The sequence below is a fragment of the Bradyrhizobium sp. HKCCYLS3070 genome, assembly GCF_051167575.1.
Taxonomy (GTDB): domain Bacteria; phylum Pseudomonadota; class Alphaproteobacteria; order Rhizobiales; family Xanthobacteraceae; genus Bradyrhizobium.
Map to the genome: position 1 here is coordinate 112639 of NZ_JBNPTI010000003.1, position 57671 is coordinate 170309.

Here is a 57671-nt window from a genome sequence, read left to right on the forward strand (position 1 = left end):
GCCGCGCTCTCCGAAGCCTATCAGGACGATGGCGCCGACATCGCGATCGGCACGACCTCCTCGGCCGCAGCGCTGGCCGATCTGCCGGTCGCCGAGGAGAACAAGAAGATCCTCATCGTCGAGCCGGCGGTCGCCGACCAGATCACGGGCGAGAAGTGGAACCGCTACATCTTCCGCACCGGCCGCAACTCCTCACAGGACGCGATCTCCAACGCGGTCGCGATCGGCAAGCCCGGCGTCACGGTCGCCACCCTTGCGCAGGACTATGCCTTCGGCCGCGACGGCGTCGCTGCCTTCAAGGAGGCGCTGGCCAAGACCGGCGCGACGCTGGGCGCCGAGGAATATGTGCCGACCAGCACCACCGACTTCACCGCCGTCGGCCAGCGCCTGTTCGACGCGCTGAAGGACAAGCCCGGCAAGAAGATCATCTGGGTGATCTGGGCCGGCGCCGGCGATCCACTGACGAAGCTGCAGGACATGGATCCGAAGCGCTACGGCATAGAGCTGTCGACCGGCGGCAACATCCTGCCGGCGCTTGCCGCCTACAAGCGTCTGCCCGGCATGGAAGGCGCCACCTACTACTATTATGACATTCCCAAGAACCCGGTGAACGACTGGCTGGTGGCCGAGCACCAGAAGCGCTTCAACGCGCCGCCGGACTTCTTCACCGCCGGCGGCTTCTCGGCCGCGATGGCCGTCGTCACCGCCGTAACCAAGGCCAAGTCGACCGACACCGAGAAGCTGATCGCGGCGATGGAGGGCATGGAGTTCGACACGCCGAAGGGCAAGATGATCTTCCGGAAAGAGGATCACCAGGCGCTGCAAAGCATGTATCACTTCCGCGTCAAGGTCGATCCGAACCTTGCCTGGGCCGTCAACGAGCCGGTGCGCGAGATCAAGATCGACGAGATGGCGGTGCCGATCCGCAACAAGCGGTGAGATAATGGATCGCGTGCCCGGCCCTCGCGCCGGGCACATTCTTACTGGCAGTGACAAGCTGGCGACATGGCCCTTACCCTCGAAACCCGCGACCTCACCATCCGTTTCGGCGGTCATGTCGCGGTCAACAGCGTCAGTTGCAGCTTCAGGCCCGGTGAGCTGACCGCCATCGTCGGCCCCAACGGCGCCGGCAAGACCACCTATTTCAATCTGATCTCCGGCCAGCTGACGGCCTCCTCGGGCTCCATCCTGTTCGACGGCCGCGACATCACCGGTCTCTCGGCGCCGCTGCGCACCCGCGCCGGCTTGGGACGCGCGTTCCAGCTCACCAACCTGTTTCCCAATCTCAGCGTCGAGGAGAACGTGCGGCTCGCTGTGCAGGCGCAGAGCGGCGTGCACTATGACCTGCTCCGCCCCTGGATGGCGCGGCGCGACCTGATTGCGCGCGCGGACGCGATCCTCGACCAGGTCGCGCTTGGCGGCCGCCGCAGCGTCACCGCGACGACGCTGTCGCATGGCGACCAGCGCAAGCTCGAAGTCGCGCTGATGATGGCGCTGGAGCCGAAGGTCTTCATGTTCGACGAGCCCACCGCCGGCATGAGCATCGACGAGGTGCCGGTCGTGCTCGACCTCATCGGCAGGCTCAAGCAGGACACGAGCAAGATCATCCTGCTGGTCGAGCACAAGATGGACGTCGTGCGCTCGCTCGCCGACCGCATCATCGTGCTGCACAACGGACAGCTGGTCGCCGACGGTCCGCCCGCGGAGGTCATCGCCTCGCCAATCGTGCAGGAAGCCTACCTTGGCGTGGCGCCGCGGAGTGCGGCATGAGCACGCTACTGAAGCTTGCGGGCGTCGAGACCTATATCGGACGCTATCACATCCTGCAGCGCGTCGACTTCGAGGTGCCCGAGGGCCAGACCACGATGCTGCTCGGCCGCAACGGCGCCGGCAAGACCACGACCTTGCGCACCATCATGGGCCTCTGGCAGGCCAGGAACGGCACCATCTCACTCGCCGGCGAGCCGATCGAGAGGCTGGCAACGCCCGACATCGCGCAGCGCGGCGTCGGCTACGTGCCCGAGAGCATGGCCGTGTTCTCCGACCTCACGGTGAAGGAGAACCTGATCCTGGCGGCGCGCAACGGCCCGCTCGACGATGCCCAGCTCGCCTGGATCTTCGGCTTCTTTCCCGCCTTGAAGAAGTTCTGGCTGTCGCGCGCCGGCAGCCTGTCCGGCGGCCAGAAGCAGATGCTGTCGATCGCCCGCGCCATCGTCGAGCCGCGCAAGCTGCTCCTCATCGACGAGCCCACCAAGGGCCTGGCGCCGGCGATCGTGGTGTCGCTGATCGAATGCCTCAAGGAGATCAAGCGCCGTGGCGCAACCATTCTCCTCGTTGAACAGAATTTCCACGCCGCGCGCGAGCTCGGCGACCAGGTGCTTGTGATGGACAATGGCACCATCGTCCATCGCGGCGAGATGGCCGCGCTCGCGGCCGACGTGCCGTTGCAGGAGCGCCTGCTCGGCCTCAGCCTGGAGGCGCATCAATGAGCGAGATCGCTGCGACCGAGGCACTGCCGAAACCGAAGCGCGACATCGCGCCGCTGCTGCTGCCGGTCGTGCTGGCGCTCCTGATGATCCCGCTGGTCGGGTCAGCGAGCTCCTGGGTGACCCTGACGGTCGCGAGCCTCGCGATGGGCATGATGATCTTCATCATGGCCTCGGGCCTGACGCTCGTCTTCGGCCTGATGGACGTGCTCAATTTCGGCCACGGTGCCTTCATCGCCGTCGGCGCCTACGTTGCGACGCTGGTGCTGCTGCCACTGGCGGGCTGGGCCCAGTCCGACTCGCTGCTGACCAACCTTGCCGTCCTCGTTCCGGCGGCGCTGCTGTCGATGGGCGTGACCGGCGCACTCGGCCTCGTGGTCGAGCGCGTGCTGGTGCTGCCGGTCTACGGCCAGCACCTCAAGCAGATCCTGATGACCACCGGCGGACTCATCGTCGCCGAGCAGACGCTGTATGCGCTGTTCGGTCCGCAGATCATTCCCATGCCGCTGCCCGCGGCGTTGCGCGGGTCTTTCATCATCGGCGACGTCGCGATCTCGAAATACCGGCTGCTGGCCATGCTCGTCGGCTTCGCGATCTTCGTCGCCATCGAGCTGGTGCTGAACCGGACCAAGATCGGCCTGTTAATCCGCGCCGGTGTCGAAAACCGCGAGATGGTCGAGGCGCTCGGCTATCGCATCCGCCGGCTGTTCCTCGGCGTGTTCATGACCGGCTCGGCGCTGGCCGGCCTCGGCGGCGTGATGTGGGGGCTGTATCGCGAGCAGGTGCATGCCTCGATCGGCGACGAGCTCACCGTGCTGGTGTTCATCGTCGTGATCATCGGCGGGCTCGGCTCGATCACCGGCTGCTTCATCGGCGCGGTCCTGGTTGCGATGGTCGCCAACTATGGCGGCTTCCTGGTGCCCAAGCTCGCCCTCGTCTCCAACATCCTGCTGATGGTCGCCGTGCTGATGTGGCGGCCGCGCGGTCTCTATGCGGTGACCAGCCGATGATGATCCTGTCCGGCGATCCGCCCCGCAGCCGCGCGCTGTCCATCCTGCTCACCGTCATCATCCTGGCGCTGCTGGCGACGCCCTTCATCTTCCCCGGCGCCAAGGCGCTCAACGTCGCCGCCAAGATCTGCATCTTTGCCGCGCTGGTCGCCTCCTACGATCTGCTGCTCGGCTATACCGGCTCGGTGTCGTTCGCGCATACGATGTTCTACGGCATTGGCTCCTACGCGGTCGCGATCGCGCTCTATGGCCTCGGTCCCAACTGGTCATCGGTGGCAATTGCCGCCGCCGCCGGGTTGCCGCTCGCGCTGCTGCTGGCGCTCGCGATCGGCCTGTTCTCGCTGCGGGTCGAGGCGATCTTCTTTGCCATGATCACGCTCGCGGTCGCCTCGGCCTTCCTGGTGCTGGCATCGCAATTGTCGTGGCTGACGGGCGGCGAGGACGGCCGCAGCTTCCAGCTGCCCGAGCTGTTGCGCCCGGGCACGGTGTTCATCGGCAAGGACTGGTTCGGCTTCCCGATCAACGGTCGCATCCTGACCTATTACCTGGTGCTGTCGGCCTGCGCGCTGATGATCCTGGCCCTGCTGCGCGTCGTCAACTCGCCGTTCGGCCGCGTGCTGCAGGCGATCCGCGAGAACCGCTTCCGCGCCGAGGCGCTCGGCTATCGCACGGTCTTTCATCTCACCTATGCCAACTGCATCGCAGCCATGATCGCGGCCTGCGCGGGGATGCTGAACGCACTCTGGCTGCGCTATGCCGGCCCCGACACGTCGCTCAGCTTCTCGATCATGCTCGACATCCTGCTGATGGTCGTGATCGGCGGCATGGGCACGATCTACGGCGCCATCATTGGGGCTGCCATCTTCATCCTGGCGCAGAATTATCTGCAGGCCCTGATGGGGATCGTTTCGACCGCGGCGGCGGACGCCGGACTGCCGCTGCTGCCCGGCCTGCTGCACCCCGACCGCTGGCTGCTGTGGCTCGGCCTCCTGTTCATCGCCAGCGTCTATTTCTTTCCGACCGGCGTCGTCGGCCGCCTTCGCAACAAGCCGGGCGCGGCGCGCTGAGCTGCAAGTACCCCCGAAATTCTGCGCGGCGGCGCCGGAGCAGCCTCGGCCGCACGGTATCCACATGCGGAAATTATCGTTTGCCGCGAAGTTTCGACGCGCGCTTAAGCGACGGCTAACCGCATTTCCTAACCGGACCGGCACCAGTGCCTTGTTATCAAGCGAGCTTGCAACAAGTCATTTCCTCCCGGGTCGATCAAGGCATGCAAGGCGCAGCAGACACGTCAGGGACCGGCGGTAGCGAGCCGGAATGGATTGGCACGTCCCTCTGGCGCGGTCCGGTGCCATGGCTGATCGCGTGCGGAGCGCTTCTGATCGCAGCCATCGTCATCGGGACGATCGTCATGGCCAGCGGTTTTCGGGCGCGTGCGATCGCCAACAACGAGCGCGAACTCGAAAACACCGTACTGCTGTTGAGCCGGCATTTCGCGCAGCAATTCGAAGACGCCGAGACCGCGGTTTCGCATGCGATCCGCCGCATGCAGCTCGAGTCGATCGGTTCGCCGGAGGCGTTCCGGTCCGAGATGGCAAGACCCGAGATCAGCGAGATGCTGCGCTCTCAGGTCAGCGGCCTGTCCTATATGGGAGACCTCACGATCGTCGACGTCGACGGCAATTTCGTGAACTGGTCGTCCAGCGACCCACTGCCGCCCATCAACGTCGCGGACCGCTCCTACTTCAAGGACCTGCAATCGGCATCGCGGCCGGACAGCTTCGTGATCCTGCCGGTCATGAGCCGCGTCACCGGCGGCTGGGCGACCATCGTCGCGCATCGCCTGAACGGCGCCAACGGGGAATTCCTCGGCTTGCTGACCCGCCGCGTGGATCCGCACACCTACGAGACGTTCCTGGAATCGATGGCTCTCGGGAAGGGCTCGTCGATCATGCTGGTCCATTCCGACGGCGCCGTGCTGGCGCGCTACCCGCACGCCGAATCCCTGATGGGCGCCAGGATAGGGAACGACGAGTTGCTGAAGGGGGGCGCCGAGAGTGGCCTGCGCACGACCCTGCTCACGAGCTCCGTCGACAACCTGGAGAAGATCGCGTCGGCTTCCAGGATCGGGCGCTTTCCGCTCGTCATCTCGGCCAATAGGCCGGTCGACGATGCGCTCGCGGACTGGCGATCGCAGATGGTGCTGATCGTGGGTGCGGCGGTGCTTGCGATCGCCGTCATCGCCGTGACGTTCACCCTGATGATCCGGCAGATCGTGCGACAGGGGCGTGCGGCAACGCGTCAACTGGAGACCGAGAAGCAAAGGGTCGAGACTGCGCTGGACAACATGACGCAGGGGCTGATCTCGTTCGACGCGAACGCATGCGTCGTGATGTTCAATCAGCGCTTCATCGACCTGCTCGGCCTGTCCACGGACGTGATCAGGCCCGGCGCCCACCTCAGCGAGGTCATCGCGCACTGCAAGGCGCGCGGATCCTTCAACGGCGACGTGACCGACTTCTGCGCCGACATCATCGACAGAGCCGCGGCAGGCGGCACGTCGCAGATGATCGCGGAGGGCGGAGCCGGCCGCTTCTTCAACATCATCGACAAGCCGCTGGCCTCGGGCGGATGGGTCACGACGATCGAGGACATCAGCGAGCATCGCAGGCTCGAGCAGGAGCGCGACCGCAACTACGCATTCCTGCGCGAGATCATCGACCACATCCCGTCGCACATCATGGTCAAGGACGTCCGCGACCGGCGCTATGTACTGGTCAACCAGTCGACCGAGCAGCGCTTCGGCGTGCCGCGCGAGGACATCGTCGGCAAGACGGCGTTCGACCTGCTGCCGCGACCGGTCGCGGAAAAGGTGACCGCGGACGACGACCGGGCTCTGGAGCAGTCGGACGGGCTGTTTCTCGCCGAACATCCCTGGCAGAGTCCGGGGCTGGGATTGCGTTACATCACGTCACGGCGCATCGCCATCGCGGATGATGCGCAGCGGCCGCGCTATCTGATCAACGTGATCGAGGACACCACGGAGCGGCGGCTGGCCGACGAGAAGATCGCCCATCTCGCGCATTTCGACGCGTTGACCGAGCTGCCGAACCGCGTGCTGTTCCAGGAGCGCATCGACGAGGAGCTGGAACGCGCGCGCCACGGCACCTTCTTCGCGCTGCTCTATATCGATGTCGACGAGTTCAAGGGCATCAACGATTCGCTCGGCCATCATGTCGGCGACGAGCTGTTGAAGACGATCGCGCGGCGCATCGAGAGCTGTCTCGCGCCGGAGGATATGGTGGCCCGGCTCGGCGGCGACGAATTCGCGGTGCTGCTGACCACCGTTGCGGACCGGGACGAGGTCATCGTGGCCGTGAAGGAGATCCTCGACGCGATCCGCAAGCCCTATAAATGCCTGGGCCACCAATTGTCGACCGATGCCAGCATCGGCATCGCGCTGGCGCCCCATGACGGCGTCGAGCGCGACCAGCTGACCAAGAATGCCGACCTCGCAATGTATGCCGCCAAGGCCGGCGGCCGCCGCACTTTCCGTTTCTTCGAGCCCGCGATGGATGAAACCGCGCGCGCGCGGCTGCAGTTGCAGCAGGACCTGCGCCGGGCGATCACCGAAGGCCAGTTCGAGCTGCATTACCAGCCGCTGCTCGGCTTCAGCGAGAACGTCATGACCGGCTGCGAGGCGCTGTTGCGCTGGCGTCATCCGGAGCGAGGGATGGTGCCGCCGCTCGACTTCATTCCGCTCGCCGAGGACACCGGGCTCATCAACGAGATCGGCGACTGGGTGTTGCGCACCGCCTGCGCCGAGGCCGCGCATTGGCCCGCCGGCATCCGCATCGCCGTGAACGTCTCGCCGGTGCAGCTCAAATCGCCGACCCTGGCGCTGCGGATCGCAGGCGCGCTGTCGACGGCCGGCCTTGCGCCCGAACGGCTCGAGGTCGAGATCACCGAGGCGGTGCTGATCAGCGACGACGACGTCGCGCTCGGCATCCTGCACCAGTTGCACGACATGGGCGTGCGTATCGCACTCGACGATTTCGGCACCGGCTATTCGTCGCTGAGTTATCTGAAGCGGTTTCCGTTCGACAAGATCAAGATCGACCGCTGCTTCGTCAGCGACATCGGCGCCGGCAGCTCGTCGGCGATCGTCCAGGCGGTGGTGAGCATCGCCACCGCCAGCAACATGACGACCACGGCCGAGGGCGTCGAGACCGGGGCGCAGCAGACGGCGCTGCGCCAGCTCGGCTGCACGGAGATGCAGGGCTACCTGTTCAGCGCCCCCAAGCCGGCGGCCGAGCTGCGCAAGCTGTTCAGTCCGGAAGCGGCGGCAGGGAGCTTGCATGCCGCCGGCTGAGCCCGCTTTGCGGCGCCGTCAACGCCTGGCCGCCCCGGCCGAGCCTGCGGCGCGAGGCCACGCAGATTTCGACGACCGGCCCGCTACCGGCCTTGGCGCGGCGTTCCTATATCCGGAGCGGCAACAACGGAGTTGGCAGGTCGTCATGCAGCCGGTTTCCATGCTTCTGAACATCCTCTGGATCCTGTGCGGCGGCGCCTACATGGCGTTCGGCTGGCTGGTCGCCGCGGTCGTCATGGCGATCACGATCGTCGGGCTGCCCTGGTCCCGCGCCGCATTCAACATCGCCGCCTATACGCTGCTGCCGTTCGGCTCGCGCGCCGTCCGCCGCGACCAGCTCACCGGCATGGAAGACGTCGGAACCGGCGTTCTCGGGCTGCTCGGCAACATCATCTGGTTCGTACTGGCCGGCTGGTGGCTGGCGCTCGGCCACCTCCTGACCGCAATCGTGCTCGCGGTAAGCATCGTCGGCCTGCCCTTCGCCTGGGCCCATCTGAAGCTCGCCGGGCTGGCGCTGTGGCCGATCGGCAAGACCATCGTGCCGGCGTAAGGCGGGTCGGCGGGAGCGGTCCGGCCGCGCACCCCGCCGAACTGCCCCCGCGCCTCGCGGCGCGAGCGGCCCGTCCGCCTGGTCCGGGGAGCATCCAAGGCCGTTGCCGTCGCCCAGGCAATCGGCTAAACGATTTGCCGTACGCACCCGTAGCTCAGCTGGATAGAGCGTTGCCCTCCGAAGGCAGATGTCAAGCTGTTTTGCGGCAGTGTGAAAGTAAAAAGTCACTTGGGTTTCAGACACTTAAGAAATCGGCGCGGATCGCTTCACAGCCACGAAGTTTCCGCGTAAGCACTGCGTAAGCAGCGCAGGCACCCGTAGCTCAGCTGGATAGAGCGTCGCCCTCCGAAGGCGAAGGCCACACGTTCGAATCGTGTCGGGTGCGCCACCCAATCAAAAGCTCTTTCGCAAGTCGGGAGGATCTCCCGACACATTCCCCGTGACTACCGATCAATTTGCGTTCAGCATCAAAGGCGCCTTCGCGCCCTAGTGGATTAGGTCGTCAGAAGCCAACTGATGCGCTTGAATCGAGCGCCGTTGATCGGGGGCACGCAGGGATCGTAGATCTGGGGCCCGGTTAGGCTTTCGGACTCTTTAGCCTCACGCCCTCGCCTTTTTGGTCCGCATCGAGAAACTCTATACCGGCTTTGGCCAAAGCTTCCTGAACGGCCTGCACCGTACTTATCCGAGAATCCACCACCCCGCCCTCGAGCCTCGCAACGGCGTTCAGGGACACAATCGCCTTGTCCGCAAGTTGCTGCTGGGACCAGCCAAGCAACGCTCTAGCAGCCCGAATTTGTCGAGAGGTGATCATGAGATCACCATCGACAGCCCTAGCAAAAGCGCCACTATAAGGTTATAAATACACCTCTTAAGGGTATTATCCACCCGTATCGGAATGAAATCTCATGTGGATAGCCTTGAGAGTTTCGAGTTGAGCCGTCTGCGCAATTTTCAGGTGCTTGTTGCCGTTCATTGAGATGCGTAAGCAATGAAGACCCCCTCGTCCCAACCGTCCTACGAGCCTCAGACCAAAATCGGATCTCGCTCCGGCAGCCGCGACCGCGACAACCCCGACAAAGCCTATAGACGTTCAGCTTCAGACGTCGCCAACATACGGGTCAAGGCAACCGACGACGATTCAGGCTTGATCATAATGGGCAAGCAGCTCGAAGAGGCTATTGCCAAGATACGAGCCTTGTACGATCCGGCATCACCAGATCATCTCGAAGGAATCGAAAGCATGCTCGCCGAGCTAGCGCCCATAGAGCAGGCCATATTGGCCACACCGGCACGAACCCTAGCCGGTCTGGGCGTAAAAGCTCGCCACGCAGCCTACGTTATTTCCGAATATTGGGATGCGCCGATTGATCAGATCGACTGGGATGCTCGGGCCGTACGTTCCTTGATTGAAGCGGTGTGCGAAGTGGCCTCCATACCATTTTCCTTCGAGCCGAACTCTAAAGAAGTGAAATAGCCGCGCTGTACAGATCTTGCTGCCGTTCAACTTTCGACAAAGGGATTGGAGCGAATGCGCATCGTATCGATCATGGCCGCGATCCTCGAAGAGGAGTTGCGAGCACATGGGATCCGCGGACTAACCCAACTCGACCGCGAAACGATCGTCCACAGCATGATTGAACGCACGGCCGAACTCGAAACAGACATCAGGCAGCGGCAGTTGGAATCACGCCTCGATGATCAGAGCTGAGGGACCGTTAGTCTCTTGCAGACTTCTTTCGAGACGGAGGAGAGGGATGGATTCCCACTCAAAGGCCGCAGGTACCATAAAAACCCTGTAAAGCAAGGCATTCCAGAAAAAGCCGAAGGTTTGTGACCACCTGTGTGTACCACTCGATCGGCCCGGAAAGCCGTCAATCCCGGCCGATGTCGGGACTGCTCAGGGCGGGTCGGATTGATCTCGTGGAGCTCATTGAGCTGGACGATGAGGGCGCGCGGGCCTGCCGGCCGGAGCCGGAGCTTGACGGAAAAGTATCCTCATGAATCAATCGACGGCTTTCGTCGAGGTGATAACGATGGCTCAATTTCTTTCCGGCCCCAAGATTCTTGACGCGATCAACTCCTCGGTTACGCAGGCCAAGTCGACGTCGATCGACCTCGCAGTGGCATACTGGGGTCGCGGCATGTCTGATCAGCTGAAGCTCTTTGAGACCGCTGCGCCCGTCCGCATCTTGTGCGACCTGAACAGCGGCTTCTGCGATCCGGGCGAGATCAGGCGCCTCCTCGCTCGCAAGAAGACGACGGTCAAGACTCGAAACGGACTGCATTCCAAGGTTTACCTCGGACCCAAAACTGTGGTCGTAGGATCGGCCAACGCGTCCAACCGCGGGCTAAAGAACCTGTCCGATCTCGAGGCCGCCATTTCTGACGCGACGTCCGTCGCCGACGCCAGACGGTGGTTCGACCGTCTCTGGGAGGATGACGGGTCCCTCGATGTGGACGAAGAGATCCTCAAGGCGGTACCGCCGCCTCAGGCGTCGCTGACGTTCCTGAAGCTCCTGACCAGGGCGCCAGTGCTCCTCGCCGATTTCAAAATCCATTTCCTGGCGTTCATCGAGCCATCTCGCAAGCGCTCCAACAAGGAGTACGACCAGGCGTGGACGGAGATAAAAGCGCTCCGCCCTCCCGTTTATTCCGCAGCAGAAATCCAGCACAACGGCGACGACCACCCGTTCTACATTGACCACGGCAATACGTGGGCCTTACCTGTGGGATCGTTCGTCGTGAGTTTTTGGCTTTATGCCGATGTCGCAAAGCCGGCCGAAATCGGCGGGGTATACCGCGTCAAAAAGATTGGCGATCTGAACGGTAAGAGGATCGTTTTCGGCCAGCTTATTCACGACACGAACCGCGTGTTTAGCTTCTCGTTTCCGCCGAACGAGCGCCGAGCCGTCAAAAAGCTGATCGACTATTGCGTCAGGCAACGCCGCATTGAAGCGGGGAACCTCGGCGCGTCCTTGCATCATGCGATCGAGATCTCGGCCAGCGATTTGGCCTCGGCGGTGCCGATCGTTCTGGGGGCTGAAAAGTGGGCCTCAAGACAAACGCCAATGTGACCTTGTTCGATACCGCCCAATAGATGCGCTTTTACGCGCCCTGGGGTGGTCCCCGGCTGGTTGCGGTTGGCGCTTTTGTGGCCGCTGCCCGCCGAAGTCGCCGCTGGACGGTCTCCCGTGCGCGAGACGGCGAGCGCACGCCTCGACACGCATATCTATCTCAAAGCGCCATGGCGGTATGGCGCGTAGCTTCCCGTCTTTGACTTCGAATGCGACCAAAAGCCGGTTTCCTGTCCAATGGCCGCGCGGCGCGCCACAAAGACTGCCGCTTCTACTCGCCCGACCGCTCCGGCACCGATCCAGAGGCGCATCTTGCGACCTATGCCCCGGACCCATGCAGGCGGATGCCTATGCCGGCTTCAACAGGCTTTACGAGGTATCGCGCAAGCCTGGTCCGGTCATCGAGGTCGGCTGCTGGGCGCATGCACGGCGCAAGTTCTTCGAGATCGCACGGCTGAAGAAGGCGCCGATCGCGATCGAAGCGATCGCTAAGATCGACGCCCTGTTCGCGATCGAGCGCGAGATCAATGGTTTGCCGCCGCACGAGCGCAGAGCCGCGCGCCATGCGCGCAGCCGCCCGCTGGTCGATGAGCTTCATACCTTCCTGCACGAGCGCCGCGCCAAGCTCTCCGGCAAGAGCGAGACCGCCAAGGCGATCGACTACAGCCTCAAGCGCTGGGAGGTGTTCACGCGCTTCATCGACGATGGCCGGCTGTGCATGACCAACAACGCGGCCGAACGCGAGCTGCGCGCCGTGGCCGTCGGCCGCAAGAACTGGACCTTCGCCGGCTCCGACGAGGGCGGCCGCCGTGCCGCCGCCATCTACACCCTGATCCAGAGCGCCAGGCTCAACGACGTCGACCCGCAGGCCTGGCTCGCCGATGTGCTCGCCAGACTGCCCGATCATCCGGCTAGCAGCATCGCAGACCTGCTGCCCTGGAACTGGAAGCACACCGCCATCCCTGCCGCTGCTTGATCGCTCTGATCAATCGTCTATCCGCGCGGGCTACTCCCGCCTGCGGTCTTCACCGGATGCGTACTAAGCTAAAAGGAAGGCTAAGCCGGAGACCACGTCCGAGTTCGTCGATAGCAGCGGCGCAGCTGTGCGGCTTGATCGAGATTCCTCTTGAGTTCCAGTGTGGCCGCTTGATTGCCTCAGCTCGAAGCAGCGACAAGATAAGTCTGGCCGACACCTCTACGCTGAAGCATCGCGTTGAGAGTCGATAACCTCTTGGACTGAACGGCTGCACCGGCACTAAAATCAAATCTTACGGGAACATTCCTGGGCGGAGCCCAAGCGCCGAAGCCCTGATCCAGCACAATGGTCGCCTGGCGACCGTCTTGGAATTCAAGCCTGAGATACCGGCCATGCGGAACGTCCCTGTGGAGCAATATGACCCGAACGCCGCGCTCCTTCCCAAAAAGTTCGATCACGGCCTTCTGGTCCGCTGGGCTGAGCCAATCATGCGATATCTGCCACGGTTGTCCGCGCGAGCCACCCCTCGGTTGCCGCGTTTCAATAGATAGCAGAGCATCTCCGTTGCCTGATTTTGCGAAAATCTGACCGACGGTGTCGATCAACAGACGCGCGACGAGAGGGGACGAAACAAATGGATCTTGATACACAGCACGAGTAATACCCGACTTTGTCGATATTTCGCTGCTGGCCAGTAGCTTGAATAGTATTTCGGAAGCGAGTGCACCGAATGCCGCAAGATTGCAGTCGAGTTCCGAGCCGATTTGAATAAGTTGGGAGCCGGATCGGGGTAGAAGCGTATTGAGATCAATCAGCGCTGATTGTTTGACGAACGATCCTTGTCCACGCGCCAATGGCAGATTGGCAGGTTGGCCCCAAGCAGGTCCCGGAAGTCGCGGCTCTACATCACGTGCGGCCCAAATTGTACCTTCGTCGCCCAACGTATCGACGATCGCAAACGCGCATGCGCCATTTTTGAATGTGAGCGGCTCCTCCGCCATGAGTTTGATGTTGTGCTTTAGAGCAAAGTCGCGAAGGACAAGCTTCTCTGCCGGAGTTAGAGCCTGGATCAGCCTCGGTGAGATTGCCACTCTCACTGGATGTCCACGCATCGTCCAGTGAAGGAGCTGGGGAGCGAGTGGCCAGTCCTGCATCGCAGCCGGAACGCTACGATCGGGCAAGAAGACAGTCAGTGTTGAGCGCGCCGCGCGACGGAGCGAGCGGTCGATCTCGTCGAGCGGGGCGAGCGACAGGACGGCGCCGTCCGTAAAGCGGTCATCAATATCGAGCTCTGATGGAAAAATCAGATGGGCAAGCAAATATTGAAGGGCATTAATGCGATCCAACTCGCCTGGAGCAGTGGGCGCATCTGGCGTCAGCACGCAGGCTGCGCAACCCCGCTCACAGCCGGGGGTTTGGCAATCAAGAAGTTTTTCCGCGCGACCGATAACCGGTCGAAGCAGATACTCTAGGGCCACGGCAAAACCCGCCCCGCCCGCTGCACGATCGAATAAGAAGAGCGAGACCGCGTCCGCGCCGAGCGCATTCCTGGTGTGGCCGACAGCAAATCCCATCTCGTCGGCCTCGATGCCGAGTTCCTGCGCGAGCGATTCTCGCAGCGCGATCACAAGCGCGTTGGCAACCGCGCGCCGCATAGGGTGCTTCAGCTGCAGCTCAAATACGTCGGTGGTAATCTCAAGGCCCAGCGCTAGGTGACGCTTGATGCTGAATGGCTTATCATTGCCGGCGCAATAGTCTTCACCCCTTCGATAGCGCAGCGGCTTGTGATCAACGAGTGCCCGCGGCGGAGGGTGCACCTCTCTGTTGTCGGTGTCGGCTTCAGCCCGGCCACAATGCAAGCAAATGGCATACCCAAATTTTCCTGGGCCACCACGATTGGAATAATAAACGAGCCCCTCGCGGCTGCAGCGATAGCGACCCAGTTCGGGTGCAGGGAGAGTCCGCCATGCAGCATCGCGGGCAGAGACCATTGGATCTTCCGCGGGTACGAAAGAAAGCATGTTGGTATCGGCATGCGCCCGGACCCGAGGATCAACGGAAAATCCCGCCGGCCGAAGGAATTCTGTGCTGGCTGGCCGCTCGGATCCGCAGGATGGACAGAACTCTGGTGGGCCGTCGCGTCGAGTGTCGCTTGTACCACACTGCTCGCAGTGCCAGAAATGCCGCAGACTTTGAATCTCGGCCAGGTTCTCTTCGCTCGCCGGCCGCTTCCAGTTCAGCGTCACTCCCGCCGACTTGTGGACGAGTCCGTCAAGCACGACCTCCGATCCAGGTGCATAATCACGTATAGCGAGATCAAGCGACCGCTGCGGACCGACCGTCCGGAATTGGCGCGCTCCGTCCTGAGCAGCATCTTGAGGGGGCTTGTATTCCTTACCAGGCAGGAATGAAACCACGTCGGTCGGGAAGCCGTGACCCGGCAGGAAGCCTCGGTCCGCCAAGCTGCCAAGCAGGAATTCTCCGCACATTCGCTTCAACTCCAGGCCCATCCGTGACCTGCCTGCATCCTGCAAGCCCTCGTCTTTTGCAAGACCTATTAGCCCGTTCCATTCGGCGACAAAGTTATCCGACAATGCGCCAATTGCATTCCTGGTATCTTCGACGAGCCTTTGATCCCCCTCGAGGATCGAGCGCTGGGTCAGGATCGTCAGACTCTCCGTATGTTCTCGGGCTGTTGCGGGCTGCTCGAGCCACGCGATGAAGGTTTCGACAGGTCGATCCGACTTTGAGGGCCGCGCTTCCCTCGGGTCTGCCGGACAACCGAGGAAGACACCGATTTGCATCTTCAGCGCGTCGCCGACGCGCTCGCGGAAGAAGCATCCAAGAAGGAACGCATTGATGTGACGCTGCACGATCGGTCGGCTGCTCAACGTGACCTTTGGTGCGGCGATCGTGCTGCGCAAGAAGGTCTGTGGATCCCGGAATGCCTCGCTGTCCAGTGGGCGATCCTTGCAGAATGTGAAGGCCATCGCCACGTCTTGCCCCCGCCGACCAGCACGACCAACCCGCTGTCGGTAGTTTGCGATCGATGGTGGTACGTTGGTCATCATGACCGACGACACCGAGCCGATGTCGACACCCATCTCCATCGTTGTCGAGCAGCTCAAAATGTTGATTCTGCCTGCCTTAAAATCCCGCTCGTAGCGACGTAGCCGGACGCTGTCTTGCTGCGCGGAATGCTCGGCCGAGCGGGCATAGTTGGCAAACAGCGCGATCCGATCGGAGATGTTGTTCCAAGCTCCCCTCGCTCTAAGCTCCTGGATAACTTGATCACTGGCTATCCATTGACGAGTGACCTCGCGCGCTTTGCCCAGATCGGCAAGTCCCATCACGCTTTCGGGGTGCCGCGGCATAGCGACGGGAGCAGCCTTTCGGCGATCCGGTGCATGCTCTTCGAGGCCGTACGGAGTCAGCCCGAACGGCGCCCGGTCCAACAAGCGGTGCGTGACTGGACAGTAAAATGCATCGACAATTGGCGCAACATAGGCCTTTGAAAAGTCATAGACGCGCCGTTCTGGATCGGCGCCGAAAGTGAACGAGACCTGCGTCCATGCGGCGTGAAGAGCCTCGTCGAGGTCTGACCTCTCAGCAGGATCGCTAAGATTGAACCCCACCCCCTGCACCAGAAATGCGACCGGCCGGGATCGAGTATACGCGCGGAAGAAGCCGTTCGGCCAAGCTTGAAGCGTTCTGTCACCATTGGTCTGGGCGTCCGGGCCAACGAGCGAGGTTAGCCTGACCTTCGGCGATATCCAGTGCTGCATCTCCCGGGAGATGGAGACGGCGCTATTCGCCCTCACGAACCAGGTCAGCACCGAGTCCAAATAGGCTCGCCAGTCCTCAATGGTCCCTCCCTTGCGCCGAAAGCCTTTAGGTAGATGCGTCTCGTTGAGCCGGTCGATGGAGGGATTGCGAAGCCGGGCGATTCCGAGGACTTCAACCGAGTTGGCCCGTCGCGGCCGGCGCGCAAACTCGCGCAGTAGGAGAAACTCTGCGATCTTAGATGGCGCCGAGAAAAGCTCTTCATCACGGGCCTGCCAAACCCCCTTGATCCACTCGGCGACCTCAATCCTTGCCGCCAAACGGTCCACGAGCTCGGGCCAAGAAATGCCATCGCTGTTCCCGAAAGCAAGTTCAGCAAGTCTGCACTTTCGCTTCGCTATCTCTGTCGTTAGTAGTTCCAGGCGCGTCTGCTTGTAAGCCTCCTCGTATTTCTCAATCTCGGTTGTTAGGTTGACCCGCTCCTCGTCTGCCCCGATGGGGGGCTGCATCGAAGACTGCACCTGATGGTAGATAAAGGAGCGTACGAAGTTCCGCTCCGATTCGACCTGCAGTTTGGCTGCCATTCGGGCCGTGCCTTGCCGCGAGTCGGTAAACGAAAGAAGTCTCCTTCCGCCGGAAGGCAATTTCTCTCCTGCTTCTGATTTTGCCGGCTCTATGCCCTCGAGCAGAATGGGTGCCGCGTTGCTCAGGATAAATGGCGCCCCGAACCGCAGGGGCCGAATCAACTCGGACGCGCCCTGACCCGCAGGATTGCAGTGAGGGCAGGCCCGCGGGCCGCCATGATCCTCTGCGAGCAGTGACACGCCATCTTCGGCAGCCGCATCCACAACGCGCCAATTGCCCCGTCTGTCCAACCAGAACGGTCGCGCGGAAGACGTTGGATTCGCCGCAAAGAGTCGATCCACGATCAGAATCGGTTCCCGTTCAGCTTCCGCGGCAGCGTCGCCGCTATCGTCCTCATCGCGGCCAGCATCAATTTCGCGCTCGCTGTCGAATGCGAACTCATCTCGTGGCGGAGTGCGCATCGGCGCCGATAGACGAGATCCTGATTCAACCCCCTCAAGATAGGCTTCACCACATTCGCAGCAGCTAACGACCTCCAACACCGGCGCCGCGCAGGAAGGGCACTGGTCGGCGCGCTCAGGCAGGATGCGCCCGAATGGCCAATTCGGAGAACGACCCGCGCAATCGGGATTGATGCAACTCCAAAAGCCAGGTACGGCTCGCTCAAATGCATGAATGCGGATCGGCGCCAGGCGCTCCTGATCTCCTTCCGCCGTCGTGCTTGCAGCCCGCGCCATGGCCAGCGCGAGATCGTCCTCAGCGATACCGTAGGAGTTTGCAGCGTCTCTGAAGTCTGAAAGAGGCACACTGCCATTGAAAAGTCGCTCAACCAGGCGCCAAACCTTCGGGTCGCGGCCAAGGAGTTCATAGAGCTGATTGGGTTCGGCGTCACGAATGGCGGGCAAGCGACCACTGAACTGACCCGATGGCCGCATCGGCATTTGCCGCAGGCCCTCGATGACCTGGACCTGGCCGTCCGGAATGCCGGCGACGTCGGCAAGAAATTGTTGAAGCTGCTGGCGGACATTCTCCCCCGATCCAATCGTTGCGGACGTCGCAATGAATCGGACTGTTTCCGGCTGAACATCAAATGCACGCAGTACGCGACGCAAGAGCAGGGCGATCTCGGCCGCAGCCGCCCCTACGAGCGAATGTGCCTCATCAAGAACGATCCACTTGAGCGCGCCTCTCGATAGGTCGATGATCGGCTGGTCTTCTGTGCGAACCAGCATGTACTCGAGCATCGTCACGTTGGTGACGAGCAGGGGAGGCGGGTTGGCGCGGAATTGCACGCGATCGATAATCTGTTCCGGAGTGCGCCGACGTTCGGATTCCTTCTCAGAGGACGGAAGGTTTCCGTTGTAGAGACAAAAGCGAATTTTCCCGCCGAACGGTCTCGTCCATGCTGAAAGACGCTCGCGCTGACTTTCAATCAGTGCGTTCAGGGGATAGAGCATGATCGCTTGCACCCCTGTGATCGGATCCCGTGTCCCGCGCGCTTGGGCGGCAAGGTCATTCAGAATTGGAAATAGGAAGCACTCGGTCTTTCCGGAGCCCGTACCCGATGTCACCAGCACGGATTGCGGATCTTTGGCCGAAAGGATTTGCCAGGTCTCGGCCTGATGACGAAAGGGCTTGCGCGTTCGTGGAAACCGGTATTCGTGATCATCAGGCAACCCATCCAATGCCTTCACCAGGTCAGGGTGCAGGGATGACCCTACTAGGGCCTCCATCGTATGGTTGACAGAAACAAAGGGATGGGCGCCTTCGATCATCGGCTCCTGCAGCAATGCGCCGATCGCCGGATCATCGCCGGACAGCAGTCCGCGCAAGATCCGTTTCAGCCCCTCGTGTGACAGCCCGGATTGTGCGATAATCGCTTCCGCGGAGCGCTGCTTGATTTCGTGTAGCGTTTCGAACTGCGTCATCTCAATCCGGGACCATTCTTAGCTGTAGAAGTCGACCAGACGGCGCCAGGCCATCGAAACATAGGCCGGGTCCTCGCGGAGCGTACGTCGCGCGAGCAGCGCCATCTCGCGATCAAGCGAGATCCTCCCTCTGGCGCTCGCTGCCAGGAGAACCGGCGCAAAGAGACCCGCAAAGTCCGCATGAGATTTGGTTTCAATCTCGCCGGGAAGTCTTAGGCCCTTCGACCGCAATCGGTCGGCATAGTCATTTTGCGGCTCGTCACTGCGACTGGACTGAGAAACGATATAGCCATTTGTCAAGTCACTAAGCGACGGCGTCTCCTTTGAATTCTTTAAATCCGTCCCCGACAGACCGGCGAGCCCGAAGATCTTTTCAAGGGCTGGTTCCAGTTCAGTCAGTTCGTCGCGAAGGCGGCGAAGCCGCGCGGCGGCTTCGCCGGCAGCTCTCTCCGGGCCGAAGACATCTTTGAGCGCTTGTGCAAAAGATATGTAATCGTTCTGTAGCGCGCTTTGCCATGCAGACATGGGCAAGCCGAGCCAGAGAAACGGAAGCTCATTCTGCAGCGACCAGACGGTGCCCTGCTCCTCGGCGTCGCGAGCATTCAGCAGTAGGCAAACCAAGGCCTCAGGGTTTGATGGCAATAGCTTCAACGCGTCAAACGCGCTGGGAGGTAGACCATTTAGATTGGTCGCTACGTCTAGCAACCAGGTGAGGTCGTCACTTTTGTTTTGTACGCGCGCCAACTTTGACAGCGCTGCCGCAATTTCCCGTTGACGAACGTTGAAATCCGCAATCGTGAGCGTTGATACCAGATCCCCACCATACATCGCGGGCATTCCCGGTCGCATGATCGGGACCGGTCGCGATACGACGTCTACGCCATCCCGCAGATAGATGATGCAAAGACCTTTGCAGCGCTCGGGTATACGCCATCGTCCATCACTCTCGGGTTCAAGCGCGTGCTCTCGCCGCGGATCTAGGATCATCTTCGCGACTGGGACAGCTCTCAGAGAATTAGTCGGGAGGGAATATCGCACGATACCCGCTTCAATCGTGAGCTTGTCCAGTCGATATCGGCTGATTCGGATTGGTGGACGATTGTCACCGATGAATTCGAGCTCCACGAGGTCGTCCTGACCTGGCAACGTGGCAAGCATCTCGTCAATCGAGCTTCGCAATGTCCCGAGAGGAAGCTCGCCATCGACATCCGTTCTCAGTCCAGTCGATTTTGCTCCCTTCGGCGCGAGATGAATGCCTTTGCGATGAGGTGATATAGCTAACGCCCCGCGTAGCGAGCTGAAGTCGATCCGGGAGCCAGGCGTAACGAGAGAGCTGTTGGCAAGAGCGATGGCCGCGTTGCGGCCGACGAGCGAAACGACCACCTCAAGGGCAGGACCGGCCGGCGGCCGTAATCGCATCGGAAGACGATATGTCGGGCGTCCGGCGAATCGAAACCAGAGTGTAGATGCATCCGCCTGCCCAACGGTGCAGTCTGCGTCCCGAAGGGATGCCGACCACCCAGCAAGGCCTTGAAGACGTAGCTCGCCGCTGACTGCGTCCTTCAGAACACCGCTTATGCGCGCTCCGCCCGGAACAAGCGCGAGCAGGCGCTTCTCGATCTGAAAATTGGCAGTTGGATCACGCCAGGAGAGCTCGATTAGGCCGACTCCCTGGAGGGGTCCGGACAGCGCCCCCCATTTGCCACCCGGGCATCGAACGAACAATTCGCCACTCACAGGCGGCCGAGGCTGCCTTCCCTGCTCTCGGATCCGCACATAGGCAGGTGTTGGCACAAGCTCGCAACGATCATCGGCGAGATCGATCTCCGCCGCCGTCACGGAGCTGATTTCGAGGTCACGGTCGACGCCGTCCGTATCTGGTTCCACTTTGAAACGACTGGATTCGAAATCTCCGCTCGAAAAGTAGGTCGCTCCAGCGACACAAACGAGCCGGCGTCCCAGCGAAGAGATCAATGTTTCAGTGACTGAGGTCTCAGAGGACGGCTCCACAATCCATTCGGCAGGAACCAATGCGTAAAGTGTCTTCGCCGGCGAGCTCACCGAGCCAGCCCGCAAGAATCGGAGCAGCGGTTCCTGAGGTGTCGATCCCTCGTCCTGTTGGAACACCAGGATATCAGACCGCAGGGCTTCACCTCCTGGCCAAGTCCAGTGGCACGGCGCATGATCGGGCGAGGTCACGGTCGTATTGACCGGTGCACTGAATGGAAAGCCCGTCAGGAGCTTGCCTGTCCGCGCGAAGGGACGGACACGCCAAAGCCGAGGTTCTCCGACAGGAGGCTCCATCAGCGCCAGCTCGCCAGTGAGGTGATTGCCAAGCTCTCCCATTGGAATGACCCGCGCTCGGCTCTGGCCCGATAGCTCCGGCAATTTCGACGCCTGAATTTCGCCATCGGCCAATATCTGCACCGCAGGAAGCCATTCGCCGCCCCTCTTAACCAGATAGCGCCTGACCTCGACGCCGTGAGTGACCGGACCGCTCATTCTCTCGTTGAGCAACCCGGTCAGAAGCTCGGCTGCGAGCGCCTCGTCTTCAGCTGGGAGATAGATCGGCAGTTCCTCGCGCCAGCCCGGGCATTTCGCATCGAGCATCAATGTATTTCGGACGCCGGGGGCACCTTCATTCTCTGCGATATGCCGAAGCAGCAAAAGGCTCTCCGCGAGTTCAGAGCACAGCGCGACGAACTCATCGCGCTGATACCCCTTACGCATACGCCCGCGTTCTTCCTCAGCAATCGCGAGAACCTCGTCTTCGGTACTCACTTTCGACGCGATCGCCCTGCGCATGATGATCCGAAGGTAATCCTTCAGCCAGCCCCGTTCGCCCTCGGCTAGAATCCTGACGGGAAAGCCTCCTTCGAGGGCCAGCGTCAGCAAGAACTCGCGCCCGTGCGGACCTCGCCGGAGCTCGCGGCGCCAGAATTTCAAACCCAGGAGGGTCAATTGCTGTTTGTTGGAGTAGGCAAGCCAGGGAAAAATGTCTGGAGCCAGGTCATCCCAGCGGTGAAATGTGGAGTTGGATTCACGCCTGAACCATTCGGCGCCAAATGAAACGAACATCGCACCTGAATGACGATCTGGATTCGCTAGACGACCCGTCGCCGCAAGTTGCCGAAGGATGCCCTTTGCGTCTTCATATTCGCCATCAGTCATCCGATAGCGATAAAGCGGCCGCTGATCGGGTTCAGCCAACCTCCTGGCATTCAGAAATGTCCAGATCCATTCGCCTAGCGAGCTCCTGGGTCGTCTGGTTATTGGGTCCGTGGCTACAGAAGCTGACTTAGAGAAGCGCGCTTTCGCCACCTCCATGTGTAGTTCGGAGGCCTGATCGCTGTCTCGTTTCTTCAGCTCGTGGTTCAGGGCTTCGAGAACGTTCGGATCATCACCTTGCTGCTCAAAAATCTCAGCAAGGCGCTTGTCACCCAGCTGCGAAAGATCAGTAAGGCTATCCCCCGAGGCGCCGGACATCTCACACTCTCCCTAAGGTAGAATGCACGAACCCGTCGGGAAAGAAAGCGGGTCCCGACATGTTTTGGGGGGAAATATAGCTTGGGGGCGTCCCTCTTTTGTCCAACGTCTTGGCATCCACATACCAGTGAAAGCCCGCGAGACGCGAAGGCTTCATGCGATGCATTTTCATCCGAGACTGCTTTGGCAGCGGCACGGAGATGGGGAGACAATACGTTGCTGTTGCTTTCAGTCTCCTACTCCTGACGGGATGCCACTTATCTGAGACTCAGACCCACCAATGGCGCCACGTGGGCTGGATCAGAGATAGCTGCGACCACCCGATAGCAAGGCCCGAGCAAAGACGATCCCATCTTCGGAAGCGGTGGCCGTGTTGTTGGTGGGCCTGCCTGTAAGCCCCTGCAATACCTTGCCATATCGGCCCAGAAGTTTTCCCCTCCGATGTGGCGGCCACGCGCATGTTCGCAACAACGGTTGTCCTTTAAGCCCTCTACTCGTAAGCTGCTGAAAAGGTCGATGGGGGGTTCAGGTTGAGAGTCTTCGCGTCAGCAACGCTGTGGAGCGGTATAGTTCGTTTTTTGCTGTTCTGGAGCCTCGTGGGCTTTGGGCTGACTGCCGTTTCCCACATAACGCCGTACTCGAACTGGCAGCTTGTCGATAGCGTTTTGAACGAGGTTCGTGCCGGTGATATCGACCATGTCGCCGAGCAAAGCTTCGCGTTCGCACTGTCCTCGGCAATTGTTCAGCTCGCGCTCGCCTTTGCATTCGCGATCTTCGTTGCGCATGTGCTGCTGCTTCGGGCCGCCCTCTACACCGCGAAACGGGATCTCGGCCCGGACAGAGATCTTCGCGGATTCGCGACAAGATTCGACGCCATTTCTGAGAGGCTTGCGCAAAACGCGATCGTTCGACATGCTTGGCGCCAATTCGAGCAGACTGCCATCCGCAGGGACGACGCTGTACACAACACCGTTCGTCCCCAGAACTTCATAAACTTGGCCGACGCGCGCGAATACCTTTTTGGCCTGAAGATGATGGGCTCGATCCCAGGCTTCTTCGTCGGCCTCGGCCTGCTGCTCACGTTCATCGGGTTGGTGCTCGCTCTAAACAAGGCGGCGGCGAGCACCGGGGCCCACTCGGCCGAAGCAATGACGAACTCCTTAAGCGAATTGCTGGCGGCCGCCACGTTCAAGTTCTCGACATCGATTGCAGGCCTCGGATCCTCACTACTTCTTTCTCTGCTGTTTCGCTCATATCAGATTTGGATCGAAGGGGCCTTCAATGGATTTGGGCGGGCGCTCGAAGAGCGGATGATATTCCAGCCGCCGCAGCGGGTCGCTGCCGACTCGTTGAACGTGCTTGCGGCCCAGCGCGATGAGCTCAAGCAGATCAACAGCGAGGGCTTCTTTGCGCGCCTTGGCGATACCGTCGCTCCGCGACTCCAGCACGCCATGCAAGATGCAATCAGCCCCATTTCTGAGACCCTGGATCGCACCGTGAAAACGCTCGCCCAGACGTCGCAGACCGGGGTCGACGATCTGGTCCGTACCTTTATGGAAAGCCTCAACCAGGGGGCCGGCCGCGAGCTGACAGAGGTCGCCCGGACGCTGACCGGACTAAGAGAAAGTATCGAGCGGACGCAGAAGGACCTCGCTGGCTCAGGCAACGACTTCTCGAGCAACCTCGCGAAGGCTGCCGATACCATGACCCAAGTCGTCACCGACGCAGCGCGGGCGCTCGGCGGCTCCGCTACGGGGGTCGCCGGAGCCGTGGACGCCGCAATGGCGAGCGTCGTCGAAAAGCTGGAGGCGCAGACCTCCGCGTTCGGAACAGGACTCGCGACACTCCAAGCCGACATCGGCGGACAGATGCGAGAGAGCGCACGCGTGTCGCGCGAAGCAGGCCAAGAGACCGCGGCGGTTGTGCTCTCGAGCATGCGCGAAGTGGTCGCGAGTTTGCGTGACGACATCGGACAGCTATCGGGCACTATTCGCGCGGTCTCAGGCGCCATTGCCGGCCAAACGGATCAGATTAATGCCGTCACCGCTCGCTCGCGCGACACCGCAGACGCTTTCGGCCGAGCGGCCAGCGATGTCCGTTCGGCCAGTCAGCCGCTGCTCGTTCATTCGGAGCGCGTCGCCAACTCCACCGACCGCATGGCAGCTTCTATCGAGAGCTCCGTCGGAGCGTTGTCGGTGGCAGAGGACGCCGCTCGCTCCGTCGCGGAACAGCTTTCCGCCCATCTCACTCAGATCGGGCGCGTCTGGGACCAGTACGAGGCGCGCTTCAAGAACGTAGACGAGGACTTCGGTAAGGCGGCAGACCGTTTCCATACGGAGGTATCACGTCATCAGGAAGCGATGCGAGACTTCGTCAAGGACATCGATGAACATACGAAGGAGATCCTGAGCAAAGTTAGCAGCGCCGTGGCAGGCCTCAACGAGAGCGTTGAAGCGCTGCATGAAACGATGGATGGCTTTCTCAGAACGTTTCCTCCAGCCCAAGCGGCAGAATAGAGGATGAATTGTAATGGCTCTTGAACAGGACGCAGGTGCGTCAGAGTTCAACCAGGGCGAAAACTATTTCGTTTCCATGACCGACATGATGGTCGGAATGCTGTTTATCTTCATCATCCTTCTCATGAGCTTCGCTTTGGCATTCAGGCAGCAGACAGACACGCAAGAAGTCAAGACCCAGGAGCAACAGGACAAGATCGAAGTTGCCAAGGAGGTCGGGCGAAAGCTTGATGAGCTCGAAACGCGTATTAGCCGGCGCATGCACGAAATTCAGGAGGCAAGTCAACTCCGCTCGCGCCTCCTGACAGAGCTTCAGATCCAGCTGCGTCGAGAAGGCTTGGCCGTCGAAGTCGTCGACTCCAGCGGCGTGCTTCGACTGACCGAAGAGGCCGTTCTGTTTCGCTCAAACGATACTACTCTCTTTGGGCAAGCAAAGACCAACGTCGATAAGATCGCGCGCGTGCTCGGGCGTATTCTGCCTCCATATGCGGCCTGTCTAATGACGCAGTCCGGCCCCTCATGTCCGAAGAAGAGCGCCCCCTCTCTAGAGACTGTTTTCGTCGAAGGCCATACGGATAGTACTGGTCCTGACGATTCGAACTGGACATTTTCGACGTATCGAGCCGCGAATACATACCGCGAGCTGATGGCGGCATCGCCAGATCTAAGACAGATGCTCAATAGGGCTCAGGAAGAGATCTTCTCGGTCGCTGGATACTCCTCGACGCGCCCCGTCGATTCTGCGGCCAACGACATTGCTCGAAAGAAAAATCGCCGAATCGATCTGCGCTTCGTGATGGACACGGATCCATCGCCAGGGCTGCAAGACATGCGTGCGTTGCTCCTGAGCATGCGAACAACGATCCAGGAACTCCGGGGTTCGCCACCATGAGCTTGCGCGGAGCCCTCGCCGGTGGACGGCTTATGGTACAGCCCTTGCCAGCCACCAGCCGCACTGCCCGTCTTGCGGCGGCCCTTTCGGCAACCGGCATAGGAATGGACAGGAGGCCGACGGCCGATCTTAACACCGTGGCGGATCGGTTCATTCTATCAATGCGAAAGGGCGACGAGCCCGTTCCCGGCGATTGGAATAAGATCGCGTGGTGCCTTTGGACGACGCGACCGGCGATTGCCGAGCATGACCAAGCGCTCGATGCGGTACTCGGTCGAGTGGCCCGCATGGAACGGGCGAGACCCTATCGCCAGCTTGCATCGGCGTACCTTGCCGATTTCGCACCCGATCGACCGCGCCTTGATCGCGTCGCGGGCGTTCTTGCCGCCTTCGCACCGAAAGCAGGAAGCCCCTGGGACCGTGCACAAACAAAATTCGGCATTTTCGACTGGAGGGAAGGGGCATTTCGGATTGCACGTACAGCGTTAAACGAGGAAAGGAACGTGCAACAACTTCTTGAATCGGCAGGTCTCGGCGGCGCACTGCGTGAAGGCGGCTTTGCCAAGACGGTTCACGACATCGGGCTGCATCACCTCTGCGGGACGACGGTGACGAGCGCCACTAGTCGCCTGGAAATCATCCGCCGCTGGTGCCTTCGAGCGGATGACACGTTCATTTTCAAAGATTGCAGCGCAGGCTTGGCTCGAGCCGTCGTTCTCCCGTTTGGCGATCGCGTCCCGCCCGCCGTCGATCGTGATCTCCTGGTCGGCTTTCTCGTCGGCAAGTTCGGCGACCCGAGGGTGGCCCCTGGCCGTTGGATCGGAATGGACGATGTCGCAGAGATCTTGAAGCGCTGGCTTACCGAGCAGTCGCTACGGCAATTCTTCGACGTGCTCGACAAGATCGCCCAACCGTCTCATTGGCGCTATCGTCGCGCATTCTGGCAAGCGTACTTCGATCATAAGCCGTCGCTGATCCGAAATGCCTGGGTCGTGTTTGGCTCTGATGGGGCTGCGGAAGCAAAGCGTTCCTTTGGGGATGCCGTTCGGTTCGGAGTTTTCCGCAGTGGCGGGCGCAAGCAGGTGCTCCGCGGACACGCGGTCTTGCTGATGGATCTCGGTCAGTGCGTCGTCGCGGATTGGAGCCACACCGGATATTGCACAATATGGCCAAACTCAGACCCGACTCGGCCAAGGAATATGAACGCCGAAAGCTACACGACGAGCGATGTCGGGCGCCCGCTTCCTAAGGACCTGAGCGAAGCCAATCTCAATCGGCACGACATGTTCAGCCATGTCGGATCGGAAAACTACGTTTGGCAGGACCGTGTCGCGGGCCGGCTCCTGGAAATGATCGGCGTACGGATCCCGCAGTACGCATACCGTGTGCGCTGACATGGCGGCCCGCTTTCGCAGCCGGATCGATCTGAACGGCATTCACGTCTCGCTGGTGCACGCGTCGATTTTCGGCAAGAAATCACCAATTCGCTACGCTGACTGGGACGATATTGCGAACGATCGCCGCGTGCTCAGAAATGTCAAAGACCTAGTTGAAGACGGCGCGGCCACGGCTACGGACACTGAGGTGCTGCTGCCATCGGTGGTGGCTGCGACGCTCAGCCCTGAGATCGCCGATGGCATCGGCCTTCCCCCGCTCGTTCCCCTCGGCCTTGCTGTCGCGTTGGACGGACGGATCGAAAGCCCCGAGGGGCGCATTCATCTACGCTGGACGGACAGATCCGGCCGGCAGCTACGACCGGAACGAACGGGAGTCCTCTTACGATGGGGCGAGCAGGCGGCTCGTCTTTCCGCTCCGCTATACCGTGTTGCGGAGGCTGCCGAAGCATATAACCGAACGAAGGGGCGCCCAATTGACGAGCGCGTGGCCGGCTGGATGCCGATGCAAACGGCCTTAGCCGCGGCTACCGACACCGAGGTACAGCGCGACGGCTACCTCGGCACGTTCACGCTATATCAGGCTGGCTCGTTCGCGTTGGATATTCAGCAGGTCGAGGAGGGCATCGACTTCACGCCGATCCTTATGAGCCGCCAAAAGCCGGCCTCACTGCTCGACGAGGCGCCGGCCGACGACTTGCGCGATCGCCTCAATCCGTCGGGGGAATCCTACACTGGCTCCGAGCTGCGTGATCCCCTCAGCGACGCTTTGCTCTCCTCCGAAGACCATCGAGCTTTCCTCGAGCAGGCAATCAGAAAATCAGGTGCTACGAAGGACGCCTATGTGCTGGGAAAAAACCGTTACGTTCTAATCGATGCCGCGTTGAAACGCGCGCTCGACGTCGTAAAAGCCAAACGGAGTGGCCCTCAGGAAGAGCGCCTTGCGTTCCTACGCAATCCGCGTGCAGTCCTCTGCGAAGCTCTCGGGTCGGACACCGACGAAACTTCGACGGCCATCCTTTTCATCGACACAAAGAACTATTCCGACCGCGTCGATAGTCTGGGCATTTGGCAGCGGCCGTACCTGCCATGGCTCACGCGGGCACCAAATCAATGGCTACCCGAAGCCGGCTGGGTCGCCGACGGATCGCCGGTCGATCCGCCGCCGCTCAGCGTCGATGAGCTCAAGAAACTCGAAGACGAGGTGGAAGCGGCGGAGGCAAGGGGCGATCCACACGTCGTCATACGCGGCATCCCCATCCCCCTGGACGCAGCCCCGAAAGTCCTGGAGGACGAGCGACGACGGACCGCGACCGCAACGGATCACGTCAAAGTCGGTTCGGCCAAGGCCGACTCCAAGCCAGCGGAGCGGCTCGTACTGGTGATCAAGAAGACCAATTTCGATGGCAAGGACTATTTTCTAGCCTTGAGGCGCCGCGAAGCGCTGATTGAACCAACTCCGCCGACGGATCGTATGGGTCAAACACCGCTAAAACTTCACCAACACGAGGGTTTCCGCTGGCTGGTGAGTGCTTGGCGGGCGGGTTGGCCTGGTGTGCTCCTCGCGGATGATATGGGCCTGGGCAAGACTTATCAGACACTCGCCTTCCTAGCGTGGATCAAGAGCAATTCTCGGAACGCGAGACGACGCGGCATCGGGTCGGTGGCCGACGGGCCTTTACTCGTGGTCGCGCCCACGGCACTTCTCAAGAACTGGGAAAGGGAATGTGCCGAGCGCCTGTCGGTCGTTGGCCTCGGCCAGCGGATCGACGCGTACGGCCATGCGCTGCGAAAGATCAAGCTCGACCCTTCGCATCGCGACGAGCCGGGGGAGACACTCGATGTGGCGAAGCTGCGCGGCTCGGATTGGATATTGACAACCTACGAGACGCTGACCGATCACGAGCGCGCGTTTGCGAGAATACCCTATGCCGTCGTCGTGTTCGATGAAATGCAGAAGGTAAAGGCGCCGGACACGCTCAACACCAAGGCAGCGAGAACACTCAACGCCGACTTTGTCTTGGGATTGACTGGAACACCGATCGAGAACCGGATGGAAGACCTGTGGTGCATCTTCGACCGCCTTGTTCCGGGCTACCTTGATGACCTCAAGACCTTTTCGAGGACGTACCGTGAAGATGCGCCCGACAAGCTGACCGAGCTCAAGAAGGCGCTCGACACGCCAATTGACGGGGCTCCCGCGGTGATGAAGCGGAGGATGAAAGTCGACATTCTAGACGGCTTGCCCAACAAGCGCGAACAGAAATACGCCACCCCGATGCCTCCGGAACAGGCGCAGGCCTATCGCGAGCTGATCGCTGAAGCGCATAAGGGCGACAAACGGGCGCCCGGATTCATGCTTCGTATTCTGCACGAGATGCGCGGAATCTCCTTGCACCCGCACGATCCTGCCGGCGCCGACACGTCCGAGAGGCTGCGATTCGAAGCGTTCGCTCGCCAGTCGGCCCGATTGTCGACCACGATGCAGATCTTGCGAGAAATTGCGCAAAGACGCGAGAAGGCGCTGGTATTCATCGAAGATATCGCCATGCAGGAGGTCGTCTCGAAGGGCGCCGCAAGGTTATTCGACCTCGAACGTAGGCCAGCGATCATTAACGGTGGAACACCTGGCGAAAAGCGTTTGGCAATCGTCGATGCTTTCGAGCTATCGCGGGACGGTTTCGGTTTGCTCGTACTCTCACCGAAGGCAGCCGGCGTCGGTCTGAACATCGTCTCCGCCAACCACGTGATCCACCTAAGCCGGTGGTGGAATCCGGCCGTCGAAGATCAATGCAATGATCGTGTCTATCGCATCGGCCAGACAAAGGCTGTCACGATCCATCTGCCTATGGCGGTCCATCCCGACTTTCCGGGGGGATCGTTCGACGAGGCGCTTGATCGCCTCATCGAGAAGAAGCGCCAGCTTTCACGGCATATGCTGGCACCGCCAACGAGCCAAGGCGACGTCGAGACTTTGTTCGGCGGAGCGGTTCCGGGGTCGTAGACGCACCCCAGTGGGTGGAAACGCGGCGCTGCAGCGATGGCTACTTTGTAACGTGGCGGATGAAGCGTGAGGGCTCGTCTGACCACGAGACGAGCAGTTGGTCGCGCGCCCGCGTGCAACCGACATAGAGAAGGCTCAGCTCGCGTTCTTCGATTAGCCGTTTCGCCTCTGGCTCCTTCGCCGCGTCAAGCGCCTGGTGCAAGGGCAGTTGCGCGTCGTTGCACGACACGACGGCTACCGCTCGAAACTCGAGCCCTTTCGCAGAATGAAGCGTGGCCAGCGTTACGGTTCCCCCCTCAATCTCCTGATCCACCGACAGCCAGGCGCAGTTCAGGCCGACGCGGGCGAGTGCCGGTCTAGCACGCTCCTCCAGCGCTTTCCGGGTGCGGGCGAATATCGCGATCTCGGCTGGAGCGATGCCTCGCTCGCGGGCCGCCGCGAGCCAAGTTGCCAAAATTTCGATCTCGCCGGAAAGATCTGCCGCGCTCCTGATTTCCGGGTCCGGACCGCGCAACAAAGACAGCGTCTCGCGTTCCTCCGCTACGTCGTCTACCTCAGTCACGTGCGCCGGCAGAAGACCATTCGAGAAGCGGTGGATTTCGGCGCTGGTTCGGTAATTGACTTTGAGACGCTGCGCACGGCCGCGGACGTCGACACCAGCCGCAAACCAAGAGAACGGCCACCGAAAAATGCGCTGCCCGACATCTCCGGCGAAGAACAGTGCCCGTGGGCCCGGCGTCGCGAGCGCCGCAATGAGCCGCAACTCACGCGGCCCGAGATCCTGTGCCTCGTCGACGACCACATGCTGAAATGGCCGCGTACCCGCGGCATCGATGCGCTCCCGCAAGCGGTCGCAAACCTGGCCGAATGTGTGCAAGTTACGGGCTGCCAAGCCGCCAATCACGCCGGCGAACACGTCCCATAGTCGCCTCCGGATCCGTGACGACAGCGCCATACCACGCCCTATGCGTGGTATGTCGCGATAGCCCTCAAACGACGAAATGCCCCAGAAGTCGATCACCGTATCCCATTCGGCACGGAGAAATGGGTCGTCGAACGCGGCGTCTAGATTGCCGCGAGACTCGGCGATCAACTGATCGATCGTGCGGTCATCCGCGATGGTCAGTTTTCCGAAGCGTGACGCATGCCCATGCGCGTAGGCGTGAAGGTGGGCGACATCGACCCGAGCGCGCGCGCTGGAAGCAGGACCGAGCAATGTGTCCATGCCCTCCGACAGCCGCGAGGCCAGCACCTTTGAGAAGGTCGTTAGCAGGATGCGGCCGCCTTGCGACTGATGGGCAAGATTCGCGGCACGATGCATTGCCACGACGCTCTTGCCGGTGCCGGCGGCACCGCATACGCGTGCCGGTCCATTGAAATTCCGGACGACCGCTGCCCGCTGCGACGGGTGGAGAAACACCAGCCATTCGGCCCAAGGCTTTTCCAGCGCCTGCGCAAGTGCCTCCTCGTCAGTCGCCACCCAAAAACGGCGCTGCGCATCGGGATGGGAGAACGGATCAGCGATACTAAGGTCGGCCGGACGGGCAGCTGGCCGTTGTCCCGTTGCCAGCGCCCAGAGCGCCTCGCGAGCCTCCTCCGGCAAGCGAGGCAGCAGATCGAGGAAGCCGTCATCGTCGACACCGCGCAGGAGATCGAGATAGCTTGCAGGAACCCCAAGACTCAGCAGGTAGGCCGGATCCTCGTTCGCAAGAATGCCTGGACGTGGTACTTCTCGCGTGACGACCCGGATCTCCTCGCGGACAATCTCCGCGATCTCGACGATCTGCGCGGCGCCGGTGGTCGCGTGCACCTCGAACTTGCGTCGCTCCGCCCACGCATAGGCATCGTCATGATGCCCGACGTAGCAGAATATTGACCGACCGCCGTCCTTGAAAACAACGATCCTGAGATCGCGGTTGACCCGAACCGTCCAAAATCGCTTGTCGCGCGCCCGGTCAATCCGGTGCAGCGAAAGACCGGGCCGTGTCGCATCGGCCAGGTAGTCGAACGCAACCTGCTTCGCTGCCGCCTGCTCGGCGGCCGGCAGACGATCGAGGCTGCGATTGAATGTCAGGGCGAGCTCGAGCATCACACCGCAAACACCTTGAGCACCAAATCCCTATAGTGGTTGATCAACTTGACGGCAATCTTGCCTGTCTATCGGCACCCTCCGACGGTTGCTTTTAGGCTGGCGTGAAACAGTGTTCGACATTTGTTCCGGAATTATTGATCTCGGCTTCGCGAGCCTGCGCCGGACAGAGCAACGCCAAAGCGGATCGACGGCAAGAGCGGATTCCTTCTGCTGCGATCGCATTCGCAGATGAGTTTGGCGCATCGTGAATTCGGCCGCCGCCGCTTCCCGCACCAGTCGCATTATCCAGTGTCGCTCCGGGCGTGCAGTCGCTCAGCTGATATGCGATTTGTGGCGCGTCAGCGACGAACTGCTGGAACACTTCGATCTGTCTCCTTGTATGTTGCCGGGTCGGCCTCGAACGCCTGCTTCCCCTTTGCGGCCCACAGCGCTCGCGCCCGTTCGCCATGACTGCCTCTGAGCTTGTCGGCCATCCAAAGCAACGCGCCGAGGACGGTGGCCCGATCATCGCCGGTCAGGTCCACTATGCCGGCTTTGACGACGAGCCCGCCGAGTTCGATGAGTTGCCGCGTCCGCTTGCGGCGCTCGACCTGCCACGTGCGCATGTCATGCCGCGCCCTTGCGGACTGATGCCGGTTGCGCGCTGCCCGGTTGCGCCAGAGGGCCGTCCGTGTCGCGGACAGTTGCCGGTGCATTTCGCCGCGCTCGTCCCTGAAAAAACATGGCCCCGCGCCTGGCCCAAGCCTCCTTCTTTCCGGCATCTTTCGTCTCAGTCAGCACGATCAGGCCGCCCGCCAGTTCATCGACGCTGAGGCCATCTGCCCCGGTGGCGATGACCAGTTCACCGAGCTGCTGCACTTTACGGCTCTTGAGGTCACGCGCCTTGTCCCCAAGCGCCTTGAGTTCGGTATCAAAGTCCCGTGGTTTGCGCATCGTCGTCTCCGTCGGTGTGAATGGAAAAATGATAGTCGAGCATCCGACGCAATGCTGTAGGGTTGCCAGGATGGGCTGAGACGGTGCGGTCCCTCCTGAGATTTTTTCGAGGGAGGGCGCGCTTATACGTCGTTCCGACGTTCGCTTCGCCGTGTAGATGATCCGGTCGCGATGGCGATCTATCATCTTCACGTCAAGGTCATTGGCCGCAAGGCCGGGAGCAGCGCGGTGGCTTCGGCGGCCTACCGCTCAGCGTCGCGGCTGCGCGACGAACGGCTTGGCCGTGATCAGGACTTTTCCGGCAAGCGCGGCGTCGTCCATTCCGAGGTGTTGCTGCCAGAGTACGCGCCGGAGGCCTGGGCCGATCGCGAGCGGCTTTGGAACGATGTCGAGGCCTGCGAACTCCGGAAGGATGCCCAGCTTGCCCGCGAGGTCGAGCTCGCCCTTCCGCGCGAGATGAGTCAGGCGCAGGGCATCGAGCTCGCCCGCGACTTCGTTCGGGGCGAGTTCGTCGGCCTCGGCATGATCGCCGATCTCAATGTGCATTGGGACAGGGCCGAGGACGGACTGGCCAAACCTCATGCCCATGTCATGCTGACGATGCGCGCGGTCGACGAGAACGGCTTTGGCCGGAAGGTGCGGGACTGGAACCGCGCCGAGATGGTCGAGCGCTGGCGCGAACGCTGGGCCGAGCTCGCCAATGAACGGCTGGCCGAGCTCGACATCGATGCGCGGGTCGACCATCGGAGTCTGGAGGCCCAGGGCATAGCACTGGAGCCGCAAAGCCAGATCGGCGCCCCCGCCAAACGCATCGAGGTTGGGGGGATTGATGGCGAACGGATGGAAGCCGACCGCGCTGAGATGCACCGCGAGATCGCACGGAACAATGGCGCGCGAATTATCGCCGATCCCTCGCTTGGACTGGACGCCATCACCCAGCAGCAATCGACCTTCACACGCCGCGACCTAACAAGGTTTGCGCACCGGCACAGTGACGGCCTCGACCAGTTCAACCAGGTCATGAGCGCGATGCAGCGAGCGCCGGATCTGGTCGAACTCGGCAGGGACGGCCGCGGCGAGGATCGATTCACCACCCGCGGAATGATCGCGGCCGAACAGCGCCTGTACCGGGCTGCTGAACGGATGGCGGAACGAGAGCGCCATCAGGTTCGCGACGTGAACCGCCGAGCCGCTTTGGCGCGAGGGGGATCGCGCGGCCTGGTGCTTTCAGGCGAGCAGGCAGACGCGCTGGCACTCATCACGAACGGACGTGATCTCAGCGTCGTGGTCGGCCATGCCGGGACGGGAAAGAGCGCGATGCTGGGGGTAGCGCGGGAGGCGTGGGAAGCAGCCGGCTTCGATGTCCAGGGCGTCGCGCTGTCCGGCATTGCCGCAGAAAACCTCAAGAGCGGATCGGGCATTGCGTCGCGCACAATCGCCAGCCTGGAGCATGGCTGGGAACAAGGCCGTGATCTGCTCAGGTCGAGCGATGTGCTGGTGATCGATGAGGCCGGCATGGTCGGCACGCGCCAGCTCGAGCGCGTGCTGTCCCATGCTGCCGAGGCTGGCGCAAAGGTGGTGCTGGTCGGCGATCCGCAACAATTGCAGGCCATCGAGGCAGGCGCAGCGTTCCGCTCCATCCATGAGCGTCACGGCGGCGCTGAGATCGGTGAAGTACGCCGTCAACGGGAGGACTGGCAGCGCGACGCCACACACGATCTAGCGACCGGCAAAGTGGGCCATGCGCTCGAAGTCTACCGCGCTCACGGCATGGTGCACGAGGCCCAGACCCGCGAGCAGGCGCGCGGCGATCTGATCGAGCGCTGGGACCGCGACCGGCAGGCGTCACCGGACCGGAGCCGAATCATACTCACCCACACCAACGACGAAGTCCGCATCCTCAACGAGGCGGCGCGGGAACGGATGCGGGCTGCCGGCGATCTGGGCGACGAGGTGGGTGTAACAGTCGAGCGCGGTGCGCGAATCTTCGCGAGCGGGGACCGCGTCATGTTCCTGCAGAACGAGCGCGGCCTTGGCGTGAAGAACGGCACGCTCGGGACGGTCGAACAGGTCAGCGCGCAATCCATGACCGTACAGGTCGACGATGGTCGGTCTGTGCGCTTCGAACTCAAGGATTACGACCGGATCGATCATGGCTATGCCGCGACGATCCACAAGGCGCAGGGCATGACGGTTGACCGCGCCCATGTGCTGGCGACGCCCGGGATGGACGCCCATAGCAGCTATGTCGCCCTGTCGCGGCACCGCGATTGGGTGGAGCTGCACTATGGCCACGATGATTTTGCCCGTCAGGACCGGCTTGTCCGTGCCCTGTCGCGCGATCGCGCCAAGGATATGGCCTCGGACTACAACCGCCCCAATCCGGTCCAGAGCTACGCCGAGCGGCGTGGCATCACGCTCCGAGAGCGCGTGGCCGAGATCGTGCGCAAGGTCGTGGACGTGAAGCTGCGCGACATGTTCGACGGCCTGCGCGTCCTTGGAGACGTGCCCGGCCGGGATAGCGGGCGAAGACCCGAGCAGGGATCGCCGGAAAGGGAAAACAGCGCTACAGCCGCCGGCCGCCGCGGAGCCGAAATGCCGGCAAGGAACGTGGCGCAAGATCCCGAAGTGGAAGCGCGTCGCGGCCGGACCCGGGCGCTCGTGCGCCATGCCCGCGCCGTGGACGCGATCTTCAAGGCACAGGAGACGGGTGGCAGGGCCAGTCCCGAGCAGGTGAAAGAGCTGCAGAAGGCCCGCCAAGCCTTCGAAGAGGTGCGTCCGTTTGGCTCGCGCGATGCCGAGGCCGCCTACAAGAAGAACCCGGAGTTCGCCCGCGACGCGGCGGACGGCCGGGTCAATCGCGCCATCCGCGCGCTCCAGCTCGAAACCGAACTCCGAAGCGATCCGGGTCGTCGCGCCGACCACTTCGTCGAGCGATGGCGGAAGCTCGACCAGGCCAGCCATCGCCTGTACCAGGCGGGCGACTGGTCTGGCTACAAGGCCAACCGCTCGGTAATGGGCGACATGGCCAAGAGCCTCGAACGCGATCCGCAACTGGAATCTATCCTCGCCAACCGCAAGCGGGAACTCGGTATCGCGTTCGAATCAGGCCGCAGGCTCGGTCATGAATTGGCTTTCGCCCATGGCATCGACCTCGGCAGGGGCCGGGGCCTAGGAATTTGAATCATCTCGTTTGCCGCCGGCTCTACGCTATACCTAGCAACTTGCGAGATCCTCTTGTCCGTCCGCAGCCGCTAGGCCTCTCTGGTCTCATAAGCCCTCAACAACAGCCAGCAAGAGGCAGCGCGGCCATGCGCGAACCAGACCGTATCATTCGGCTAAAGACCGTCCTCACCAGGACTGGTCTGTCCCGATCTACCATCTACCGCAAGATCGCGGAGGGCACCTTCCCGGCCCAGCTCAAAATCAGCAGCAACGGCTCGGGCTGGCGTGAATCCGATGTCAACCGCTGGATCGCAGATCCTCTTGGGTGGCGTCCCGAGGGCGGGTCTCCAAGAGCCAGGTGACCCCTACGGCCCGTCCTTTAACCGGCGGCACGGCGTAGAGACTGTCGCTCACGCATCGTTTCTTCGTCCGCCCTTAATTCCGATCGCGAACCCTTCCTGCGCCAGTGTATCCGAAACCCCGAGTTCATCCCTGACGCTCTTCCATTTCCGCATCGACTACCACTCAGCTGTGCCTAGGGGAGCGGTAGTCTCTAAGTTCAGACCGAGCAACTTTGGAAATATTCGCCTCCGATCGGAGAAAGCGATCGAAAGGCCTCCAAGGATGCGCTGCTCGTCTTGTAGCCTGATAGGAAGTCAAGTGGCCAAAGATGCGATCAAAGTCGGCGGCACGACCCGTACGAGCTCTATGGTGAGTGATTGGGCTGTCACTATCGGTTGCAGCGACGCCGAGGTCAGGTACCACTTTGAGCGGAAATTGACCCAGGGGACGCGCACTTTCGATGGAAACGCTTCCTCCGGCTTTCGCGACAACGACTGCAACCGCCCAGACGCTACACCAGATTGTTTCCATATCCTTATCTCGTCCTACATCGCGCGCGTCGGTCGGATTGCCGATACCTACGGCCCTTACCTGCATGATGTCCGCCTGCGATCCACCTGAAAGCTCGACCCCATACCCTGGAGTAGCCAGCTTTCGGGGAACGCCCCGGCCGCCCGCGACCCACGCCGTCATCATTCCCTCGGAGGCCTCATAGCCGAGGCTCGCGAGCCCGTCCAAGACGGCGCGTCGCCGCTCCTCCGCGGCCATAGAGCGGACCTCCGGTCGGGCCACGCCCTCCCTTCGTCCCGCTCCCGCCGGCGCTCTCTCATCCTGATTGTCGCTGGGTTCTCACCTTGATTGTCGCCGCGCGCGCCTAGGCCGGTTTCATCTCCGACAGCTCGACATGGTCCCCAGCAAGGTCCCGTTAGAGGCGCTAGCTCGTGTCCGACTTTAATCGCAGCGCTGAGATCGAGAAGCAGACTGTCAGCACTAAGTGCCCGCCGGGCGCGTGGCTCAGCCTCGAGAGCCGCAATCCGGGCGGAAAAAGGACTCTGCTCGATCCCAAGGCCAGCAAGTTCGCCGAGGAGCTTGTCCACCTTCAAAAGAGCTTGGTCGTCGCCTGCGCCGCCTTGCTGGGCAGTCCACTCCTCGAGCGTGATACGATGGCCGGCGGCACCGGACCGATCGGCGAGCGCCCGCTGACGCTGGGTGACGCTGGGTGACGCCTTCGGAGCGATCCGCTGGCTGATGCAGCATTAGCCCCTTGTTAGCCGCCTTGTTCAGACTCTCAGTGATGCTGCGGGAGCCGTAAGCTCGCATCGAAGATCGACCGGAATTTCGATGTGTGAAGTTCCCCACCAGTGGCAGGGAAGCGGACTCGGCACGCCTCTGATCACCCTTGCGCTTCACTTCAGATTCCGTGGCCCTTTCGGCGCGTCGCTCAGTATTGGCGTTCAAATACGAGATTTCCGCAATAGCTTTCTGATTGAAGGTTCGTGAGCCTATCCGCGTCGAGCGCGCGGCCAGTTTCGCCGCGCCCGCCGATTATCCGATCGATATCCGACTGATCAATCGTCCCACTACGTTTGCAGGTCGAAGTCCAAATTTCGATAGTCGTCTCGAGGCGGGACAGGCTGCGGCGGCACATTGAGACAACTCCTGCACGGATAACCATCCGATTGACGACGGCGCCGCGCGACGCGTCGACCGTCTCCATGTACTGCAACAGAGGTCCGGCGTGTTTCCGCCGGTCGGCGGCGGTTGGCGCGACATAGCACTTCGAGTCAAACACGTCAGGGGGACGGCCCTGAGCGATTACTCCGGCGCCTACACGTCCGGCCATAAGGATCTCGCCAACAGCGTGGGCGCTGTAACGGTAAATCTCTGGTACCAGCCCAGCCCAATGTTCTGCAACGCCCGGCGGACTTACGGTTTTCAAGACGTTCGTGGCCAATTCCGCCAGATCAGGCAAAAATCCCGATTCAGATGGTCCACCCTGCGCGAGAAGCGACGAGATATGACTATTAGAAATCATCACAACTTCAGGTGTTTAACTTGCATCCCGGTTTCGCAAGACTTGACACTGCGTGCGTTCCGTATTGAGGTCGAACTTTCTCGGAATGCGTGTGTAAGGATATTTAGCCACGTTCAATACTAGGTCAGTGGGGACTGCCGCCAAACGTTTCGTCAGACACCGGCTAGGTCCAAATGGCTCCATGAAGCTCTGCAGCTCAGGCTAATGGCCAGCCTGCTGCTATGGCAATCCGCTCGAGTTCGTTGGAGCGTTGGACATTTGTGTGCTTCTGCCTGGTGAATCGCACGAAATCCGCACGCAGTTCGCATAGCCCCAGCACATAGATGGAGCATGATCGGACAATGGACCAGAAAATAGAAATCATGCGTGCTGACCCGGTGGTCGTCCGCAACGGGCAGAAAATAGAGATTACAGGACGGCAAAGGGAATTATTTCGTCTACTCATTCTCAACGACGGACGTACGGTTTCCAATGAATTGATCGCGCAATTGCGCGATACCGATATCGATTCTGCTCGCGGAAAAATCCGCGATCTACGTGAACAATTGCGCAAGATCGGTAGCGATGACCTGATACACAATGATCGATCCGCAGGCTACCGAGCATTGGTGAAGGGTTGGCACGTGGACGCCCATGAATTCCGGGATACCATTGATCCGATGCCCGGCGCGTTCGACGGCCAACTCGGCCAGAATATCGATTCCGAAAATGCCCGGCTCGATATTCCCAAACTGAAGCGCGTCCTTGCGTTCTGGCACGAGAACCCAGCGATTCATCTTCCGGTCGAAACCAATCTTGAATCCCGATTTGACTCGTTGAAAAAGAAGGCCGAAGACCGGCTCCTCATTTCTCAACTTTGTTCACAGCAGCAGGGATTGATACACGAGGCAATCCAAGAGCTAGAGCACAGGAGTCGGCGAGCTGCCGATGATATTACGTGGGAGCTACTGCTTTTGGCATATCATGCCACTGGCAAAAACTCACAGCTCCACTCGACGTGGCAACGCATAGTTGAACACTACGAAGGGCGGACGCCAAAGGCGCTCAGTAGCCTCAGACAGAGTATCGGAAACGGAAAATTCAAGAATCCCTTCCGCTCGAATGTAACGAGTCCTAACGAGTCGACTCAAGACGATGATGTCGCCGTGCAGGATAAAAACGCACAGACGCTTCAATCCCTTTGCTCGATGCTGGGAATTACCACAGCATCACAAATGCGTCTCCTTGACTCGCATTTGACGCCCCTAGCCTGCATCCGCCGCACGCGAAGTCGCCTCTATTTTTCCGGCGTTCTCGCCTCCAAGTGGGTTATTGAACCCGCGGTGCGCAGCAAATTCAACGAACTGCTGACACGGCTCGACAAGGATGAGGGTGACGTTCGGTTTCTCATGATCAACCCGAATGGAGACGGCTTTCGGCGACTGAACGAACTGCGCGAAGGCAACATATCGGCGGAGTCAATCGCACCAATGAAGATCCTGGCCGAAAGACACCGCAGCTTACAGGTTCGACTATATAACGGCCTACCGTCCTTTCGCATCGTTGTGATTGACGACGACGTGGTAAGTTTTTCGCCCTACCGGCTTGCAGCAGACGCCTATCTCGCAAGCAACCACGGCTGGGAGGCGCCTCACGTCGTTCTTGACCCTATGGCCACCTATCCGCTGGCTGAAGCATTTCTTCTTCTCTTCAATGAAACCTGGGCAAATGCGGTCCCCATCGGAGATGTCCTATGACGCACTATGGACTAGTTCTCGGTCGATTTCAGCCGCTGCACATCGGTCACATGGAGTACCTGGAGGCCGCAAAGCGTTCATGCGATCGCCTGGTGGTTGGCATAACCAACCCTGATACCTCGTCTCTAATTCATCACCAAGCTGATCCCAATCGTTCCAAGAACGAGAACAATCCATTCTCGTATTTCCTGCGATACGAAATGGTCGATCAGTCCCTTCGTGACGCTGGATGGCCGCCGGATTCGTTCGCAATTGTACCGGCCGATGTCGCTGACCTCTCAAAAGTCACGGCCTTTCTTCCGACTGCTACGCGAACGACCGTCTTCATCACGATCTATGATGCTTGGGGCGAGGAGAAAGCCCGCCGCCTCGAAGACCTCGGCTATAAAGTTGAAATTCTCTGGCGTCGCAGCATGTCTCAACGTGTCACATCGGGAACGGAGCTCCGCCGTCTGATGCAAGAGAACCGCCCCTGGCGCCAATTCGTCCCACCAGGGGTTGCCCTACATATCGATCGATCGGGTTGGCTTCCTTCTTCCTAAGAAGCTGCTCAAGCGTCCGAGAACACGAGCAAGCCGAACGAGGGACATCGTCACTAAAACTAGTATGTAAGGTGCTACAATGTACGAACTCGATGGCAGGACGCATTTACAACGCGAGCTGATAGGCGGCAAGGCCTTCTACCTAAATGAACTGATGTCTATCCGCGTGAGGGTGCCTCCCACTCTCGTGGTTCCTTGCGCGGACCGCGTTGTCGATCTCGATGCCATCGTAACCTGGCTAAGATCCAACGTCAGTCGAACAGTCGACGCCTGGCCTCTTGCGGTTCGCAGTTCGTCGGGGATGGAGGATTCCGAGAGCGAATCCAGGGCGGGGCATTATTTGAGCTTGCTCGGCACCTTTGATCGCGATGCGTTGTCCGATGCGATCGCGCGCGTAAGGCAATCGGGCCCTGCTATGTCTGTCATCGTGCAGCCGCTTCTCGCTCCCATCATTGCGGGCGTTGCATTTTCTTGTGATCCCCTTTCATATACGCGAAATGAAACTACCGTTGTTTGGACCCAGGGACTTGCAGATCGATTGGTGGCCGGCGATGAGACGGGTAATACGGTTATCATAAGTGCAGAGGACGAGATTCAAGTTGGCAGCTGGCCGATTGCGGTAGGCTTGCTCAGGCAGATCGCAGAATTTATTCGACGGATCGCGGACCTTCATCGAGCTCCAGCCGACATTGAGTGGGCCATCGACCAAGACCACGAACTCTGGCTGGTTCAGGCGCGCCCCGTGGTCTTGCCAAGTGACATTCACCTCTCGCTCGATAATTTGGATAGCTTTGCTCGCTTGCCAAATCTCGTGAAGCAGCATCCCAAGATTCGACTCCGAAGGCAGGCTTTCGAGCGAGGTGTCTTGATGGCACCCGCCATTGTCGAGTCATGGTCATCTTGTCCACCTCAAAGTCCACTTGCCGCGAATGACGATCTCGGCGAGCCGGCCGGCGTTAGCGTAGTTCTGCTACATCCCGAGCGCGTCCAGAGCCAAGTTGTACGCGAGTTCGCTTCCGTGCGGGGATCTGATGTGGACTTCTTTACGCGCGGTTGCCGGCGCTATTCTATTAGGCGCTATCCTCGTTCTATAGGTGTTTCTGCCGCAAAGGAGTCAGTGCTCAAGGCGGGTTTGGAGACTTCCTGGCTTTCAGTCGCCATTGTCCAAGCGGTATGGGACGCATTCGCGACTGGCATCATTCGACGCACCAATGATGGATACTTGATCGAGCTTGCACAGGGGCACTTCGTCCCCAAGGGAGTTGTTCCAACTTCGACGATCGTTCTTGACCACGAGCGCCACGTGATCTCGACGGTATGGCGGGAGCAACCGGCGGCCTATCGCTTTATCGATGGCCACGTTGTTACCGAAGCGCCACCGGAACACCAATTAAAACTTGATGGCACCGCACTAAGAACCATTGCTGCCGCCTTTGACCCACTTTTCGAATTGTACGGAGATGCAGCCTTGGAATTTGGGCTTTTAGAGGCGACGGATGGATTACGACCATACCTGATCGATGTCGCTGAGGGCGACACAGCTGGGTTGTCACTGGACATAGAACTAATCCGCTCTGGGGTTCTTTCGGTAGGAAAGTGCCGTGGCCGGATCCGCCGCGTCACTCTTTCCGCCATCGGCGCACTCGACAGCCACCTTCACGATCGACCCGAGGCGGCTCCCGTAACCGGGGATAACGTCGTCATCGTAGCAGAGCGCGCCTCAGTAGACTTGTTGCCGTTCGTCGGAGCCCCGGGAGTATCTGGCTTCATTTTTGAAAGAGGCTCTATACTTGCCCACCTTGCAGTCGTCTTGCGCGAGAAGGGAATTCCGGCCGTGGCGCTCGAGGACAACTTGTTGATCGGATCATTGCCAGACGAAGCGGTTGTCGAAATTGATGCCTCAGATCGCTCTTTGTCGAAAGCCGCAAGAGTAACCCTGCTCGGAGCTTCTCATGAATGCGATCATAGTTTCGTACTTCAATCCTGATCTAGATGGTGTGGCTTGCTCCATAGCCTTGGCGGCCTTAGAGTATCCGGCTTTGGCGGCCCGAGTTCTTGGAAATTTGGACCGCGAGACCAGGCTCGTGTTGGATACCCTAGACCTTCCTATACCACTTACCTTGACGGACTGGTCCAACGTCGAGGTCATCTGGCTCGTGGATACCCATCACCCCAAGCAGCTACCAGCGGGCTTTCCCGCACATTTGGTAACGCAGATCATAGATCACCACCCCGGCGGCAGTCCGGAGACCTATCCACACGCTGAGATCCAGAATGAAGCAGTGGGTGCTGCCGCCACGCTGGTTGCTGAGCGTTTCGAGCGCCGCAGTGTCAATATGCCAGCTGAAATTGCTGTTCTCCTGCAAGCGGCCATTCTATCAAATACGCTTGAATTTAGCGCGCCGGCGACCAGCAACAGAGATCGACGAGCGAACGAATCCCTTGCGCGGATTAGACCTCTTGATCTTCGGCTTCTTGACGGAATGCGGCAGATCCGACGCGAGAAAGTCTTGCTTGCTACGGATGTCCTTTTAAACAGCGACGCCAAGGTTTTCGAAACACGGCACGGACAGGTCGTTATTGCTCAGGTTGAGGCGCCCGGCGCTCTTCAGATACTATCGAGGCCAGACTTGATACCGGCGATGAGACAATTCGCTGCTTCTCGGAACACTGCGAGCGCAGTGCTCAATCTAGTTGATACTGAGGCCGGAAAAAGCGCGGTGCTAGCCACTGACGAGCAAGTGCTCGGCATCATCGCCAGCGCGCTTCGTTCACCCATAGACGCTCGAGCAGTCGTGAAGATGGATCGCATCCTGCAGCGCAAGACAGACATCATTCCATTCATCGTCAGCTAGCCATTTGTATACTAGTACCTCGACACAGAGGTTTTGACCGGTGATCGGGGTCCTGCAGGATCGGCAGGTCTTCGGGTGCGCGTAGGACTTGGATGCTGCGTGAGGTTCCCGGGGTTCTGCGAATGAAGCCGGCGCGCTCAAGTGTAAGGATCATTTGGTGCACGGTCGCCGGCGTGACGCCGAAATAGCGCTGGATGTCGCGTTCGGCCGGCGGCTGCCGGTTGACGCGGGTGTAGGCGTCGATGAACGCTAGATATTGGCCCTGCTTGGGAGTGAAGCCGGGCGGCTTTGCCAGACATTTGATTCATCGGCCGATTCAGCTCGGCCTCCAAGACGGAGGCCGCGATGAACATACGCTATCATGTCGATATGAGCAGCGCCGAGCGGGCGGAACTGGAGCTCTTGCTGGCTGGCGGCAGCCAGGCGGTCCGCAAGCTCAAGCGGGCGCAGATCCTGCTGGCAGCCGATGCCGGGATGAGCGACGACGACATTGCCACTAGCGTAGGCGTCGGTCATTCGACGGGGTATCGGACCCGACGGCGTTTCGTCGAAGGCAATCTGACTGCGGCCCTGAGTGAGGAGCCACGGGCCGGTGCGGAACGCAAGCTCACCGAGAAGCAGGAAGCGCTGCTGGTGGCCACCGCCTGCTCGAGCCCGCCTGCGGGGCGGGCGCGTTGGACGCTGGAGCTTCTGGCCGACGAGATGGTCAGGTTGACGTCCCACGAGAGCCTGTCGCGCGAGACGGTGCGGCGGGCGCCTAGCCGAGAACGATCTCAAACCATGGCGCAGGTGCATGTGGTGCGTGCCAAAGGTCGACGCGGAGTATGTCGCGCGCATGGAGGATGTGCTCAATCTGTACGCCGAGCCATCCGATCCGCGTCAGCCTGTGATCTGCTTTGATGAGAGTCCGGTCCAGCTCATTGCCGGGACCCAGTCACCGATTCCGGCAAAGCCTGGACAGATCGAGCGCTACGATTACGAGTACCGGCGCAATGGCACGGCCAATCTGTTCGTGCTCATCGACGTGAACCGTCCCTGGCGCAAATGTGAAGGTCACCGAGCACCGCGCCGCAACCGACTTCGCCCAATGCATGCGCGAACTCGTCGACGTGCACTATCCCAAGGCCGATCGCATTCGCGTGGTGCTCGACAATCTGTCCACCCATACGGCCGGCGCGCTCTAACAGGCGTTCCCGGCTGACCAGGCGCGTCGGCTGCTGCGTCGCCTGGAGTTCCATCACACCCCAAAGCATGTCAGTTGGCTCAACATGGTCGCGATCGAGATCGGCGTCCTCGTCCGCCAGTGCCTCGACCGGCGCATCGACAGTTACGCCGGCCTCGTCAGAGAGACCGCCGCATGGGAGAAACGTCGGAACGCCGAGCTAGCACGGATCAAATGGATGTTCACGACCGAACAGGCTCGTGCCAAGCTAGGCCACGCCTATCCCAAAATCTCCGCGGCAGCAGCGAGAAAGCAAAGAGTCAAAATCTCTGTGTCGAATTACTAGCCCTGACTTTGCAGAGCTCCTCCGAAGCACAATCAAGCGGCGCTCCAGTCCGCTCCGGATAGCGTGCGAACTCCGTGCAGCTACCGCGCGGCCATTGACTGTCGGCTGCACTCTACACTCACCTAGGAAACCCGCTCCAGCACCCGGCTGGCCACGGTTGCGCGCGCCTAATGCGCGTGCCGCAGCCGAGCACTTTCGGCAGTGGCCTAACGCCAGACGTAACTTAGGAGAAGAAATATGGACCTGTTCAGTTTCGACCTCGTCGCTGGGGCCGTCGTGGGCGCCATCTTGCTCGGGGGCACCGCATTCGTCCCGCTAGCGAGAAACGTGGCACTTGCTGCAACCAACGGAGCAATCGTCGCAGCTTATTTGCGCGGCGGCATCGACGAAATCCTTAATCTCGCAGATGTTGTACAACAACAGATGCTCGCACACCTACCTTTTTCTATCGGCGCACTCTTAGGGGCCATCTTGGTCAGCATCATCGCAGCCCAGAGAGCTCATCTGATACAGTAACTCAGATGCGTGGGGATAGCCGGTGGTGACGCCTAAGTTCGCCACCAGCTCCTCAACTTACCCCAAGGTAAAGCGAGCGGACATCTGCAGTCTAACTCAGACCGAGCGGTACGCGACTTCGTCAGCAACGCTGTAGTGCATGGCAGCAGTGGCAAGACGTCTGATCGGGTCACTCCGCGCGAGCGACCTTATTGAGCGATCACCCACACACCACGCGTAGCGCGGAGATCGCCACAATTTGATGCCGTCGCGGCGAGTGTTAAATCGGGTTTCTTGATTAGATCCGTCGTTGAAGCCCAAGCCTTACCAGGGATCTTGCTGACGAAACCGTCAAACACTCGCTAGAATGTCGGCAGCCACGTCGTCAAAGCGTTCCCGTTCTTCCGCCGTCAACAGTGGGTGAACATCCGAGAGAAAGCCACGACGATCGAGTCTCTCGAGGTCCCTCCCTTTGTTCCTCTGTAGAAGACCGCAAAGCTTCTTTGAAAGACTACGTCGGTTGAAGACGCTGGAATGCTGGCAGTGCCGGATAACTATGGAATTCACCTGGAAAGAAAACAATTTTGGAGGGTAGAGAGCTACAATCCCCACTTCGTTTACCTTGACCTTGAGACGAATATTCGCAGAATGGTCTTTCGCTGCGACGTCCGCCCCTCAGATCTGCAGATCGCAGGCACGCTAGCCAGCAGGGCTCTCCGAACCCTCGACCCGGGCGGCCCGCTCACCAACAGCTTGGGCTAAGAAGCGAGCTAATGCTGCTTGCCGCGAATCACGATCGAGTGCGTAGGCAGTTTGCTTGAATTTCACTCCGTCGAGAAGTCCCTGAATGTAGCCCGAAATCGTATCGGCGGCCATGACGAGCGCGGTGTCGAGTGTATGGATGTACTTGCTGGTGACAGAACCCTTCGAATGACCAACCAGCGCTGCGATCGTAACCTCGGTGAAGCCGAGGTCGTTCGCGATGCTAGCAAAACTGTGACGCAGCACGTGAGGCGTGAAATTTGAAAGCGACGATTTGCTGAACAACTGTTCCCAGTGATTCGGGAAGCTGCCGAATGCGTTATCGTCTCTGTACCCCGGGAAAACGTAAGAGCCGACTTTCTTCCGTTTTCGGGCGTCCATGAATTCCACCACAGGAAGCCCAATCGGTCGGATTGAGGCACCCTCCTTGCTGTCCGCTAGACGCAGACAGCTCGACTCGGTATCCACTTCCGACCACCTCAGGCCGATGATTTCACTGCGACGGCAGCCGGTCAGCGCTATCTGGCGAATGATGTCGACCGTTATGGCGTACTTTTCGTCCTTTGCTGCTTCCTCCAGCATCTCGCCCAGCGTCCGGTACTCGGCCTCCGTAAGCCGACGATTGCGGACATTGTCCTTCGGCTTGCGAATGCCGTGGGCTGGATTGTGCTCGATGATCCCAGCCTCGACCGCGTAGGTGAGAATGCCCCCGAGGAGACCGACGGTTCGCGTTGCCGTGCCGACGCCGCCACGTACATTGGCCCTGCCACGAAGCTTCTTGGTCTTGACGCTGGCACGGGTCTTCCCGGCCATGATGTCCTTCAGGACCTTGTTGACGTCTGCTTTGACGAGATCCTTGACGCGTCGCGTGCCAATCAACGGAATGATGTGGCGATTGATGCGTCCAGTGTCCGTCACCAACGTTGTCGACTTCTTCGGGCGTCCGCCCTTGCCTAGAATAAGGCCCGCTTCGAAGTCTTTGAGGTAGAGTTCGCAGAGCTCCTTGACCGTGACCGCCTTGTGGTCGAGCTGCCGCTCCTCGGCCGGGTTGTCGCCTTGTGCCACCCGCCCCAACTGGATCTTGGCTTCCTTACGAGCAAGCTCCGGCGTCCAAACGCCGTGAACACCGATACTGTAGCGGCGAGAGCGGCCGGCTGAACGGTATTGAATCAGGTAGCTGCGCTTGCCCGATTTGAAGACGCGCAGACCAAAGCCAGGCAGATCGTCATCCCAGATGACGTAGTCCTTGTCTTGCGGTTCGGCGCCATCGACAACGCGTTTACTGAGCTTAGGCACGGATTTTCTCTCCTCCGAAGCCCGTCTCCCGCGTAAGCACCACGTAAGCACTTGGAGGAAAACCGGGGCGTATCGCAGGATAGAGCCGGCGGACGCTCATTCGAGATTTACTAATGGTTAGAGTAGGATATCGTAGCATTGGATGTCCTGGCGTTTCCTTGCGCAGGACAACTTAAAATACTCCGAAGGCAAAGGTCACACGTTCGAATCGTGTCGGGTGCGCCAGTCCTGGCTTGGTCCCGTGACGCGGTTGGACAGCCTGCTGGCTTTTGCCTCGCCTGCGCATCGGTCCGCAGCGCATTCTCTCCCGGCCCTGCTCAATATCCCCGGCGAGCATTCTGATCGTCGCGTGCCATTATCGCAGCAGCCCTAGCTAGCTGGTCCAATCGGGTTGCTGGTATGAGGACGACCTCGCCGAAGCGGTGCGTTCCTATTTTCCGGTTACGCACAACGTTGCCGATGGCGCGGGTGGCGCTCCGCTTGCCGGGCTTTTGCAAGAGCGCGCCCGCTTGGCCGGAAAGAAGGTCGGGGTGATTTTGTCGGGCGGCAATATCGACGCGTCGGGATCGTGTCCCATTGCGTGGTGTAGCTAGCGGTGGGGCAGCGCGTTCGCCGGGGAGAGCTGGGCAGGTCAGCTGGCGATCGCCGGAAGGCTGACGGTGGGATCATCGCTCAACGGCGCGATTGTTTCCAGTGTCATGTAGCGGGCGCGCTGGACGGCCCATTCATCGTTTTGCTCAAGCAGGATCGCGCTGATGAGGCGGACGATGGCGTCTTCATTGGGGAAGATGCCGACAACCTCGGTCCGGCGCTTCATCTCGCCGTTGAGGCGCTCGATCGGATTGGTCGAGTGCAGCTTGGTCCGGTGCTGCGGTGGGAACGTCATATAGGCCAGCACATCGGTCTCGACCTCGTCGAGGAAGCAGCAAGCTTAGGCAGTTTGGGGCGGAGTTGATCGGCGACCTTCCGCCACTGCGCTTGTGCAGCCCCGGCATCGTCCTGGGCAAAGGCGGTGGCGATGAAGGCGGAGACCACGCGCCGGCCGCTCTTGCCGGCATGCGCCAGCGCGTTGCGCATGAAGTGCACGCAGCACCGCTGCCAGCTGGCGTTGAGCACCTTGGCGACGGTGGCCTTGATACCTTCATGGGCGTCGGACACGACCAGCTTGACACCGCGCAGGCCGCGGCGGGCGAGCTTGCGCAGGAAAGCGGTCCAGAACGTCTCGGCTTCAAAGGGACCGATGTCCATCCCGAGCACCTCGCGTCGGCCATCGCTATTGACGCCGACCGCAACAATCACCGCGATCGACACGATGCGCCCGTTCTGACGCACCTTCACGTAGGTGGCGTCGATCCACAGATACGGCCAGTCGCCTTCGATCGGACGGGCGAGGAACGCCTTCACCTTGTCGTCGATCTCCGCGCAGAGCCGGCTCACTTGGCTCTTCGAAATACCGGTCATGCCCATGGCCTGCACCAGATCGTCCACCGAACGGGTCGAGACGCCCTGCACATAGGCTTCCCGAACCACGGCGGTGAGCGCCTTCTCGGCCATCCGGCGCGGCTCCAGGAAGCCGGGGAAGTAGGAGCCCTTGCGCAGCTTGGGGATGCGAAGCTCGACCGTGCCGGCACGAGTCTCCCAGGTCTGGTCGCGATAGCCGTTGCGCTGGGCCAGGCGCTCGGGGGTCTTATCCACGAGCGTGCGCAGGTTCATCATTTCGTCGGTCATCGGTGGTTCCTCGGTTGCGTTGGCGTGTCGCAACCCGATCCTACCGGAGAACTGCCGGTGACCACCGCAAAGCCGCCCGCCCGCTACGGCGCTATCGGAGGCGCGCGTCCGAGCGGCTTTGCTCTACCGAGCTACACCACCACCGGGGACACGACCACGCGCCCCAGCCCATCGCTCAATCGCCGGGTGGTCAAATATGGCATAATGGTCAATCAAACTGCACTTTAGTGAGGCTTACATCTGCGGATTGTTCGCGGCGCCTAACGCCGGTCTCGGCCAGGGCGCCGGCGTCCTGCGAGACGCTCAGCACCCTGCCGTAGACAAGGCCGTAATGGGTGAAGTTGAAGGTGTCGATCTTTATCTCGGCCGCCTCGCCGAAATTGACGAAGCCGAAGTCCCAATGAGATCATGGCTGCGGAATAGCCGTGCGTCTCATGGAGCGTGTACCTGTCGGCGAGGAGGACGGCTTGGCGCTGGCTGGCTCATGATCGCTCCGTGGAATTACTGGCTGGCCCCGCAGAGAGCTCCACTTCAACGTCCCATTAAGCATGAAGCGCTTAGGTCGTTGGGCTGAAAGAAGTGCGCGCGCCTCGGACAACACCGTTGGCTCGCGGAGTGACATGAGTCGAAGCGGCATATGGCGAAGCCTGTCAGCTCCCTTCTATGTGCCGCAGCCAGTATCGGGGCGCTGATGTACTCCTCGTCCGCGCTATCCCAGATCGCAGCTCCCAGTCAGGTGACTCCGCCGAGCCTGCGACCTCAATTCCCGGCGGGCGAGCAGCCGTTGCGACTACCGGGGCCGCTGGAAACGGCCGTGCCGCCCGGCAACGCAGCCATGGCCGTCGTGGTCGGCGAGGCGCAGCTCGATGGCGCGTTTCCCGAGCTTCGCACGCTCACCGACCCCCTGATCGCTCGCGTCAAGGGCCAACGTGTCAGCGTTGCCCAGATCTATGCGCTCGCGACCAACCTCGAAGGCCTCTATTCGCGCGCCGGCTATCCGCTGGTGCGGGTCAGCGTGCCGCCGCAACAGCTGGTCGACGGCGGGACACTTCGCCTTGTTGTCATCGACGGCTTCATCGAAGCGATCGACGTCAATACGCTTCCTGAGCGCGTGCGAAACGTGGTCGCCGGCCGGACCAACTTGCTGCTGGGGCGGCCGCATCTCACGACCGAACAAATCGAGCGTGCGCTGCTGATCGCGGGCGACGTTCCCGGCTTGAGGCTGCGCAGCACCCTGGTGCGCGGCACGCGCGAAGGCGGGGTACGGCTCGTGCTCGAGGGCGAGCATCGGCTGATCTCGGGCTCGGCCGGAGCCGACGATCGCCTGTCGCGTTCGCTCGGCACTTGGCAGCTGCGCGGCACGCTGGCGCTCAACAGCGCGCTCGGCGCTGGCGAGCAGATCTACGGCACGGCCGGACTCAGCACGGATTTGCGTGCGGCCTCGGCAGGCGACGCGCCGGTCTCGCTCTACGGCGGCGGGGCCGTCGTGCCGATCGGAGCGGACGGCATCACGGTCAATCCGGAATACACGCATTCGCGGACGGTCACGAAGCAGACGCCCGGCGCCCCCGCTTCGCTCGGCAGCTTCGACCGGTTCGCGCTACGCCTGCGCGGGCCGATCGGGCTGTCGCGAAAGGCGTCGCTCTACGCCAACCTCGCCGTCGAGGATGTCGAGCAGCAGATCTCGGCGCCGGATTTCGGGGTGGCGCTCAGCCACGATCATTACCGCGTGCTTCGCGGCGGCATCGACTACGCCACGACGTTGCCGTCGCAGGCAGGGCTGCAGCTCGGAGCGCAGCTCTCGAAGGGGCTCGGCGGACGCAATGCCGAGGACGCGATCACCTCGCGCGTGCCGTTGTCGCGGATCGGCGCGACGCCCGACTTCGTCAAGCTTGCGGCCACCGCGCGCCTGTCGCAACCTTTGCCCGCCGGCTTCCGCTTCGATGTCATCGGCACCAGCCAGATCACCGGCGGCAAGGCCATGCTGCGCTCCGAGCAGCTGTCGCTCGACGGAAGCGACGCGCTGTCTGCCTTCGCGTCCGGCACGTTGAATGCCGATGAGGGCTTCACCTTGCGCGGAGAGCTGGCCTACCCGTTCGTGTTCAATGCGTTCGGCACGGGGGCCGCCGCATCGCCCTATCTGTTTGCAGCCGGCGGCCGGGGCTGGATCGCGAGTCCCTCGGCCGTCGAACAAGCCGCCCTCAACGCGGGAGCCGTGGGGACCGGCGTCCGCAGCAGCGTCAGCATTCCCGGCAGCTCCGCCGATGCGAGCCTTGCAGTCGAGATCGCGCGCGGCTTCACCGACGTCAGCGGCGTGCGGCAGGGCTGGCGGGCCAATGTCCTGGGCACGGTGAGCTTCTGATGCGCGCGTTCGACCACGCACGAAACGCGCGAGCGGCGAGCGGATGGCGCAGACGCGCTGCCCTCTTGCTCGGCTGCACCTCTCTGCTCGCCATATCATCGCGCGCGCTGGCGCAAGCCGGTCTGCCGCAGGGCGGCAGCGTCGTGTCAGGTCAGGCCACGATCGGCGCGCCGGCGGGCAATACCCTCACGATCAACCAGACATCCTCCAGGGCGATCGTCGACTGGAACAGCTTCTCTGTCAGTGCCGGAAACAGCGTCAACTTCGTCCAGCCGAACTCGAGCGCAGCCATCCTCAACCGGGTCACGGGGACGACGACCTCGACCATTGCCGGCCAGGTCAGCGCAAACGGGCAGGTGTTCCTGGTCAATCCCAACGGCATCGCGATCACGCCAACTGGGTCGGTGCAGGTTGGCGGCGGCTTCGTGGCCTCGACGCTCGACATCGGCAATGCCGATTTCAACGCCGGCCGCCTGATCTTCGCCGGCAAGGGCGCTTCGGCCGCCGTCAGCAATGCCGGCGCGATTTCCGGCGCGAGCGGTGCATTTGTCGGGCTGATCGGCGGGACCGTGTCCAACAGCGGCACGATCACCGTGCCGCTCGGCCGCGTCGGGCTCGGCGCCGGAGAGGCGATCACGCTCAATCCGACAGGCGACGGCTTCCTGCAGGTCGCGCTTCCCACCAAGTCCACCACCGCCGATGGCAAGGCGATCATCGACATCGCCGGCAGGATCAAGGCGGCGGGCGGCGCGATCGAGATCAAGGCGGCGGCGGCCCAGCAGGCCGTGCGCGACGTGGTCAACGTGTCCGGCGTGCTCAGCGCCCGCTCGCTGTCGGGCCGCTCCGGCCGCATCGTGCTCGGCGGCGGAAGCGGCGCGGTGACCATATCAGGACGGCTTGCGGCCAATGGCGGCCGCAGCAATGCCGGCGGCACCATCGTGGTGACCGGGAAGAAGGTTGCGCTGACCGCGACCGCGAAGGTGAGCGCCGACGGCAGGAGCGGCGGCAAGGTGCTGATCGGCGGCGATATGCGCGGCGGCCGGGATCCGTCCGCGAAGCTGGTCGCCGATGACGTGCCGACGGCCGAGACCACTTCGGTCGCGCAGGGCGCGACCATCTCGGCGAAAGGCAGTGCCGGCGATGGCGGCAAGGTCGTGCTGTGGTCGGAGCAGACGACCGACTTCCGCGGCAGCGTCGTTGCGACCGGCGCTGATGGCGGCAATGGCGGCGGCGCCGAGGTCTCGAGCCACGGCCTGCTGGACTTCCGCGGCAGTGTCGACCTGACCGCCACGGGCGGCAAGACCGGCACGCTGCTGCTCGACCCCTATGACGTGACCATCTCGACCGCGGCCGATAGCAACATGTCGAGCAGCGGCAACACCTACTCGCCGACCGGCAACAGCTCGGTGCTGTCGGTCGCCACGCTGCAAGGCGCGCTGGCGACGGCAAATGTCACCGTCGACACCGGAAGCGGCGGGTCACAGAGCGGCGACATCACCGTGGCGAACGCAGTGACCTGGGCCAGCGGCCACTCGCTGACGTTGAACGCCGCGCGTGACGTCAACGTCAATGCGGGCATCAGCACCAGCGGCGGCGGGACATTCTCGGTGTCGGCCGGCCGCGACGTGAATGTCAGCAGCAGCATCACGGCCACCGGCGGAGCCCTCAACGTCAATCTGGCTGCGTCCGGAAGCTCGGGCTCGCTCGTTATCAACGGCGCAACCATCGACACGAATGGCGGCGCGCTGACCGGGTCCGCAGTTCAGGCGGGGAGCAACGCGGCTGTCTGGCTGGCCAATAGCACCCTCAACGTCGGCGCTCTGACGCTCACGGGCACCTCGGCCTCCGGCAACGGGGTCGTATTCGCCGGATCGAACGCCATCACCAACACCGGCGGCGGCGCGTTGAGCATCAGCGGAAGCAGCCCCACATTGCCGGCATTCGTGCTGCAGGCCGGTGCGAGTCTGGATACCGCCGGCGCAGTCAGCATCACCGGAACGTCGAACAGCAGTGTCGGCGTCTATCTGCTGGGCAACAACACCATCACCGATCATTCCGGCGGTCTGACCCTGAGCGGGACGACGTCATCCAACGTCGGATTCTGGATCAACAGTGGCAACAACACCTTCACCAACTCTGGTGGCGGCACGCTCGCGCTGAACGGCACGGTCACGACCTCATCCGGATCCCAGGGCATCGCATTTAACTCAGGCGTGGGCCTGACCACGTCGGGCACGGTCACGCTCACCGGCACATCGATCACCTCCAACGGTGTCGAATTCCAAGGCTCGAACCTCGTCACCGACACTGCCGGAAACCTTACCGTCAGCGGAGCCAGTACCACCGGCATCGGCGTCTTCTTTACCGCCACACCAACAACGCTGACCAATTCCGGGACGGGAGCTATTTCGATCTCAGGCAGTTCGGCTGCGGGCGCGGGAGGGGGATTTGGCGCGGCCATCAATTCCGACCTGACGACGTCGGGCAACATCTCGATCTCCGGCACCGACACCGGCACCTCCTACGGCCTGTACCTGAACGGCTCCGCGATCACCAGCAACTCGGGCAATCTCACGCTGAGCGGCTCCTCGACGGGTTCGAATGGCGTCTGGGATCAGGGCAACGGCACCTTGGCGCTGACCAACGCGGGGACCGGCACATTCCAGCTGATCGGCAGCACACCCAGCGCCAGTCGTGGCATCCGCTTCAATACCGGCAGCAATCTGACCACCCTGGGCTCCGTCTCACTGAACGGGTCGTCGGGAAGCGGTGAAGGCCTGTCGTTCAAAGGCAGCAACATCGTCACGATTCTGAACGGCACGCCGAGCTTTGCAGGCAGCTCGACCTCCGGCAGCGGCGTCTTCTTCCAGGGCGCCACGACCATCGATAACCAGGGGACCGGCACGGCGACGTTCTCGGGCACGTCAAACAGCGGCTTTGGCGTGAACTTCACCGGGACGAACACTGTGTCCGGCAACGTATCGTTCGCGGGCATCTCGACGGCGAGCGACGGCGTCAGCTTTGGATCAGCCTCGAGCCTCGCCGTAACGGGCGGGAACGTCGCCGTCAGCGGCATCTCCACCGCCACGAGCGGGTCGGGCTCGACGGTCGGCACTTACTTCTCCGGTGCGACGGTCAGTAACTCGGGCAGCGGATCGCTGACCATCACTGGAACCTCCAACGACACGGGGCCGACGAACAGCGGGAGCGCCGGCGTGCTCTTTGCCGGCACCGACGCCATCAGCAATTCCGGCGCTGGCACGCTGGCCATTTCGGGATTCAATCCGTCCGGCTACGGACTCCAGTTCCGGAATTTCTCTGCTGTAACTACATCTGGCACCATGTCGCTGGCTGGAACGTCGAGCACGGGTTATGGCGTGTTGGCATCGCTCGCCAGCTTCACCGCAACGGGAAGTGTGACGCTGACCGGCACCTCGAACAGCAATGTCGGCATGGTCGCCAACGGAGGCAACACGCTGACCGCGACGAGCGGCGCTTTGATCCTGCAAGGCACTTCGGTGTCCGCTGATGGCCTGCAACTGCGCGGGACGCTCGCCACCAGCGGCTCGGGGCTTGTGTCGATCAGCGGAACGAGTAGCGGCGGAAGCGGCATCGCGGTCAACGCCAATGTGACCTCCTCCGGCACCACGTCGATCTCAGGCAGCTCGACCAGCGGCAACGGCATCTATTTGCGGGGCAGCACCACGATCGACAATCTGAGCGGAACCGCCGTGACGTTCGCCGGCACGAGCACCAGCGGGGCCGGAGTGACGATCGATCAAGGCAGCACGCTCACGACCTCAGGCGACCTGCAGCTGAGGGGGACGAGCAGCACCGCATCCGGCCTCGTCGCCAGCGGTAGCAACGCCATTACGGCCAACTCGGGCGCGGTCACCCTTGTAGGCAGCACCTCGTCCGCCTCGGCTGTCGGAATCGACACGTCTGCAGCCGGGGTTGCGATCACCAACAACGGCACCGGCACCCTCATCCTCGACGGTCGCGGCGGCGACCGGCTCGGCGCCACGATCACCTCAGGTGCGGCGCCGGTGGTGATCAGTGACACTGGTGCGGTGAGCCAGATCGGCGGCGCCATCGCTGCTACGGCGCTGCGGCTGTCGGGCGGAACGAGCTACGTGCTTGGCGCCAACAACACTGTCGGCACGCTTGCCGCCAGCGGCATCGGCGCGCTCACCTTCAACAACGCACAGAGTTTGACCATCGGTGCGGTACAGGGGATCAGCGGAATCAGCGCCAGCGCCAACGCGACGATCCTCTCGGCCGGCGACCTGACGATCGCAAGCGGCAGCGCGGTGGTCGCCGCAAGCCCGGTCCTATCGGCAGCTCGTGCGTTCATCAACAATGCCGGCAGCGGCGCGGTGAGCGCGACGTCCGGCCGCTGGCTGATCTATTCGGCCGCACCCGGCGCCGACAGTTTCGGCGGATTGGACAGCGGCAATCCGGCGATCTGGAACGCGACCTACCAGTCGGTGCCGCCGGGGAGCGTGAGTGCGCCGGGCAATCGTTACCTGTTTGCGGCTGCCGCGCCCGGGACGGCCGGGAATGGCTCATCGTCCGCGAACACGGATCTCATTCCGGCCCCATCGACGCCCGCTCTGATTCCCCCCTCGCCGTCCTCCACGCCCGATTCCGGCGTCTTGAACGGCTTTGGAGCCGCAGCTGAGTCAGTGAACAATGGAAGGACCAGCGGCGGTGCTGGACGTGGCCATGGCGGCTTGGGCGGTGCGGCCTCTGCCTCGAGCGCATCCCAGGGTTCGGCAGGCCAAGGCCCTGCAGCCGGCCCGGCAAAGTCCGCAGCCGAGCATGCCGCTGCGGCTCCGCCGGCCGTCGCACCCGTGCCGCCGCCGAGCCAACCCGCCCAAGCTGCCCCCGAGCCACCGATCTTATCCGCGCCGCCCACCACGATCGCGCCTGCGCCAGCCCGAAGCATGGTCGATCTTGCGCTGTCGCGCCTCAATCGCGAAGCGCTCGCGACCACCATTGCCGAGGAAATTTCGCGTGTGGCCCGCTCCGCCGCGAGGTCATTGAGGGCCGCCGAATTCACCTTTGCGGCCGCAAGCTCGGTCCTGACCGTCGGCTTCATCGCTTGGCTGCTGCGCGGCGGGACGCTGCTCGCCGCGTTCCTGGCCTCGGTCCCGCTGTGGCGCGGCTTCGATCCTTTGATGGTGGTGCTGCGGCCGCGGAGGACGGAAAGGACCCGCGCCACATCCGAGGTTGATGCGATGTTCGAGGGCGGCCAGGGAGCCGGTCGATCGCTCGCGGACGTCACGCGATGAAGCGATGGCTGTCCCCCAAACTCCAGCTCAGCCTCGGTCTGGTATCCTTGACCGTCAGCCTAATTCTCGTCGCCGCCTCGCTTGGCTTGCTGCCAAACGAGGAGAGAGCCGAGCTGGAGCAGCGCGGCGTCACCGCAACCGCGCTGGCGGTGCAACTCGCCGTCCTCGCCAGCCGCAATGACACGGCCGCGATCAAGGACACGATCGACGTCGTGGTCAGCCGCAGCCCAGCCATCCTCTCCATTGCCATCCGCGACGCGCATGGCAATATCCTCGCCGGATCCGATCGCCACCTGACCCACTGGCGCGAGCTGCCCGACGGCAAGTCGACCGCGACGCATATCCAGGTGCCGCTGTTCAATGATGACACGCCTGCCGGTCGGATCGAGATCGCCTTCAGGCCGCTCACCAGCGGAGCGAACCCGCTCGATCTGGGGCCGGCCCTGTTCGCGTTCGTGGGATTCATG

The 57671-nt window shown here is 61.6% G+C and carries 34 protein-coding genes, 1 tRNA gene and 3 pseudogenes (2 of these 38 only partly in view); 28 read left to right on the forward strand and 10 right to left on the reverse strand.

What is annotated here, in order from left to right; genetic code table 11:
• The 8 genes from ACQR03_RS13095 to ACQR03_RS13130 form a co-directional block, all read left to right on the forward strand.
• Positions 1–939 carry the 3' portion of a substrate-binding domain-containing protein gene (locus tag ACQR03_RS13095; protein ID WP_315715117.1) on the forward strand. The gene continues 255 nt to the left of window position 1, outside the view, so only the last 939 of its 1194 coding nucleotides appear in the window; its start codon lies off the left edge, out of view; the stop codon is at positions 937–939.
• 66 nt (positions 940–1005) lie between these two features.
• Entirely contained in the window at positions 1006–1770 is a 765-nt protein-coding gene (locus ACQR03_RS13100) for an ABC transporter ATP-binding protein (RefSeq protein WP_315751883.1), read from the forward strand.
• A complete protein-coding gene (locus ACQR03_RS13105; protein WP_315715115.1) occupies positions 1767–2489 on the forward strand; it encodes an ABC transporter ATP-binding protein in 723 nt (240 codons plus the stop codon). Before ACQR03_RS13100 ends, ACQR03_RS13105 begins: the two co-directional genes overlap by 4 nt.
• Complete coding sequence (locus tag ACQR03_RS13110) at positions 2486–3496, forward strand: branched-chain amino acid ABC transporter permease (RefSeq protein ID WP_315715114.1); 1011 nt, start codon at positions 2486–2488, stop codon at positions 3494–3496. The genes ACQR03_RS13105 and ACQR03_RS13110 overlap by 4 nt, the downstream gene beginning before the upstream one ends.
• A complete protein-coding gene (locus tag ACQR03_RS13115) occupies positions 3493–4563 on the forward strand; it encodes a branched-chain amino acid ABC transporter permease (protein ID WP_434841457.1) in 1071 nt (356 codons plus the stop codon). Before ACQR03_RS13110 ends, ACQR03_RS13115 begins: the two co-directional genes overlap by 4 nt.
• Positions 4564–4766: 203 nt before the next feature.
• Entirely contained in the window at positions 4767–7868 is a 3102-nt protein-coding gene (locus ACQR03_RS13120; RefSeq protein WP_434841458.1) for a bifunctional diguanylate cyclase/phosphodiesterase, read from the forward strand.
• 145 nt (positions 7869–8013) lie between these two features.
• Complete coding sequence (locus ACQR03_RS13125) at positions 8014–8418, forward strand: YccF domain-containing protein (protein WP_315715111.1); 405 nt, start codon at positions 8014–8016, stop codon at positions 8416–8418.
• 311 nt (positions 8419–8729) lie between these two features.
• A tRNA-Arg gene (locus tag ACQR03_RS13130) sits at positions 8730–8806 on the forward strand.
• Between the two features lie 189 nt (positions 8807–8995).
• Here the strand turns inward: ACQR03_RS13130 and ACQR03_RS13135 are convergent.
• Positions 8996–9232: a helix-turn-helix domain-containing protein gene (locus tag ACQR03_RS13135; RefSeq protein WP_315715110.1), complete on the reverse strand. Its 237-nt coding sequence runs from the start codon at positions 9230–9232 to the stop codon at positions 8996–8998.
• 177 nt (positions 9233–9409) lie between these two features.
• On the opposite strand from ACQR03_RS13135, the gene ACQR03_RS13140 reads away from it, so the two are divergent.
• From ACQR03_RS13140 to tnpC, 4 genes and pseudogenes are all read left to right on the forward strand, one after another.
• Positions 9410–9895 carry a hypothetical protein gene (locus ACQR03_RS13140; protein WP_315715109.1) on the forward strand — a complete coding sequence of 162 codons (486 nt, stop codon included), beginning with the start codon at positions 9410–9412 and terminating at the stop codon, positions 9893–9895.
• A 54-nt stretch (positions 9896–9949) separates the two neighbouring features.
• Positions 9950–10129, forward strand: coding sequence for a hypothetical protein (locus ACQR03_RS13145; protein ID WP_315715108.1), 180 nt, complete (start codon positions 9950–9952; stop codon positions 10127–10129).
• A 289-nt stretch (positions 10130–10418) separates the two neighbouring features.
• The gene (locus tag ACQR03_RS13150) at positions 10419–11495 is read left to right on the forward strand and encodes a phospholipase D family protein (RefSeq protein ID WP_315715107.1); all 1077 of its coding nucleotides are present in this window, start codon (positions 10419–10421) and stop codon (positions 11493–11495) included.
• A gap of 272 nt (positions 11496–11767) precedes the next feature.
• Positions 11768–12471: pseudogene (tnpC, locus tag ACQR03_RS13155) on the forward strand (IS66 family transposase); the annotation flags it as partial.
• 179 nt (positions 12472–12650) lie between these two features.
• Here tnpC and ACQR03_RS13160 read toward each other — a convergent pair.
• Complete coding sequence (locus ACQR03_RS13160) at positions 12651–18767, reverse strand: DEAD/DEAH box helicase (protein WP_315768066.1); 6117 nt, start codon at positions 18765–18767, stop codon at positions 12651–12653.
• 18 nt (positions 18768–18785) lie between these two features.
• Complete coding sequence (locus ACQR03_RS13165) at positions 18786–22253, reverse strand: STY4851/ECs_5259 family protein (RefSeq protein WP_315715105.1); 3468 nt, start codon at positions 22251–22253, stop codon at positions 18786–18788.
• 530 nt (positions 22254–22783) lie between these two features.
• On the opposite strand from ACQR03_RS13165, the gene zorA reads away from it, so the two are divergent.
• The 4 genes from zorA to ACQR03_RS13185 are packed head-to-tail and all read left to right on the forward strand — an operon-like array spanning position 22784 to position 30059.
• On the forward strand, positions 22784–24769 hold the full coding sequence (zorA, locus tag ACQR03_RS13170) for an anti-phage ZorAB system protein ZorA (protein ID WP_315715104.1): 1986 nt from the start codon (positions 22784–22786) through the stop codon (positions 24767–24769).
• 13 nt (positions 24770–24782) lie between these two features.
• Positions 24783–25661 (forward strand): OmpA/MotB family protein, encoded by an 879-nt coding sequence (locus ACQR03_RS13175; RefSeq protein WP_315715103.1) that lies wholly within the window; start codon positions 24783–24785, stop codon positions 25659–25661.
• Between the two features lie 44 nt (positions 25662–25705).
• On the forward strand, positions 25706–27055 hold the full coding sequence (locus ACQR03_RS13180) for an EH signature domain-containing protein (protein ID WP_315715102.1): 1350 nt from the start codon (positions 25706–25708) through the stop codon (positions 27053–27055).
• A gap of 1 nt (position 27056) precedes the next feature.
• Positions 27057–30059, forward strand: coding sequence for a DEAD/DEAH box helicase (locus ACQR03_RS13185; protein WP_315715101.1), 3003 nt, complete (start codon positions 27057–27059; stop codon positions 30057–30059).
• Between the two features lie 40 nt (positions 30060–30099).
• Here ACQR03_RS13185 and ACQR03_RS13190 read toward each other — a convergent pair whose 3' ends face one another.
• The 3 genes from ACQR03_RS13190 to ACQR03_RS13200 form a co-directional block, all read right to left on the reverse strand.
• Positions 30100–32148 carry a 3'-5' exonuclease gene (locus tag ACQR03_RS13190; protein WP_315768071.1) on the reverse strand — a complete coding sequence of 683 codons (2049 nt, stop codon included), beginning with the start codon at positions 32146–32148 and terminating at the stop codon, positions 30100–30102.
• 341 nt (positions 32149–32489) lie between these two features.
• The gene (locus ACQR03_RS13195) at positions 32490–32756 is read right to left on the reverse strand and encodes a conjugal transfer protein TraD (RefSeq protein ID WP_315715099.1); all 267 of its coding nucleotides are present in this window, start codon (positions 32754–32756) and stop codon (positions 32490–32492) included.
• Between the two features lies 1 nt (position 32757).
• Positions 32758–33084, reverse strand: coding sequence for a conjugal transfer protein TraD (locus ACQR03_RS13200; RefSeq protein WP_315715098.1), 327 nt, complete (start codon positions 33082–33084; stop codon positions 32758–32760).
• A gap of 171 nt (positions 33085–33255) precedes the next feature.
• Between ACQR03_RS13200 and traA the strand changes: the two genes are divergently transcribed.
• From traA to ACQR03_RS13215, 3 genes are all read left to right on the forward strand, one after another.
• On the forward strand, positions 33256–36267 hold the full coding sequence (gene traA, locus ACQR03_RS13205) for a Ti-type conjugative transfer relaxase TraA (protein ID WP_315715097.1): 3012 nt from the start codon (positions 33256–33258) through the stop codon (positions 36265–36267).
• A 128-nt stretch (positions 36268–36395) separates the two neighbouring features.
• Positions 36396–36611, forward strand: coding sequence for a helix-turn-helix transcriptional regulator (locus tag ACQR03_RS13210; protein ID WP_315715096.1), 216 nt, complete (start codon positions 36396–36398; stop codon positions 36609–36611).
• Between the two features lie 921 nt (positions 36612–37532).
• Positions 37533–37814, forward strand: coding sequence for a hypothetical protein (locus ACQR03_RS13215; RefSeq protein ID WP_315715095.1), 282 nt, complete (start codon positions 37533–37535; stop codon positions 37812–37814).
• Positions 37815–38032: 218 nt separating this feature from the next.
• Here ACQR03_RS13215 and ACQR03_RS13220 read toward each other — a convergent pair whose 3' ends face one another.
• Entirely contained in the window at positions 38033–38626 is a 594-nt protein-coding gene (locus ACQR03_RS13220; protein ID WP_315715094.1) for a hypothetical protein, read from the reverse strand.
• 341 nt (positions 38627–38967) lie between these two features.
• Between ACQR03_RS13220 and ACQR03_RS13225 the strand changes: the two genes are divergently transcribed.
• The 4 genes from ACQR03_RS13225 to ACQR03_RS13240 all read left to right on the forward strand — a co-directional run bounded on the left by ACQR03_RS13225 (position 38968) and on the right by ACQR03_RS13240 (position 43759).
• A complete protein-coding gene (locus ACQR03_RS13225) occupies positions 38968–40362 on the forward strand; it encodes a hypothetical protein (protein ID WP_315768075.1) in 1395 nt (464 codons plus the stop codon).
• Complete coding sequence (locus tag ACQR03_RS13230) at positions 40359–40904, forward strand: adenylyltransferase/cytidyltransferase family protein (RefSeq protein ID WP_315715092.1); 546 nt, start codon at positions 40359–40361, stop codon at positions 40902–40904. Before ACQR03_RS13225 ends, ACQR03_RS13230 begins: the two co-directional genes overlap by 4 nt.
• Before the next feature lie 79 nt (positions 40905–40983).
• Positions 40984–42891 (forward strand): PEP-utilizing enzyme, encoded by a 1908-nt coding sequence (locus ACQR03_RS13235; protein WP_315715091.1) that lies wholly within the window; start codon positions 40984–40986, stop codon positions 42889–42891.
• Positions 42857–43759, forward strand: a complete 903-nt coding sequence (locus ACQR03_RS13240) for a DHH family phosphoesterase (RefSeq protein ID WP_315715090.1) — start codon at positions 42857–42859, stop codon at positions 43757–43759. The genes ACQR03_RS13235 and ACQR03_RS13240 overlap by 35 nt, the downstream gene beginning before the upstream one ends.
• Here ACQR03_RS13240 and ACQR03_RS13245 read toward each other — a convergent pair.
• The gene (locus ACQR03_RS13245) at positions 43752–44063 is read right to left on the reverse strand and encodes a LexA family protein (protein WP_315768099.1); all 312 of its coding nucleotides are present in this window, start codon (positions 44061–44063) and stop codon (positions 43752–43754) included. The two genes, ACQR03_RS13240 and ACQR03_RS13245, sit on opposite strands and share 8 nt — an antisense overlap.
• 41 nt (positions 44064–44104) lie before the next feature.
• Here ACQR03_RS13245 and ACQR03_RS13250 point away from each other — a divergent pair.
• Together ACQR03_RS13250 and ACQR03_RS13255 are read left to right on the forward strand one after the other, a co-directional pair.
• Positions 44105–45267: pseudogene (locus ACQR03_RS13250) on the forward strand (IS630 family transposase).
• A 237-nt stretch (positions 45268–45504) separates the two neighbouring features.
• Positions 45505–45783, forward strand: coding sequence for a hypothetical protein (locus tag ACQR03_RS13255; RefSeq protein WP_315715089.1), 279 nt, complete (start codon positions 45505–45507; stop codon positions 45781–45783).
• 678 nt (positions 45784–46461) lie between these two features.
• Here ACQR03_RS13255 and ACQR03_RS13260 read toward each other — a convergent pair.
• Complete coding sequence (locus ACQR03_RS13260; protein WP_315715088.1) at positions 46462–47820, reverse strand: tyrosine-type recombinase/integrase; 1359 nt, start codon at positions 47818–47820, stop codon at positions 46462–46464.
• Between the two features lie 631 nt (positions 47821–48451).
• Positions 48452–49548, reverse strand: a pseudogene (locus ACQR03_RS13265) (IS256 family transposase).
• 814 nt (positions 49549–50362) lie between these two features.
• Here ACQR03_RS13265 and ACQR03_RS13270 point away from each other — a divergent pair.
• The 3 genes in view from ACQR03_RS13270 to ACQR03_RS13280 are tightly spaced (each overlapping or abutting the next) and all read left to right on the forward strand, a layout consistent with a single transcriptional unit that may run on beyond the window.
• Positions 50363–51910 (forward strand): ShlB/FhaC/HecB family hemolysin secretion/activation protein, encoded by a 1548-nt coding sequence (locus tag ACQR03_RS13270; RefSeq protein WP_316166307.1) that lies wholly within the window; start codon positions 50363–50365, stop codon positions 51908–51910.
• Positions 51910–57204, forward strand: a complete 5295-nt coding sequence (locus tag ACQR03_RS13275) for a filamentous hemagglutinin N-terminal domain-containing protein (RefSeq protein WP_434841459.1) — start codon at positions 51910–51912, stop codon at positions 57202–57204. The genes ACQR03_RS13270 and ACQR03_RS13275 overlap by 1 nt, the downstream gene beginning before the upstream one ends.
• Positions 57201–57671, forward strand: partial view of a sensor domain-containing diguanylate cyclase gene (locus tag ACQR03_RS13280; protein WP_316173593.1) — the start only. It continues 1089 nt past the right edge of the window; the window shows 471 of its 1560 coding nt (coding positions 1–471); it begins with the start codon at positions 57201–57203; its stop codon lies off the right edge, out of view. The genes ACQR03_RS13275 and ACQR03_RS13280 overlap by 4 nt, the downstream gene beginning before the upstream one ends.

Coding starts and splice junctions, on each gene's coding strand:
- ACQR03_RS13220 (WP_315715094.1), bottom strand. CDS start 38,626: ATGATTTCTAATAGTCATATCTCGTCGCTTCTCGCGCAGGGTGGACCA.
- ACQR03_RS13235 (WP_315715091.1), top strand. CDS start 40,984: ATGTACGAACTCGATGGCAGGACGCATTTACAACGCGAGCTGATAGGC.
- ACQR03_RS13200 (WP_315715098.1), bottom strand. CDS start 33,084: ATGCGCAAACCACGGGACTTTGATACCGAACTCAAGGCGCTTGGGGAC.
- ACQR03_RS13145 (WP_315715108.1), top strand. CDS start 9,950: ATGCGCATCGTATCGATCATGGCCGCGATCCTCGAAGAGGAGTTGCGA.
- ACQR03_RS13115 (WP_434841457.1), top strand. CDS start 3,493: ATGATGATCCTGTCCGGCGATCCGCCCCGCAGCCGCGCGCTGTCCATC.
- ACQR03_RS13195 (WP_315715099.1), bottom strand. CDS start 32,756: ATGCGCACGTGGCAGGTCGAGCGCCGCAAGCGGACGCGGCAACTCATC.
- ACQR03_RS13275 (WP_434841459.1), top strand. CDS start 51,910: ATGCGCGCGTTCGACCACGCACGAAACGCGCGAGCGGCGAGCGGATGG.
- ACQR03_RS13175 (WP_315715103.1), top strand. CDS start 24,783: ATGGCTCTTGAACAGGACGCAGGTGCGTCAGAGTTCAACCAGGGCGAA.
- ACQR03_RS13135 (WP_315715110.1), bottom strand. CDS start 9,232: ATGATCACCTCTCGACAAATTCGGGCTGCTAGAGCGTTGCTTGGCTGG.
- ACQR03_RS13210 (WP_315715096.1), top strand. CDS start 36,396: ATGCGCGAACCAGACCGTATCATTCGGCTAAAGACCGTCCTCACCAGG.
- traA (WP_315715097.1), top strand. CDS start 33,256: ATGGCGATCTATCATCTTCACGTCAAGGTCATTGGCCGCAAGGCCGGG.
- ACQR03_RS13230 (WP_315715092.1), top strand. CDS start 40,359: ATGACGCACTATGGACTAGTTCTCGGTCGATTTCAGCCGCTGCACATC.
- ACQR03_RS13240 (WP_315715090.1), top strand. CDS start 42,857: ATGAATGCGATCATAGTTTCGTACTTCAATCCTGATCTAGATGGTGTG.
- ACQR03_RS13165 (WP_315715105.1), bottom strand. CDS start 22,253: ATGTCCGGCGCCTCGGGGGATAGCCTTACTGATCTTTCGCAGCTGGGT.
- ACQR03_RS13150 (WP_315715107.1), top strand. CDS start 10,419: ATGAATCAATCGACGGCTTTCGTCGAGGTGATAACGATGGCTCAATTT.
- ACQR03_RS13120 (WP_434841458.1), top strand. CDS start 4,767: ATGCAAGGCGCAGCAGACACGTCAGGGACCGGCGGTAGCGAGCCGGAA.
- ACQR03_RS13105 (WP_315715115.1), top strand. CDS start 1,767: ATGAGCACGCTACTGAAGCTTGCGGGCGTCGAGACCTATATCGGACGC.
- ACQR03_RS13125 (WP_315715111.1), top strand. CDS start 8,014: ATGCAGCCGGTTTCCATGCTTCTGAACATCCTCTGGATCCTGTGCGGC.
- ACQR03_RS13160 (WP_315768066.1), bottom strand. CDS start 18,767: ATGACGCAGTTCGAAACGCTACACGAAATCAAGCAGCGCTCCGCGGAA.
- ACQR03_RS13190 (WP_315768071.1), bottom strand. CDS start 32,148: ATGCTCGAGCTCGCCCTGACATTCAATCGCAGCCTCGATCGTCTGCCG.
- ACQR03_RS13255 (WP_315715089.1), top strand. CDS start 45,505: ATGGACCTGTTCAGTTTCGACCTCGTCGCTGGGGCCGTCGTGGGCGCC.
- ACQR03_RS13100 (WP_315751883.1), top strand. CDS start 1,006: ATGGCCCTTACCCTCGAAACCCGCGACCTCACCATCCGTTTCGGCGGT.
- ACQR03_RS13225 (WP_315768075.1), top strand. CDS start 38,968: ATGGACCAGAAAATAGAAATCATGCGTGCTGACCCGGTGGTCGTCCGC.
- ACQR03_RS13185 (WP_315715101.1), top strand. CDS start 27,057: ATGGCGGCCCGCTTTCGCAGCCGGATCGATCTGAACGGCATTCACGTC.
- ACQR03_RS13110 (WP_315715114.1), top strand. CDS start 2,486: ATGAGCGAGATCGCTGCGACCGAGGCACTGCCGAAACCGAAGCGCGAC.
- ACQR03_RS13140 (WP_315715109.1), top strand. CDS start 9,410: ATGAAGACCCCCTCGTCCCAACCGTCCTACGAGCCTCAGACCAAAATC.